Origin of the sequence: Amycolatopsis sp. 195334CR, assembly GCF_017309385.1 — a bacterium.
Lineage (GTDB): Bacteria > Actinomycetota > Actinomycetes > Mycobacteriales > Pseudonocardiaceae > Amycolatopsis.
The window spans coordinates 1,617,633-1,673,915 of record NZ_JAFJMJ010000002.1; the positions used below are offsets into that span (position 1 = coordinate 1,617,633).

General features: G+C 71.0%; 54 protein-coding genes (2 of these 54 running past the window's edge). 29 read left to right on the forward strand and 25 right to left on the reverse strand.

Annotated elements, in window-relative coordinates:
- A protein-coding gene (locus JYK18_RS30605) for an ATP-binding cassette domain-containing protein (RefSeq protein ID WP_206806906.1) crosses the window boundary here: on the reverse strand, positions 1-837 show its 5' portion. Its footprint begins 63 nt before the window's first position; only the first 837 of its 900 coding nucleotides appear in the window; it begins with the start codon at positions 835-837; its stop codon lies off the left edge, out of view.
- 124 nt (positions 838-961) lie between these two features.
- Positions 962-1,630, reverse strand: coding sequence for a TetR/AcrR family transcriptional regulator (locus JYK18_RS30610; RefSeq protein WP_206806907.1), 669 nt, complete (start codon positions 1,628-1,630; stop codon positions 962-964).
- 132 nt (positions 1,631-1,762) lie between these two features.
- Here JYK18_RS30610 and JYK18_RS30615 point away from each other — a divergent pair, with 132 nt between their 5' ends.
- Together JYK18_RS30615 and JYK18_RS30620 are read left to right on the forward strand one after the other, a co-directional pair.
- A complete protein-coding gene (locus JYK18_RS30615) occupies positions 1,763-2,614 on the forward strand; it encodes a Ku protein (protein ID WP_206806908.1) in 852 nt (283 codons plus the stop codon).
- Between the two features lie 56 nt (positions 2,615-2,670).
- Positions 2,671-2,868 carry a hypothetical protein gene (locus tag JYK18_RS30620; protein WP_206806909.1) on the forward strand — a complete coding sequence of 66 codons (198 nt, stop codon included), beginning with the start codon at positions 2,671-2,673 and terminating at the stop codon, positions 2,866-2,868.
- A gap of 3 nt (positions 2,869-2,871) precedes the next feature.
- On the opposite strand, the gene JYK18_RS30625 is transcribed toward JYK18_RS30620, so the two are convergent.
- On the reverse strand, positions 2,872-3,351 hold the full coding sequence (locus tag JYK18_RS30625) for a universal stress protein (protein WP_206806910.1): 480 nt from the start codon (positions 3,349-3,351) through the stop codon (positions 2,872-2,874).
- Between the two features lie 378 nt (positions 3,352-3,729).
- Between JYK18_RS30625 and JYK18_RS30630 the strand changes: the two genes are divergently transcribed.
- Positions 3,730-4,998 (forward strand): glycoside hydrolase family 16 protein, encoded by a 1,269-nt coding sequence (locus tag JYK18_RS30630; protein ID WP_206806911.1) that lies wholly within the window; start codon positions 3,730-3,732, stop codon positions 4,996-4,998.
- A 72-nt stretch (positions 4,999-5,070) separates the two neighbouring features.
- Complete coding sequence (locus JYK18_RS30635) at positions 5,071-5,892, forward strand: pyridoxal-phosphate dependent enzyme (RefSeq protein WP_307796128.1); 822 nt, start codon at positions 5,071-5,073, stop codon at positions 5,890-5,892.
- Here the strand turns inward: JYK18_RS30635 and JYK18_RS30640 are convergent.
- Positions 5,889-7,115, reverse strand: coding sequence for an SGNH/GDSL hydrolase family protein (locus tag JYK18_RS30640; protein ID WP_206806913.1), 1,227 nt, complete (start codon positions 7,113-7,115; stop codon positions 5,889-5,891). The genes JYK18_RS30635 and JYK18_RS30640 overlap by 4 nt on opposite strands.
- A gap of 153 nt (positions 7,116-7,268) precedes the next feature.
- On the opposite strand from JYK18_RS30640, the gene JYK18_RS30645 reads away from it, so the two are divergent.
- A complete protein-coding gene (locus JYK18_RS30645; RefSeq protein WP_242582243.1) occupies positions 7,269-8,372 on the forward strand; it encodes a DnaJ domain-containing protein in 1,104 nt (367 codons plus the stop codon).
- On the opposite strand, the gene JYK18_RS30650 is transcribed toward JYK18_RS30645, so the two are convergent.
- The 6 genes from JYK18_RS30650 to JYK18_RS30675 form a co-directional block, all read right to left on the reverse strand.
- On the reverse strand, positions 8,369-9,874 hold the full coding sequence (locus tag JYK18_RS30650; protein ID WP_206806914.1) for a hypothetical protein: 1,506 nt from the start codon (positions 9,872-9,874) through the stop codon (positions 8,369-8,371). The genes JYK18_RS30645 and JYK18_RS30650 overlap by 4 nt on opposite strands.
- Positions 9,871-11,823, reverse strand: coding sequence for a hypothetical protein (locus tag JYK18_RS30655; RefSeq protein ID WP_242583309.1), 1,953 nt, complete (start codon positions 11,821-11,823; stop codon positions 9,871-9,873). Before JYK18_RS30655 ends, JYK18_RS30650 begins: the two co-directional genes overlap by 4 nt.
- Before the next feature lie 40 nt (positions 11,824-11,863).
- On the reverse strand, positions 11,864-12,619 hold the full coding sequence (locus JYK18_RS30660) for an aminotransferase class IV (protein ID WP_206806916.1): 756 nt from the start codon (positions 12,617-12,619) through the stop codon (positions 11,864-11,866).
- A 13-nt stretch (positions 12,620-12,632) separates the two neighbouring features.
- Positions 12,633-13,655, reverse strand: a complete 1,023-nt coding sequence (locus tag JYK18_RS30665; protein WP_206806917.1) for a family 2 encapsulin nanocompartment cargo protein polyprenyl transferase — start codon at positions 13,653-13,655, stop codon at positions 12,633-12,635.
- A 14-nt stretch (positions 13,656-13,669) separates the two neighbouring features.
- Positions 13,670-15,085: a family 2B encapsulin nanocompartment shell protein gene (locus tag JYK18_RS30670; RefSeq protein WP_206806918.1), complete on the reverse strand. Its 1,416-nt coding sequence runs from the start codon at positions 15,083-15,085 to the stop codon at positions 13,670-13,672.
- Positions 15,086-15,168: 83 nt separating this feature from the next.
- Positions 15,169-16,587: a family 2B encapsulin nanocompartment shell protein gene (locus tag JYK18_RS30675; protein WP_307796129.1), complete on the reverse strand. Its 1,419-nt coding sequence runs from the start codon at positions 16,585-16,587 to the stop codon at positions 15,169-15,171.
- An 815-nt stretch (positions 16,588-17,402) separates the two neighbouring features.
- On the opposite strand from JYK18_RS30675, the gene JYK18_RS30680 reads away from it, so the two are divergent.
- Positions 17,403-18,167, forward strand: coding sequence for a hypothetical protein (locus tag JYK18_RS30680; RefSeq protein ID WP_206806920.1), 765 nt, complete (start codon positions 17,403-17,405; stop codon positions 18,165-18,167).
- Positions 18,167-18,802: a hypothetical protein gene (locus JYK18_RS30685; RefSeq protein WP_206806921.1), complete on the forward strand. Its 636-nt coding sequence runs from the start codon at positions 18,167-18,169 to the stop codon at positions 18,800-18,802. The genes JYK18_RS30680 and JYK18_RS30685 overlap by 1 nt, the downstream gene beginning before the upstream one ends.
- A gap of 31 nt (positions 18,803-18,833) precedes the next feature.
- Here JYK18_RS30685 and JYK18_RS30690 read toward each other — a convergent pair whose 3' ends face one another.
- A complete protein-coding gene (locus JYK18_RS30690) occupies positions 18,834-19,235 on the reverse strand; it encodes an SsgA family sporulation/cell division regulator (RefSeq protein WP_206806922.1) in 402 nt (133 codons plus the stop codon).
- 203 nt (positions 19,236-19,438) lie between these two features.
- Here JYK18_RS30690 and JYK18_RS30695 point away from each other — a divergent pair, with 203 nt between their 5' ends.
- A complete protein-coding gene (locus tag JYK18_RS30695; RefSeq protein WP_206806923.1) occupies positions 19,439-20,092 on the forward strand; it encodes a transcriptional regulator in 654 nt (217 codons plus the stop codon).
- Here JYK18_RS30695 and JYK18_RS30700 read toward each other — a convergent pair.
- Positions 20,080-22,119: a diguanylate cyclase gene (locus JYK18_RS30700; protein ID WP_307796130.1), complete on the reverse strand. Its 2,040-nt coding sequence runs from the start codon at positions 22,117-22,119 to the stop codon at positions 20,080-20,082. The genes JYK18_RS30695 and JYK18_RS30700 overlap by 13 nt on opposite strands.
- A 245-nt stretch (positions 22,120-22,364) precedes the next feature.
- On the opposite strand from JYK18_RS30700, the gene JYK18_RS30705 reads away from it, so the two are divergent.
- From JYK18_RS30705 to JYK18_RS30725, 5 genes are all read left to right on the forward strand, one after another.
- Positions 22,365-22,916 carry a sigma-70 family RNA polymerase sigma factor gene (locus JYK18_RS30705; RefSeq protein ID WP_206806925.1) on the forward strand — a complete coding sequence of 184 codons (552 nt, stop codon included), beginning with the start codon at positions 22,365-22,367 and terminating at the stop codon, positions 22,914-22,916.
- A complete protein-coding gene (locus JYK18_RS30710) occupies positions 22,913-23,596 on the forward strand; it encodes an anti-sigma factor (protein WP_206806926.1) in 684 nt (227 codons plus the stop codon). Before JYK18_RS30705 ends, JYK18_RS30710 begins: the two co-directional genes overlap by 4 nt.
- Before the next feature lie 136 nt (positions 23,597-23,732).
- Positions 23,733-25,235: an alpha/beta hydrolase gene (locus tag JYK18_RS30715; RefSeq protein WP_206808212.1), complete on the forward strand. Its 1,503-nt coding sequence runs from the start codon at positions 23,733-23,735 to the stop codon at positions 25,233-25,235.
- Between the two features lie 4 nt (positions 25,236-25,239).
- Entirely contained in the window at positions 25,240-25,605 is a 366-nt protein-coding gene (locus tag JYK18_RS30720) for a metalloregulator ArsR/SmtB family transcription factor (RefSeq protein WP_206806927.1), read from the forward strand.
- A 567-nt stretch (positions 25,606-26,172) separates the two neighbouring features.
- A complete protein-coding gene (locus JYK18_RS30725) occupies positions 26,173-27,810 on the forward strand; it encodes an ABC-F family ATP-binding cassette domain-containing protein (RefSeq protein ID WP_206806928.1) in 1,638 nt (545 codons plus the stop codon).
- Between the two features lies 1 nt (position 27,811).
- On the opposite strand, the gene JYK18_RS30730 is transcribed toward JYK18_RS30725, so the two are convergent.
- On the reverse strand, positions 27,812-28,654 hold the full coding sequence (locus JYK18_RS30730) for a hypothetical protein (RefSeq protein ID WP_206806929.1): 843 nt from the start codon (positions 28,652-28,654) through the stop codon (positions 27,812-27,814).
- Between the two features lie 175 nt (positions 28,655-28,829).
- Here JYK18_RS30730 and JYK18_RS30735 point away from each other — a divergent pair, with 175 nt between their 5' ends.
- The 7 genes from JYK18_RS30735 to JYK18_RS30765 are packed head-to-tail and all read left to right on the forward strand — an operon-like array spanning position 28,830 to position 36,689.
- The gene (locus JYK18_RS30735; RefSeq protein ID WP_206808213.1) at positions 28,830-30,098 is read left to right on the forward strand and encodes an ROK family transcriptional regulator; all 1,269 of its coding nucleotides are present in this window, start codon (positions 28,830-28,832) and stop codon (positions 30,096-30,098) included.
- 32 nt (positions 30,099-30,130) lie between these two features.
- A complete protein-coding gene (locus JYK18_RS30740; protein ID WP_206806930.1) occupies positions 30,131-31,471 on the forward strand; it encodes an extracellular solute-binding protein in 1,341 nt (446 codons plus the stop codon).
- On the forward strand, positions 31,472-32,461 hold the full coding sequence (locus JYK18_RS30745; RefSeq protein ID WP_206806931.1) for a carbohydrate ABC transporter permease: 990 nt from the start codon (positions 31,472-31,474) through the stop codon (positions 32,459-32,461).
- A complete protein-coding gene (locus JYK18_RS30750) occupies positions 32,461-33,336 on the forward strand; it encodes a carbohydrate ABC transporter permease (RefSeq protein ID WP_206806932.1) in 876 nt (291 codons plus the stop codon). Before JYK18_RS30745 ends, JYK18_RS30750 begins: the two co-directional genes overlap by 1 nt.
- Positions 33,333-34,613, forward strand: coding sequence for a 6-phospho-beta-glucosidase (locus JYK18_RS30755; protein WP_206806933.1), 1,281 nt, complete (start codon positions 33,333-33,335; stop codon positions 34,611-34,613). The genes JYK18_RS30750 and JYK18_RS30755 overlap by 4 nt, the downstream gene beginning before the upstream one ends.
- Entirely contained in the window at positions 34,610-35,626 is a 1,017-nt protein-coding gene (locus tag JYK18_RS30760; RefSeq protein WP_206806934.1) for an N-acetylglucosamine kinase, read from the forward strand. The genes JYK18_RS30755 and JYK18_RS30760 overlap by 4 nt, the downstream gene beginning before the upstream one ends.
- Entirely contained in the window at positions 35,619-36,689 is a 1,071-nt protein-coding gene (locus tag JYK18_RS30765) for an ABC transporter ATP-binding protein (RefSeq protein WP_206806935.1), read from the forward strand. Before JYK18_RS30760 ends, JYK18_RS30765 begins: the two co-directional genes overlap by 8 nt.
- Here the strand turns inward: JYK18_RS30765 and JYK18_RS30770 are convergent.
- Entirely contained in the window at positions 36,676-37,704 is a 1,029-nt protein-coding gene (locus JYK18_RS30770) for a hypothetical protein (protein WP_206806936.1), read from the reverse strand. The genes JYK18_RS30765 and JYK18_RS30770 overlap by 14 nt on opposite strands.
- Before the next feature lie 61 nt (positions 37,705-37,765).
- Between JYK18_RS30770 and JYK18_RS30775 the strand changes: the two genes are divergently transcribed.
- Positions 37,766-38,479, forward strand: coding sequence for an MBL fold metallo-hydrolase (locus JYK18_RS30775; RefSeq protein ID WP_206806937.1), 714 nt, complete (start codon positions 37,766-37,768; stop codon positions 38,477-38,479).
- A 4-nt stretch (positions 38,480-38,483) separates the two neighbouring features.
- Here JYK18_RS30775 and JYK18_RS30780 read toward each other — a convergent pair whose 3' ends face one another.
- From JYK18_RS30780 to JYK18_RS30790, 3 genes are read right to left on the reverse strand one after another with little or no spacing between them, the layout of a single operon-like run.
- Positions 38,484-38,864 (reverse strand): TIGR03618 family F420-dependent PPOX class oxidoreductase, encoded by a 381-nt coding sequence (locus JYK18_RS30780; RefSeq protein WP_206808214.1) that lies wholly within the window; start codon positions 38,862-38,864, stop codon positions 38,484-38,486.
- A complete protein-coding gene (locus JYK18_RS30785; RefSeq protein WP_206806938.1) occupies positions 38,864-40,303 on the reverse strand; it encodes a cell wall metabolism sensor histidine kinase WalK in 1,440 nt (479 codons plus the stop codon). Before JYK18_RS30785 ends, JYK18_RS30780 begins: the two co-directional genes overlap by 1 nt.
- The gene (locus JYK18_RS30790; RefSeq protein WP_153037298.1) at positions 40,300-40,998 is read right to left on the reverse strand and encodes a response regulator transcription factor; all 699 of its coding nucleotides are present in this window, start codon (positions 40,996-40,998) and stop codon (positions 40,300-40,302) included. Before JYK18_RS30790 ends, JYK18_RS30785 begins: the two co-directional genes overlap by 4 nt.
- Before the next feature lie 123 nt (positions 40,999-41,121).
- Between JYK18_RS30790 and JYK18_RS30795 the strand changes: the two genes are divergently transcribed.
- The 7 genes from JYK18_RS30795 (at position 41,122) to JYK18_RS30825 (ending at position 47,925) form a co-directional block, all read left to right on the forward strand.
- On the forward strand, positions 41,122-42,483 hold the full coding sequence (locus tag JYK18_RS30795; protein ID WP_206806940.1) for a ferric reductase-like transmembrane domain-containing protein: 1,362 nt from the start codon (positions 41,122-41,124) through the stop codon (positions 42,481-42,483).
- Positions 42,484-42,491: 8 nt separating this feature from the next.
- Complete coding sequence (locus JYK18_RS30800) at positions 42,492-42,899, forward strand: FMN-binding protein (protein ID WP_206806941.1); 408 nt, start codon at positions 42,492-42,494, stop codon at positions 42,897-42,899.
- Positions 42,899-43,639 carry an FAD:protein FMN transferase gene (locus JYK18_RS30805; RefSeq protein WP_206806942.1) on the forward strand — a complete coding sequence of 247 codons (741 nt, stop codon included), beginning with the start codon at positions 42,899-42,901 and terminating at the stop codon, positions 43,637-43,639. The genes JYK18_RS30800 and JYK18_RS30805 overlap by 1 nt, the downstream gene beginning before the upstream one ends.
- 59 nt (positions 43,640-43,698) lie before the next feature.
- Positions 43,699-44,685, forward strand: a complete 987-nt coding sequence (locus tag JYK18_RS30810) for an NAD-dependent epimerase/dehydratase family protein (protein WP_206806943.1) — start codon at positions 43,699-43,701, stop codon at positions 44,683-44,685.
- A 189-nt stretch (positions 44,686-44,874) separates the two neighbouring features.
- On the forward strand, positions 44,875-45,462 hold the full coding sequence (locus JYK18_RS30815; RefSeq protein WP_206806944.1) for a hypothetical protein: 588 nt from the start codon (positions 44,875-44,877) through the stop codon (positions 45,460-45,462).
- Entirely contained in the window at positions 45,459-46,637 is a 1,179-nt protein-coding gene (locus JYK18_RS30820; protein WP_206806945.1) for a glycoside hydrolase family 3 N-terminal domain-containing protein, read from the forward strand. The genes JYK18_RS30815 and JYK18_RS30820 overlap by 4 nt, the downstream gene beginning before the upstream one ends.
- A 349-nt stretch (positions 46,638-46,986) precedes the next feature.
- Positions 46,987-47,925, forward strand: coding sequence for a hypothetical protein (locus JYK18_RS30825; protein ID WP_307796131.1), 939 nt, complete (start codon positions 46,987-46,989; stop codon positions 47,923-47,925).
- Between the two features lie 4 nt (positions 47,926-47,929).
- Here JYK18_RS30825 and JYK18_RS30830 read toward each other — a convergent pair whose 3' ends face one another.
- The 8 genes from JYK18_RS30830 to JYK18_RS30865 form a co-directional block, all read right to left on the reverse strand.
- Complete coding sequence (locus tag JYK18_RS30830) at positions 47,930-48,640, reverse strand: hypothetical protein (RefSeq protein WP_206806946.1); 711 nt, start codon at positions 48,638-48,640, stop codon at positions 47,930-47,932.
- Positions 48,637-49,224 (reverse strand): hypothetical protein, encoded by a 588-nt coding sequence (locus JYK18_RS30835; protein WP_206806947.1) that lies wholly within the window; start codon positions 49,222-49,224, stop codon positions 48,637-48,639. The genes JYK18_RS30830 and JYK18_RS30835 overlap by 4 nt, the downstream gene beginning before the upstream one ends.
- A 2-nt stretch (positions 49,225-49,226) precedes the next feature.
- Positions 49,227-49,937, reverse strand: coding sequence for a vWA domain-containing protein (locus tag JYK18_RS30840; protein WP_206806948.1), 711 nt, complete (start codon positions 49,935-49,937; stop codon positions 49,227-49,229).
- Entirely contained in the window at positions 49,934-50,911 is a 978-nt protein-coding gene (locus JYK18_RS30845) for a protein kinase (RefSeq protein ID WP_307796132.1), read from the reverse strand. The genes JYK18_RS30840 and JYK18_RS30845 overlap by 4 nt, the downstream gene beginning before the upstream one ends.
- Positions 50,912-50,943: 32 nt before the next feature.
- A complete protein-coding gene (locus JYK18_RS30850) occupies positions 50,944-51,879 on the reverse strand; it encodes a protein phosphatase 2C domain-containing protein (protein ID WP_206806950.1) in 936 nt (311 codons plus the stop codon).
- 86 nt (positions 51,880-51,965) lie between these two features.
- The gene (locus JYK18_RS30855) at positions 51,966-52,967 is read right to left on the reverse strand and encodes a hypothetical protein (RefSeq protein WP_206806951.1); all 1,002 of its coding nucleotides are present in this window, start codon (positions 52,965-52,967) and stop codon (positions 51,966-51,968) included.
- Positions 52,964-55,153, reverse strand: coding sequence for a hypothetical protein (locus JYK18_RS30860; RefSeq protein ID WP_206806952.1), 2,190 nt, complete (start codon positions 55,151-55,153; stop codon positions 52,964-52,966). Before JYK18_RS30860 ends, JYK18_RS30855 begins: the two co-directional genes overlap by 4 nt.
- Positions 55,143-55,739, reverse strand: coding sequence for a toll/interleukin-1 receptor domain-containing protein (locus JYK18_RS30865; protein WP_206806953.1), 597 nt, complete (start codon positions 55,737-55,739; stop codon positions 55,143-55,145). Before JYK18_RS30865 ends, JYK18_RS30860 begins: the two co-directional genes overlap by 11 nt.
- Before the next feature lie 373 nt (positions 55,740-56,112).
- Here JYK18_RS30865 and JYK18_RS30870 point away from each other — a divergent pair, with 373 nt between their 5' ends.
- Positions 56,113-56,283: the start of a helix-turn-helix transcriptional regulator gene (locus tag JYK18_RS30870; RefSeq protein ID WP_307796133.1), read on the forward strand. 1,113 nt of this gene lie beyond the right edge of the window; only the first 171 of its 1,284 coding nucleotides appear in the window; the start codon lies at positions 56,113-56,115; the stop codon falls past the right edge of the window.

Genomic DNA, 56,283 nt, shown 5'->3' on the forward strand with positions numbered 1-56,283 from the left:
GCGCTGCGGGCTCAGCTCGTGCAGGGCGATCCCGTTGTCGAAGGCCAGTTCGCCGAGTCTTGCACTGTCCATTCCGGACACCAGCAGGGCGTCACCGTCCCGGGAGTACAGCGCGCGCTCGGTACCGAGCACGGCGCCGAGCAGATCGGTGCGCGGGCTGCGCACGCGCACCACGTTGTCCGCGGCGCGGGCGATGAACTCGTCGGTGCCACATTCGGCGATCAGCCTGCCCCGGCCGATCACCACCAGGTCCTGCGCGGTCAGCGCCATCTCGGCGAGCAGGTGGCTGGACACCAGCACGGTGCGGCCCTCGCCGGCCAGGCGGTGCAGGAACTTGCGCACCCACAGCACGCCCTCGGGGTCGAGCCCGTTCACCGGCTCGTCGAACAGGAGGACGCCGGGATCGCCGAGGATCGCGGTGGCGATGCCCAGCCGTTGCGACATGCCCAGCGAGAACCCGCCCGCGCGCTTGTGGGCAACCTCGGTCAGCCCGACCGTGTCCAGCACCTCCGCCGCGCGGGCGCGCGGGATCCCGTTGGCCGCGGCGAGCCACTCCAGGTGCTTGATCGCCGAGCGCTGCGGGTGCACCCAGCGCGCGTCGAGCAGGGCGCCGACCGTGCGCAGGGGGTGCCGGAGTTCCCGGTAGGGGCGCCCTTCGACCAGTGCCCGGCCCCGCTCGGGCCGGTCGAGCCCGAGGATGATGCGCATGGTGGTGGACTTGCCCGCGCCGTTGGGGCCGAGGAACCCGGTCACCCGGCCGGGCCGCACGGTGAACGACAGGTCGTCCACCGCCTTCTTCGGGCCGTACCGCTTGGTCAGCCCGGTGGTCTCGATCATCGAAGCTCCTTTCCGCCTCGATGCCCACCGTGCCGTCCTCGGCGCCCCGGCACGTCGGCGCTCGGGCCGCACCTGGTCGTCTCCGGAAACGACATCCGCGTACGACCCCGGTAGGACACGACCCTCAGGCCAGGCGGGCCAGCCATTCGCGGAGCACGGCGGTCTCGGCGGCCGACAGCGAGTCCGAAGTGGACTCCGGGAGCAGGGCGGCGAGCTGGGTGGCCGCGGCGGCGGGGCCGTTCGCGGTCACCGGGGCGTCGGCCAGGATGGCGGCGTGGATGGCGTCGCGGACCCTGGTCGAGGTCGCGGCGTCGTACGAATCCGGCTGGGTGAGCAGCATCAGCGCGAAGCCGACGTTGGCCGACATGACCATCTGCGCGGCGATGGGCGGCGGCACGCGCAGGCGACCGGCGGCCGCGCAGCGCTCGAGGACCTCGGTGAGCAGGCGCAGCGCTTCGGCCGCCGCGTCCGGGGGAGTGGTCACCGCGGGCGAGTGCATCAGCCGGTAGAACGCCGGGTTCCGCACGGCGAAGGCGACGTGGCTGTCCCAGCCGTCGCGCAGGTCCTTGACCGGGTCGGCGGACGCCTTCGCGGCCCGCTTCCCGGCCAGGTACTGCTCGAAGCCGTAGTCCACAACGGCCGAAAGGAGGCCTTCCTTGTCGCCGAAATGGCGGTACAGCGTGGGTGCGCCGACCCCGGCCGCCTCGCAGACGGCGCGAGTGGACACATCGGACACCGGCGAGGCCGCCAGCAACTCGGCCGCCGCCACCAGTATCGACGTTCGCGTGTCCACGGTAGCGATGTTAGCGCATGACGAACGCACGGTCACGGTCCTGCGATACGCATGGTGATCAAAAGGTTCCGCCGAACCCCCTTACGGCGTAACGTTGGATTCCAAGTCTGCCGATGCGAGGGGTGGGAAACGATGCGCGCGATGTGGAAGGGCTCGGTGTCCTTCGGGCTGGTCACCATCCCGATCCATCTGTACGCGGCCACGGAGAACAAGAACGTCTCGCTCCGGCAGGTGCACGAAGAGGACGGCGGCCGCATCCAGTACAAGCGGTTCTGCACGATCGACGGCAAAGAGGTGCCCTACAGCGAGATCGCCAAGGGCTACGAGCTCGACGACGGCGAGATGGTGGTGATCACCGACAGCGACCTCGCCGAGCTGCCACTGTCCACTTCGAAGTCGATCGACGTGCTGGAGTTCGTGCCGCTGGAGTCGATCGACCCGATCTACTTCGACCGCACCTACTACCTCGAGCCGCAGAAGGCGATGGCCAAGCCGTACGTGCTGCTGCGCGACGCGCTGCACAAGTCGGGCCACGTGGCGATCGCCAAGGTGGCCGTGCGCCAGCGCGAATCGCTGGCGCTGCTGCGGGTGATCGGCGACGTGCTGGTGATGACCACCATGCTGTGGCCGGACGAGGTGCGCTCGGCGGACTTCGGCTTCCTGAACGAGGAGGCACCGCAGATCCGCGACCAGGAGCTGGCGATGGCCGGTTCGCTGATCGACTCGCTGTCCGAGCCGGTGTTCGAGCAGGAGAAGTACCGCGACCGCTACCGCGAGGCGCTCGAAGCGCTGATCGAGGCGAAGGCCGCGGGCAAGGAGACCACCGCGGTGGCCGTGCCCGCCGAGGACGGCGAGGTGGTCGACCTGATGGCCGCGCTGCAGGCCAGCGTCAGCGAGGCGAAGAAGAGCCGGAAGACCGAAACCGCGGCGGAGACCACCGAGAAGCCCAAGCGCAAGCCGGCGGCGAAGAAGAAGAGCGCCTGACGACACGCCGCGGGGTGGTGGCGGACCCGCGCGGGTCCGGGTGGTACCAAGGAAGCATGGACTGCGCGACCTGTTCCGCGGGTCTCGACCACTGCCACGGCACGCTGGTGCTGCACGCCGAGTTCCTGGCGGAGTGCACCGAGCCGGGGTGTACCGACCTGGGCCGAGCCCGTCACCTGCTGATCATCGACTGCCACAGCCTCAACGGCGGCTGCTCCTGCGTGGAAACGGAAGTCCGCCTGCTCAGCGCCTGAGCGTCATTCGCCGCGGACGACCACGACCGGGCAGCCCGCCCGTTCGACCACGGCCGACGAGGTGCTGCCGAGCAGCAGTTTGCTGAGCCCGCCGTGCCGGTGCGAGCCGACCACCACGGCGGCCGCACCGGTTTCCGCGGCCAGGCGCACCAGGGTGTCCGCGACGGTCACGTCGTCGGCGACCGCGTGCCCGGTGGCGTCGAACCCGTGCTCCACGGCCAGCCGCGCGCCCGCGCGGGCCAGCACCCGCGCGGATTCGTAGGCGGCCTGGTCGACCGCGAGCCCGGTGCGGATGTCGACCGTGACCGGCGCGCCCTCGAGCCCGCTGATCGGCAGGTTCACCGGGGAGAACGCCTGCCCCGGCTCCCAGACGGTGACCACCAGCGCCCGCCGGGCGCCGAGGAGCGCGGCCGCCTCGCGGATCGCGTGCTCCGCGGTGGGCGTGCCGTCGAAACCGATCAGGATCCGGGCGTCGGCGTCCATGGTGGTTTCACCGTACGCCCGGGAGATCCGGGTGCAACCCGGCCGCTTCAGACCTTGAAGACTCGCCCCGGCTCGGCCACCTGCACGGTGCCGCGGAAAGCGGTCCGGCCCGCGGCAGGTAGCCCGAGCACGGCTCACCCGCGACCGGGTACGGAGTCCGGCTGGCGCTGCCGTGACGAACCGGTGCCCGGGAGAAGGCGACTCCGGGCGGACACTAACCGACCGCAGTCTTGCAGGTTTCGTACAGAACACGCATACTTTCGCCAATCACGGCAAAAGTGATTCGCGCAGGCATCGCCGCCTCACCGTGCGCTGGCCTGCACCTCTCCCTCCCCAGCAGTTCCCCCGGTAGTGCCACCGCAGCGAAAGGTGAGCGCGATGTCCGTTCGAAACCTCCCCCGCAAACGCAGATCCGGCCGGCTGGCCGCGGGCCTGCTCGCCGTCGTGGCGGGCGCCAGCCTGGCGGTCGCCGCCCCGGCCGGCGGCAGCCCGGCCCCGCCCGAAGCCCCGCCGGCGGCCGCGGCGGTGACCTTCGCCGACGAGTTCAACCTCCCGGCGGGCACCCCGGTCGACGGCAGCAAGTGGCAGCTGGAAACCGGCGACAACGTCAACAACCACGAACGGCAGTACTACACGAACAGCACCAGCAACGCCGTCCACGACGGCCAGGGCAACCTGGTGATCACCGCCCGCCGCGAGAACCCGGCGAACTACCAGTGCTGGTACGGCCGGTGCGAGTACACCTCGGCGCGGTTGAACACCGCGGGCCGGTTCACCCAGGCCTACGGCCGCTTCGAGGCCCGCATCAAGATGTCCCACGGCCAGGGCATGTGGCCCGCGTTCTGGATGCTGGGCAACAACATGGGCAGCGTCGGCTGGCCCGAGGCCGGCGAGATCGACATCATGGAGAACGTCGGTTTCGAGCCCTCCACCGTGCACGGCACGCTGCACGGCCCTGGTTACTCGGGCGCGGGCGGCATCGGCGCCGGGTACTCCATCGGGGGCCGGTTCACCGACGCCTTCCACACCTTCGCCATCGACTGGGCGCCGAACCGGATCACCTGGTCAGTCGACGGCAACGTGTACCAGACCCGCACGCCCGCCGACCTCAACGGCAACCGCTGGGTGTTCGACCACCCGTTCTTCATGATCCTGAACCTGGCCGTCGGCGGGTACTGGCCCGGCGACCCGAACAGCAGCACGCCCTTCCCGAACCAGCTGCTGGTCGACTACGTCCGGGTGACCAACGACGGCGGCGGTGGCTCGGGCGGTCAGATCACCGGCCTCGGCGGCAAGTGCCTCGACGTGGCCGGCGCGAACACCGCCAACGGCACCCCGGTCCAGATCACCGACTGCAACGGCAACGCCGCCCAGAACTGGACGATCTCCGGTGACGGCAGCATCCGCGCGCTCGGCAAGTGCCTCGACGTCTCCGGCGGGTCGACCGCGGACGGCGCGGTGGTGCAGTTGTGGGACTGCAACGGCACCGGCGCGCAGCGGTGGGCCACCCCGGCGGCGAAGGACATCGTGAACATCGCCGCGAACAAGTGCCTCGACGTGGTCGGCGGCAACGCGGCCAACGGGTCCAGGACGCAGATCTGGACCTGCACCGGCGCGGCCAACCAGAAATGGAACATTCCCGCCTGACAACGGCGTCCGGCCGGGAAGCAGGGGAGCCGGGGCCGGGTGATCCCCGGCCCCGCTCCTAGCATCAGCGGTGTGCAGCGACTCCGCGACGACCTGCTCGGCGAGCACCGGGTGAGTGTTCTCCTCAAGCGCGAGGACCGCTTCCCCGGCAACAAGTGGCGCAAGCTCAAGGGGAACATCGAAGCCGCGCGCGAGCGTGGCGCGGTGCTCACCTTCGGCGGCGCGTACTCCAACCACATCCGCGCGGTCGCCACCGCGGGCCGCCGGTACGGGCTGCGGACGATCGGGCTGATCCGCGGTGAGGAACACCTGCCGCTGAACGAAACCCTGGCCCACGCGACCGAGTGCGGGATGGAACTGCACTACCTCGACCGGACCACCTACCGGGCCAGGAACGAGCCGGACTTCCTCGCCGGGCTGCCCGCTCGGTTCGGTTCGTTCCACCTGATCCCGGAGGGCGGCAGCAACGCGCTCGGCGTCCGCGGCTGCACCGAGATCGTCGAGGAGATCGACGAGCCGTACGACGTGGTCTGCTGCGCGTGCGGAACCGGCGGCATGCTGGCCGGGATGGCGTACGCGCTGCCCGCCGGTCGCCGGGCGGTCGGCTTCTCCGTGCTCAAGGGCGGCGAGTTCCTCAACGACGACGTCGCCCGGCTCCAGCGCGAGGCCTTCGGGCACCCCACGGACAACTGGAGCATCGAACTCGGCTACCACTTCGGCGGTTACGCCAAGCAGCCCGCGCCACTGACCGAGTTCGCCCGCGACTTCGAGGCGCGGCACGGACTCCGGCCGGACCCGGTGTACGAAGCCAAGATGCTGGCCGGTCTCTTCGACCTGGTCCGGCGGGGCCGGTTCGCCCCGGGAACCCGGATCGTCGCGGTGATCGCGGGTTAGCGGACCAGGCGGTCGACCGGCACGACCGCGGCCATCGCGTCCATGCCCGCGTCGTTGGGGTGCAGGTGGTCGCCGGAGTCGTAGGCCGGGTGCAGCCGGGTGGGCTGCGCCGGATCGCCGGTGGCCCGGTCGAAGTCGATCACCCCGTCGTACTCGCCCGAGGTGCGGATGAACTTGTTCAGCGCCTGCCGGTCCGCCTCGCCCTCCGTGGTGTAGTACCCGGCGCCCTCGAACGGCAGCAGCGTCGCGCCGTACACCTTCAGCCCCAGCGACTTCGCCCGCGCGATGAACTGGCGGTGCACCGAGATCAGGTCCTCGGCGAGCACCGCGCCCCGCGTGCCGCCGATGTCGTTGATGCCCAGCAGCAGCACCACCGCGCGCACCCCGCTCTGGCCGCTGACGTCGCGGTCGAACCGCGTCATCGCGCTCTGCCCGGCCGGGCCCTGGTCGGTGAGCAGCCGCGCGCCGCCGATGCCGGTGTTGAGCACGCCGTACTCGGCGCGCTCCGGTTTCGCCAGCACGCGCTCGGCGACCCGGTCGGGATAGCGGTAGTTGCGGTCGACCGTGGTGATCGCGCCGTCGGTGATCGAGTCACCGAAGAACACCGCCGAGCCCGCGCTCACCGTCCGCACGTCCACGCCGTCGAGCAGGTACCAGGAAGTACCCAATGGGGTGAATCCGGTGCCCTCGGCGGCGGTCTCGTTGCCGGGCGTGGTCCAGTTCGTGGCGAACGCCGACCGGTGCTGGGTGAGCGGCCCGGTCGGCCCCGGCAGGTGCAGCGACACGGTCAGGTTCGCGCCGTCCGGCACGGTCAGGTCGATCGGATCGGACACCCATTCCGCGCCGATCGGGATGGTGGTCGAGCGTTCGCCGCCGAAGCGCACCTGCCGCAGCGTGTCCTCGTCCACCCGCGAACCGCCCTCGGCGTGCTGCACGGCGACCGTGGCGGCGCCGATCTGCAGCGTGGAGGTGCCGAACACGTTCGACAACCGCAGCCGCAGCTCACTGCCGCCGACCGAGAGGTGCACCACCTGGCGCAGCGTGGTGTCGGTGAACCCGGTCAGCCCGGTGCCGGGCGAAGCGACGGTGACCCCGGTGGTCCAGGAGCCGGTCCAGGCCGGGCCCGCGCGGCCTTCCGGCGCGGTGGAGGCGCCGGGCGCGGCGGTCAGCAGGAGCAGGCCGGTGGCGGCGAGAACCGTGCCGCGGCGGATCCAGGACGTCATGCCGACCCCCAAGGTGGCTGCAGTTGCCGGAGTTTGATTTTCCGGCGCCCCGCGGGTGATCGTCAACCGCCAACGCGGCCATGGACCGGACGACGTGCCGGTCGGATCTGGGCGTGTCCGCCGTCACCGCCGGGAGCGCGACCGCATATCGTATTGGCGCGATCGCAGGAGGTGCGCCAGACCGTGCAAGGGGTCGACTACTACGAGCTGCTCGGGGTGTCCGAGAGCGCGTCGGCGACGGAGATCAAGTCGGCCTACCGCGCGCTGGCCAAGGCCATGCACCCGGACGCCGGTGGTACCTCGGACTCGTTCCGCCAGCTGCGCGAGGCCTACGAGACGCTGGCGGACCCGGAACGCCGCGCGGAGTACGACTTCGGCGAGCCGTGGGAGCCCGAGGAGGCCCCCGAACCGGTGCCGCCGCCGCGGTACCGGCGCTGGGAGTACGAGGACGAGTACGAACCGGTCTGCCCGCACTTCGATCCCGAGGAGATCCCGTGGTGGCCACTGGTGGAGGCACCCGGTGACCGGCTGCCCCGCGAGGGCCGGGGGCACGCGCCGTGGGCACTGGTCGCGGCCGGGGGACTGGCGCTGTGCCTGCCGATCCTGCTGCCGCTGGACGTCACCACGCCGGTGGTGGTGACCTGGGTGGTGCTCGCCGCCATGGTCAGCGCCGCCTGCGCCTGGCTGGCCAGGGGGTACGCCGCCGACGTCAAGGCGGAGAAGGAGCTGACCGCCGAGTTCGGCGACGGCGCGGTGTTCGGCCGCACCGGCGAGGACCCCGACCAGATCGGCGAGCGGCTCACCGCCGAACTGCTGGACCGCTACCTGAGAAAGCTCCCCGGCCTGCGGGTGTTCCACAGCCTGGCGTGGCCGGGTTCGGTGTTCGCGGACACCGACCACGCGGTGCTCTCCGGCAGGCGGCTGGTGCTGATCGAGTCGAAGGTGTGGCCGCCGGGGCACTACGCGCTCGACGAGCTGGGCGAGCTGACCCGCAACGGCAACCGCTTCCGGGGTGGCGGCACCAAACTGCCCGAGGCGATCGCGGCCTTCCAGGACCTGCTGCCCGAGGTCGAGGTGCGCGGCGCGATGGTGCTCTACCCGAACCGCCCCGGCCGGATCACCACCGAGGACGATGACTGGATCGCGCCGCCGATGACCCCGGAGCAGTTCGTCTGGGAGATCGGCGACTGGCTGGCGGAGAAGCCCGCCGCACTGGACCCGGCGACCTTCCGCGCGCTCCGGGCACAGGTGGTCTAGCTGTAGGTCCAGTGGCCGAGCCAGGCTTCGCGCCAGGCCACCGTGAGCTCGGCGATACCGTCCACTTCGGACAGGTCGGCCTGGTGCTTCCAGGCGTCCTCCAGCAGTGCGCACATCCGCGACTCACCGCGTTCCACGGCGCTGCCGCCGAACCGCTCGACCACCGCGCGCGGCACGCCGAGCTTTCCCTTGCCCCGCACCACGGACTGCTCGGTCGCCCGGCAGATCAGGTACTCCACCGAGACCGCGTCGGCGTCCTCGCCGAGCACCTCCCGCAACGCGCCGTGCAGGCAGTCCAGCGGCGCGGACAGCCCGTCCCCGGAGAAGGCGATCCGCCAGGACACCCACACCGCCATGATCTCGCCCGCCGCGGGCGGGTGGCAGGTGAAGGCGGGCCCGAGAAAGGTCTGGTAGTCGCTGGCCGGGTGCGTCCGGTCGCGGTCGGCTGGCTCGTCGGGAATGGCGTGCAGGCCGAGCCGGAAGAACAGCTTCCGCAGCAGTTCGTGCGGCCGCGAGGGCACCGGGGCGGCGGCGAGCAGTTTCGCCAGGATCTTGTTCAGCCGGTCCGCGCTCACCCCCTCGACCGACAGCTGGAGGTGGATGAAGGCCAGGTCGTCGAGCGAGGTCCCGGTGCAGCCGGCCACGCCGACCTGCGGATACCGTTGCAGGAAGGCGATGATCGCGTGCGTGGAGCCGACCCTGGCCGGACCGGCGCAGGTCAGCGGCAGACAGGTGCGCATGGGTTTCGGCTCGGCCGGTCCGGCCCGCCGGACGTCGCGGCACACCTCGAACCAGTTGCCCGGCCGGTGCCCCGGCCGGGTGTCGGCGAGCCAGAACCCGAAGCCGTAGTCCTCGCACAGCGCCCGCAGGCGGTCGGCCAGCGCGAACCGGCGTTCGGCGGAGGCGTCCGAGAGCGCGATGGAGAACCGCACCGCCAGCGAGGAACACGGCGACGGGGATTCCTTGCGGGTGCGCAGATCGTGCCCGCGTGTCTTGACCACGGTCGGCAGCTGGGCCGGGCACTGCAGGGTGAGCAGCGGCGCGCCGGCCACCCCGGCCGCGGTCTCGGAGATCTCCTTGGTCAGGTCGCGCACCGCGATCCCGTGCCAGTCCTCGGGTTCGGCCGCCCGCCGGTCGATCACCACCAGGCCCTCGAAGGTGCGGGCCGACTCGTAGATGAAGGTCGGGTTCGGCAGCGCGGTGTGCCGGAAGAGCCAGCCGTCGGCCAGCGGTTCCGGGCGCGAGCCACCGTCCGGCGGGTCCTGGCCCGGCCCGTCCGTGGCGGCCCTGGTGCGCGTGCCGATCACCACGCCACCGCCGTTCGCCGCCGAGCACAGCGTTTCCACGAACACCGAGTCCGGGGCCAGCGCCAGCTCGTGCAGGTACCCCGCGCGCGCCGCCACGTGGTGCACCTCGTAGTCCACTTTGGTCAGCGACTGCCGCGCGATCTCGAACCCGGCCCTGGCCAGGTCGGCGATGGTGCGGAGGGAGGTTTCGGTCACCGGAGCCCGCCCCCGGGCCCGAACCGGACGTTCGGCGGCAGCGGTTTCCCGGCGATCGGCCCGTTTCCGGCCCACTTCGGCACTGCGATCCGGGTCAGCGGCACCCGTTCGACCCGCCACGACCGCAGGCTGAACAGGATCAGCGCGGTCAGCACCGGGAGCACGACGGCGATGGTGAGGAACACCTGGACCACCTCACCGCGGCTCTGCGCGGCGATCGCGGCGGCCAGTCCCGCCGGGGAGACGATGCAGAGCTGCCCGAGCGTGCGCGGCAGCGTCCGCAGGTAGGCCGCCACCGACCGGCGTGGTGGCAGCGCGAGGCGGGTGTAGAGGAAGCCCGGCACCAGCAGCAACATGGTGATCACCGACTGCCCGTCACCCACGTTGCCCAGCGCCTCGGTGGCCTGGCGGCCGTAGGGCAGCGGGCTGCCGACCAGCAGCCAGCCCAGTCCCCACGCCGTCGCGGCCACCGCCAGCGCGTAGAACATGACGCTGCGCGGGCCCGCCTCGCCGGAATCCTTGAGCACCAGCCCGGCGCGGATGCGCACCTGCTCGCCGTAACCGCCTTCACCGGCCGAACGCCGCCAGTACGCCTGCGCCTGGTTGTCGGTGAAGTTGCCGACCACCACCAGGTCCTGGCCGAGTTCGCGGCCGGTCACCTCCTCCGCCGCGGTGCGCAGGTTCTCCGCGTCGACCGCCGGATGCCGCAGCAGCGCGTTGTCCACGTCGTTCCCGGCCAGCCGCACCGCCTCGCCGGTGGTCGCGGCGGCGGCCAGCCGGTGGGTCACCGGCAGCGCGGTCTCGGGCAGTTCCACCCCGGACCGGCTCGCCTCCCACTTCCGCCGCCGCAGCAGGTCGGCCAGTTGCCGCAGCACGGTCTGGGTCTGCAGTTCGAGGATCTTGCCCGCGGCGGTCTTGCCCGCGGTGAGCTCGCGCCCGGCCAGCGACTTCAGGTCGGCGGCGAGGTTGTGCGCGAGCGGGCCGTCGGCGTCGGTGGTCAGGTACAGCCGGGTCAGGTCGACCTCGGGCGCGGTCTGCACCACGAGGTGGTAGGAGCGCAGCGTGGCCGGGATCGTGGTGTCGTACCGGGCGAAGTAACCGCTGTGGCTGGCGCGCACACGCCGCCAGTACTCGGCGAACCGGCGTGGCCGGTCGTCGCTGACGTACAGCGGGGTCTCGTAGTTCAGCCGGTGCTCGTCGACGTTGTCGTCGAGCGCGATCACCAGCAGGTAGTCCCGCACGGCCACGTCCAGCAGCTGCGCGTACTCGGCCAGCAGGTGCCCGTAGCCGTCGAGGATGCGCAGCGCCATGTCCCGGCACTGCCTGCCGTGCCCGGCCACCAGCCCGTCGGCGGGCGGGTGGGTGAACTCCTCGGCGGGGTGGTCGCGTTCGGTGAGCAGGGTGAGCAGCGCGCGCTGGATCAGCCAGCGCGGTTCGTGCAGCCGGAAGAGGAACGCGCTGAGGTCCTGCTTGGGTGAGTGCGCGTGCTCGTCACTGGCCAGGATCCCGCGCAGGAGCCGGTAAAGGCCGGAGGCGAGCAGCCGGGAGGTCTCGTGCTGGGTCAGCCGCGGCAGTTTCTCGCCGGTGCCGTCGTAGACGTCGACGGGGGAGACGCTGCTGCGCGGCAGCCGCGCGATCGGCACCCAGAGCGTGGTGACGCCGGGGCGGGACACCGTGCGCTCACCATGTTCGCGGCCGATCAGGTCCTGGAGGTTCGAGGTCGCCTGCCGCTGGCCCTCGTCGAGCAGCTTGAGGCTGATGTCCACATCGGTGCTGCGGCGGGCGGTGCCGTGCTCGACCACGGTCAGCCGCTCGGTCAGCCGCCGGACGTGGTTGAGCCGGAGCGCGGTGTCCAGCAACGCCAGCCCGACCGCGGCGCCGTTGTGCGACAGGCGGGGCGGGGCACCGGGGATCGGTACCGTCTCGATCGCGTGCCGCAGGCTCGCCATCCCGTCCACGCCGCCCCCTCACGTCGCCGCCGAGCACCGTTCATCCCACATAGATCGGCGCGGTGGCAAGTGCGGTGCGGAACCGGTCGAGCCGGGCGGTGTCCACCGGCGCGAGCGCCGGCCCCTCGGCGCCGGTCCAGCCGGTGACCGGGCTGATCCCGTGCAGGGCGTTGACCGCCCAGACCTCGGTGCCCTCGAGGTCGGCGGGCAGCGCGTACTCCTCACTCAGCGGAATCCCGAGTTCGGCCACGGTCACCGAAGGCAGCACGGGCAGATCGCGCGCGGGCGCGCAGAGGTGCTCCCCGCGCCACCACAGCAGCGCGGCGTGCCCGGCCTCCAGCACGCAGCCAGACCCGTCGAGCAGGAGCACGTCGTCCGCGCCCGTTTCCCCGGCCTGGTCGCGGAGTCCGGTGAGCAGTGGCAGGTCGGGGCCCTTGATGCGGGGGTGCTGCCGGACCACCGGGTCGGGCGGGATCCACAGCCGGGTCTCGGGACGGGCCGGGGGAGCGGGGCGCAGCCAGAACACCAGCGAACCGTCGGCGTGCGCCTCCACCCGCGGGAACCACAGTCCCCGCACCGGGAGTTCGGCCACCATCGCCGCCCAGAATCTGTCCACAGAGGACTCGTTGACCCTGGCCAGTGTGGTGGCCCCGCGGGTGAACCGGGCGCGGTGGCGGCGCAGGCCGCGCACCGCGCCGCGGTCGAGCAGGAAGGAGTCGACCACCAGAGCGTCCGTCGACGGAACTTCGGTGGGCACCAGGCCGCCGGCCCAAGTCCACCGGCGGCGATCGCTCATCCATCCAAGCTACCTAGTGGTCCCGGTGCGTGGCCAGCTTCGCCAGGGTTTCCAGGCCGATCGCCGCGCGGGGCTCCGGATCGGCGGCGTGCAGCCGTTCCCGCGCCTCACCGAGCAGGTCGTCGGCCTGCGTCCGGCTCCACGCGCGGCCACCGGCCAGTTCCACCAGTTCGGCGGCTCTGGCCAGTCCGGCCTCGGTCAGCGATTCCGCCTGGTACAACCCGATCAGCTCGGCGCCGGCCGGCGTGCCCGAGGTCAGCGCGGACACCACCGGCAGCGACTTCTTGCGGCTGCGCAGGTCGTTGTGCACCGGCTTCCCGGTCACCGAGGGATCGCCCCAGATGCCGAGCAGGTCGTCGATGAACTGGAAGGCCAGCCCGAGTTGTTCGCCGAACTGGCGCAGTTCGTTCGCCCGTTCGGCGTCCGCGCCACCGGCGAGCGCACCGAGCGCGCACGACGCGCCCAGCAGCGCGCCGGTCTTGCGTTCGGCCATCCGGACGCATTCCGGCACGGTGACATCGATCCGCTTTTCGAAGGCCAGGTCGGCGATCTGGCCCTCGACGAGGTCCTGCACCGCGTTGCCGAGCACGCGCAGCGAAGGCTGCCCGCTCGGCGACAGCACGTCCATCGCCAGGGTGAGCAGCGCGTCCCCGGCGAGGATGGCCGCGCCGGTGCCGAAGACGTGCCAGGCGGTCGCCCGGTGCCGCCTGGTCGCGTCCCCGTCCATCACGTCGTCGTGCAGCAACGAGAAGTTGTGCACGAGTTCGACCGCGACGGCCGCCGGCACCGCACGCGGCCCGCCCCCCACCGCCTCCGCGCAGAGCAGGACCAGCGCGGGCCGCAGCGCCTTGCCGCCGTCACCGTCGGCGGGCGCGCCGCGCTCGTCGAGCCAGCCGAAGTGGTAACCGGCGATCCGCCGCAGCGAACCCGGCAGGGTGTCCACCGCCGCCCGCAGCGCGGGCTGGACCGAGGACCGGCTCCAGGCCAGGATCTCGGCAGCCGTGCGCACGTCACCGATGGTCTCCACAGTGGACATCCGAGGCCCCTTCGTCAGCGGGTGATTTCGACGTTCTCCAGCACACCCAGTGCGTCGGGCACCAGGATCGCCACCGAGAAGTAGGCGCTGACCAGGTAGGAGATGATGGCCTGGTCGCTCACGCCGGTGAACCGCACGCTCAGCCCCGGCTCGTACTCCTCGGGCAGCCCGGTCTGGTGCAGCCCGACCACGCCGTGGCTCTCCTCGCCGGTGCGCATGGCCAGGATCGAGGAGGTGCCGCCGTCGCTGATCGGGATCTTGTTCGACGGCAGGAACGGCACCCCGCGCCAGGCGTGCACCGGTTTCCCGTCCAGCTGCTTGCCCTCGGGATAGATGCCGCGGCTGTTGCACTCGCGGCCGAACGCGGCGATGGTGCGCGGGTGCGCCAGGAAGAACTCGGTCTTGCGGCGGCGGCTGAGCAGCTCGTCGAGGTCGTCCGGGGTGGGCGGGCCGGTGCGGGTGTGGATGCGCTGCTTGAGGTCGGCGTTGTGCAGCAGGCCGAAGTCGTGGTTGTTGAGCATTTCGTGTTCCTGCCGCTCGCGCAGCGCTTCCACGGTCAGCCGCAGCTGTTGCTCGGTCTGGTTCATCGGCTGGTTGTAGAGGTCGGCGACGCGGCTGTGCACGCGCAGCACGGTCTGCGCGACGCTGAGCTGGTACTCGCGCGGGGACTGCTCGTAGTCGACGAAGGTGGACGGCAGCTCGGCTTCGCCCTCGTGCCCGGAGGCGAGGTCGATCTGTGCCTCCCCGTGCTTGTTCTGCGCCTTCTTCGGGTTGGCGCGCACGCGGTCCAGGTGCGCGCGCAGGTTGTCGGACCGGTCGAGCAGCGCGTCGATCTCGGACCGGGACAGCGACAGCACCGTGCACGGGGTGACCGCCTTGACGGTGAACTCCCAGATGCCGTCGCCTTCGAGCAGCACCTGGTTGCCGAGGTGGTCGCCGTCGGCCAGCACGCCGAGCACGGTCTGGTCGCCGTACTGGCCGGTGCCGAGCTTGTTCACCTTGCCGTGCGCGATGAGCAGCACCTGGTCGGCCTGGTGCCCGAACTCGGCGATCACGTCACCGGGGGAGAACTCCTGCTGGCGGAACCGGTCGGCGATGCCGGTGAGGATCTCGTTGTCCTCGGCGTCCTCGAAGTCGCGCAACGCGGGCAGCTCGCGCAGTTCCTGCGGGATCACCCGGACGTCGGTCCCGGTGTTGGTGAAGGTGACCCGGCCGTCGCCGACGGCGTAGCTCAGCCTGCGGTTCACCCGGTAGGAACCACCCGGCACATCCACCCACGGCAGCATCTTCAGCAGCCAGCGCGGCGAGATGCCCTGCATCTGCGGCACGGACTTGGTGGTGGTGGCCAGGTTCCGCGCCGCCGCGGTCCCCAGGCTCTGTTGCTTCGGCTGGCCGGTGTCCACCCCGAGATCGGGTTCGGTGACTGTCATTTCGCCTTCCTGGGTCGTCCGGGCATTCCTGGTTCACGCGTGCGCGGGCCGTGCTCGCCGCCCGCGCACGCGTGAGGGTGGGGTCAGCCGTCGCGGCCGATTTCCACGTTCTCCAGCACCCCGAGCGCGTCGGGTACCAGGATCGCGGCGGAGTAGTAGGCGCTGACCAGGTAGGAGATGATCGCCTGGTCGTTGATTCCCATGAAGCGCACCGAAAGCCCGGGCTGGTACTCGTCCGGGATGCCGGTCTGGTGCAGGCCGATCACGCCCTGCGAGGACTCCCCGGTCCGCAGCAGCAGGATCGAGCTGGTGCGGGTGTCGGTGACCGGGATCTTGTTGCACGGCAGGATCGGCACCCCGCGCCAGGCGGGCACCCGGTGCCCGTCGATCTCGGCGCCGGTCGGGTAGAGCCCGCGCCGGTTGAACTCGTGGCCGATCGAGGCGATCGTGCGCGGGTGGGCGAGGAAGACCGCCGGGTCCTTCCACACCAGCGCGAGCAGCTCGTCGAGGTCGTCCGGGGTGGGCGGGCCGGTGCGGGTGTGGATGCGCTGCTTGAGGTCGGCGTTGTGCAGCAGGCCGAATGAGCGGTTGTTGATCATCTCGTGTTCCTGGCGCTCGCGGAGCGCCTCGATGGTCAGCCGCAACTGCTGCTCGGTCTGGTTCATCGGCTGGTTGTAGAGGTCCGCGACGCGGCTGTGCACCCGCAGGACCGTCTGCGCCACGCTCAGCTCGTATTCGCGCGGTTCGAGTTCGTAGTCGACGAAGGTGGACGGGAGGTCGGCTTCGCCCTCGTGGCCCGAGGACAGGTTGATCTCGGCTTCACCGTGGTCGTTCTGCGGGCGGGTGCGGCTGCTCAGCGACTGCCGCACGTGCTCGCGCAGCAGTTCGGAACCGCCGTTGAGCTCACCGAGCGACTGCTCCCGCAGGGTGAGCACGATGCAGGGGGTGACGGCCTTGACCGTGTACTCCCATTCGCCCGCGTCCCCGGCGAGCACCTGGTCGCCGAGGTACTCGCCGTCGGCGAGCACGCCGAGCACGGTCTGGTCGCCGTAGCGGCCCCGGCCGATCTGGTTCACCTTGCCGTGCGCGATCAGCAGCACCCGGTCGACCGGGGTGCCCGCCTCGGCGATCACGTCCCCGGCCTCGAACTCCTGCTGGGTGAACCGGCCGGCCAGCGCGGCGAGCAGCTCGTCGTCCTCGAATCCGTGCAGGGTGGGCAGTTCGCGCAGTTCCTGCGGGATGACCCGGACCTCCGAGCCGACGTTGGTGAAGCTGACCCGGCCGTCGCCGAGGGTGTAGCTCAGCCGCCGGTTGACCCGGTAGGCCCCGCCCTGCGCCTGCACCCAGGGCAGCACCCGCAGCAGCCAGCGCGAGGAGATGCCCTGCATCTGCGGTACGGACTTGGTGGTGGTGGCCAGATTTCGGGCGGCCGCCGTGCCCAGGCTCGATGGGGGCCGTTCCGCCCCGACACCCGGCTCGGCGGCCGACTCGGTCACAGTCACTGCGAATCCACCCATCCTTAGTTCGTGCGGTCGGAAATGGTTGCCCGGTAAACCCGCGAATTGGGCGGATCGGCCGGTAATGGAGGTTGTGCGAATTGCTGAGTTGGCTCGTGTCGATCCCGGTGGCCGACTTCAGCGACGGTAGCACCGGCCCCAGTGACACGGGAGTCACCCGAAAGGGCTTTCGGGCAAATGCATTAGTTCACTCCGGAAATCCCCCGGAATGACGCTGACCACAGGTGCGGGTGGACTTACGGTAGTCACCGGAGCGCACTCGCGCACCGGACGGCCCAGTGCGGCGGTGGGCACTCGTCTGTTCGGGGGGTGCGCGGGCCCGCCCGGCGGCACCCGGCTGCGCCGAACGGGCTGGGTGCGGCGGCCGGGTGGCGGGCTTGGTGCGAGTGTCCCAAGTGGAGGAACAGCCCTGCTGGAAGGGGGTTTCGGTGACGGGTGGTGAGCGGGGCGCCCTCGGTTGGCCTAACCGCGAATCGGTCGGGGCGGGGGCCGCGGGCCGGACTGCTCGTGCCGGTTCTCCGCGCCCCGGTGAAATGGTCCGAAACGGTGGTCCGCCGGACGCCCGGTAATCAACTGGATGAACCGTCTCATGCTGCCTTGTGGGTCCGCCGACCGGTGGATAACTTGGTGCGCGGCCTGCCCCGCAAAGGGGATGCCGTTAATTTTCACCCGACCGCGCAGTGGTTCGGTAAATCATTCGGGAGGTGCCTGGCGAAACTGTCGTGCTGTCTTTTTCCTGTGGTCCCCGCCGGTATTTCCGGCGGTCCGAACAATGCTGTCCGGCTGGTTATGGGAGTTTGATGAACATCTATCTGAGCGGCGTGTTGTGGGTCGTCGGCGCCGCGGTCGTCGCGGGGGCGACCGCGTATCTGGTGCGGCGGTTCGGGCTCGACGAGGGCCGCCCCGGCAACAACGACGCGGCGGGACAGGTGTTCACCATCGTCGCCGGGCTCCACGTGGTGCTGGTGGCGTTCGTGCTCATCTCGCTCTACGACGGGGTGAGCGCGGCCGGCGAGAAGTCCTACGAGGAGGCCGACAGCCTGGTGGCGGTCGCCTGGGCGGCGGACTCGCTGCCGGAACCGGTGGCCGCGGACGTGCGCCGCTTCGCCGCGGAGTACGCCTCGACGGTGAGCAATGAGGAGTGGCCGAAGCTGCGGGCGGGCGAAGCGGTGCCCAGGACGGCCGAACGCCAGCTGGAGGACCTCCGCACGGCGATCACCGACGCGGAGATCCCGGACGACGACTTCGCCGTCGGGCGCAAGACCGAGGCGGTGGACAAGCTCTGGGAGGTCTACCAGGCGCGCCAGGCGCGGTTGAACGGCTCGGACAGCGTCGGGGTGGGTGCGGTGGTCTGGTTCGTGCTGGTGCTCGGCAGTGTGATCACCGTGTTGCTGCCGAACCTGTTCGGTGGCACGAAGCTGCTCACGCACGTGATCATCGTGTCCACCCTGGCCGGCACCATCACGTTGTTGTTGTTCGCCATCTACCAGCTGCAGAACCCGTTCGGCGGTGGCGCGCGGGTGGAACCGGACGCCTTCCGGTGGGCCGTGGACAGGCTCGCCTGATGCGCCCCGCGCGGTACGGCGCCGCTCTGGCCGCGGGCGTGGCGCTGGGACTGGCCCATCCCGCCCTCGCCGGTGCAGCCGATGCTGAACAGTCGATGGCCGCGTCCGGGCAGTCGCTGGCCGCGGCCGAGGTCGAACTGCGGCTGTGCCTGATCGGCGGGCTGCTCTGCCCGCCGAAACCCCCGAAACCCCCGTGCCCGCCGGAGGAACCACCGCCGCCACCACCCCCGCCGCCGGTGCCGCCACCCCCACCGCCGCCACCACCGGTGCCACCGCCGCCGCCTCCGGCACCCCCGCCGGAGCCGCCCCCGCCACCGCCGCCGCCCGAGGCACCGCCCGAGCCGCCGGTGACCACGACCACCCCGCCACCGGAGCCCACGACCACCACCCCCAAGCCGACCCCGACGACCACCCGGCAGGCCGTGGTACCCCCGCCCCAGGAGACCACGCCGCCGGAACCGGAATCGGCGCCGCCCCCTTCCACGCGGAAGCGGGCGGCGCCGATCAAACCGGTCGCGTCACCGGAGCCGGAGCGGGGCATGGACACCGAGGAGAAGCGCCGCTGGGGGCTCGCCGTGGTGGTGCTGACCCTCGGTGCGGGCGCCGCCGTGCGGTCGATCGCCCGACGGCACTGAGCCCGGTGCCGAGCCCGGCACCGAGGTTGGCTCAGACGTTGGTCAGTTCCGCGATGAGCGCGTCCACGTCGAAGTACGCCTCTTCGGTACCGATCGGCACGATCCCGGCCGCGGCCTCGATGAAGGTCTCCACGTCGGTGCGCAGCAGTTCGACCACCGCGTAACCGCCGGGCGACTCGAACTCCACCGCGAGGAACTCGTCGTCGCGGGCGAGGTCCGGCCGGATGCGGACGTCCCCGTCGCCGACCGGGCCGACCAGGCCGGCCACGAGGAGGTCGCGGGCGAAGGTCCACTCGACCCAGGTGCCGTCCCCGGACTGGAAGGAGAGGACCACCGAGAACGGCTCGGCCGCGGAGTACGAGAAGCGGGAGAGCACGGGCGCGTCCGCGTCGCTGAGGGACACGAACTGGTGCTGGTGTACGGCGTCGTTCATCTCTGGCCACCTTCTTCCTTCACTTCGGTCGACACTGAGATGCACCGGACGGCCCCGGCTTACGCGGTCCGCGGCACCGTTCACGCGATCCGGTGTACGAGGCGCTGGTGGACGGGCACATCGGCCACCCGAACCGGTGTACCGTGCTGATCACGGGCAGTCAGAATGCCGCCACGACCAGCGACAAAGGAGAACCACCGCCGATGACCGCAACGGAGCTGCTGGCCTCGGTCCAAGCCGAACTGGCGCCGCGCGACCGCGAGAACAGGCTGGTGCCGCTGATCACCGCGGGCGAGGCGCCGCGCTCGGTCTTCGCCACCATCGCCGCCGAGGAACTGCGCATCGTCCGCAGCGACTGGCGCAGCTGCCTCACCCTCGCCTCGCGCAGCGAGGAGCCCGCGGTGCGGGAGTTCTTCGCCGATCTGGCCGCCGGGGAACGGCTCGCGCTCGGCAAGCTGCCCGCGCTCGCGGCCGCCGCCGGACTGGACGAGGCCGCGATCGACGCCTACGAACCGCAGGCGGGCTGCCAGGCCTACCCGGCCTACTTCGCCTGGCTCGCGCTGAACGGCGAACCGTCCGATGTGGTCACCGCGCTCTACTCGAACTTCGCCGCCTGGGGCAGTTACTGCGCCGCGATCACCGGCGCGATGCGGGAGCAGTACGGCTTCGACGACGAGGCCTGCGCCTTCTTCGACTTCTTCGCCAGCCCGGCGCCCGGTCAGCACGAGCAGGCCGCCGCGGCCGTCCAAACCGGACTCGACGCGGGCCGCGGCGATCGCGAGGCCCGCCGGTACGCCCGGTTGTTCCAGAGCTACGAGCTGATGTTCTGGAACACGCTGGCCGATCAGCCCGGCTGAGTGGCGCCCGCCTGGGGAAGCGCGCCGAGCGCTCCCCGGGCGTGGAGGTCGAGGAAGGCCGTGACCACCTGCGGATCGAGCTGGCTGCCGCGGGCGTCGAGCAGTTCGCGCTCGGCCTCGGCCTCGGTGCGGGCGCGCTGGTACGGCCGGTCGGCGAGCATCGCCGCCCAGGTGTCGCAGACGGCCAGGATCCTTGCCTCGAACCGGATCGCGGTGCCGGCGATCCGGTCGGGATAGCCCTCGCCGTCGAAGCGCTCGTGGTGCTGGCGGATCACGTCGGCGACCTCGCCCAGCCCCGGCACGGCGAGCACGAGCCGGTACCCGTAGACCGGGTGCTGGCGCACCTGCTCCCATTCGGCGTCGGTCAGCGGGCCGCGCTTCTCCCAGATCTCCTTGGGTACCAATATCTTCCCGACGTCGTGCAGCCGTCCGGCGAGTTCGGCGCGCCGGACGCTGGCGGGGGAGCGGCCCATCTCCTCGGCCACCAGCGCCGCCCACCGGCCGACCGCGCGCCCGTGCTCCTGAGTGGACAGCCAGCCGTCCACCTCGTCGGCGATCCGTTGCAGGTAGGTGATTCCCGCGTCCTCGTCGGGTTCGGTCTCGGCCGGCCAGTCGACCACGCGGTCGCGGCCGCGGTTCTTGGCCGCGTAGAGCGCCCGGTCGGCGGCCCCGACCAGATCGGCGGGAGTCTTGCCGTGCAGGGGAAAACTCGCGGTGCCCACAGAGATCGTCACCTCGATCGGGCGGTGCCCGCCGTCGATCTCGATCGGGCTGTCGGCCACCGCGCGGCGGATCCGCTCGCCGATCACCGCGGGTTCCTCCCCGCCGGTGCCCCGGATCAGCAGGGCGAACTCCTCGCCGCCGTAGCGGGCCAGGATGTCGCTGTCCCTGGTGGCGCGGCGCAGGCGGCGGCTGATCTCCACCAGCACCCGGTCGCCTGCCGGGTGGCCGTACCGGTCGTTGATCGACTTGAAGTGGTCGACGTCGGCGATCAGCACCGCCAGCGGTGAGCCCGCGCGCCGGGCCCTGGTGATCTCGGCGGGCAGTTCGGCCTCGAAGAAGCGGCGGGTGCGCAGGGCGGTCAGCCCGTCGGTGATGGCCAGCCTGCGTTGCTCGGAGACCAGCCCGGCCAGCCGCGCGATGGTCAGCACGAACAGGATCGCGCAGGCGCAGCCGACCACCGGGATCGAGGCGTAGGCGCCGTTCGCGTACTGCACCAGCAGGGTGGCCGGGGCGATCAGCGCGGCCGCGCACAACGCGGTGATGCGCAACGGCCCCGGCCCGCGGTCGGGTGCCGAGGCGGGGTCGGTGATCGTGGCCATGGTCGGGTGCAGCGCCGCGGCGCCGAGCGCGAGGTTGCCGGAAAGCCAGAAGGCGTCGAGGAAGTTGCCCGCCGCGTAGGTCTGGTTGAGCTGCTGGAACACGTACACGCTGTCGGCGGCGAAGAAGGCCAGCAGGTTCGTCGAGAGCAGCACGAAGGCGGTGTTGCGGCGGCCCCGGCCGAGGATCAGCCGCACCGCCACGGCGAACATCGCCAGGTCCATCATCGGGTAGGCCACCGACGCGACCTTCACCAGCACGGGTGAATGGGCCTCGGCCTGCGGCCCGATCAGGTACAGCCAGGAGAGCATGCCCGCGACCACCGCCAGCAACGCGGCGTCGAGCAGGCTCGGCACGTCGCGGCCGGAGTTGCGGCGGCGGATCAGCAGCACCAGCCCGGCCACCACCAGCGGGTAGTGCGACAGGTAGAGCACGTCGGCCACCGCCGGGAAGGTGGTGATCCGCAGGATGAAGTGGGTGACGTAGAAGTTCGCGTCGGCGGCGGCGTAGATCACCTGGCTCAGCCCGAGCAGCACCCACGGCAGCCAGGACCGCGGCCGGTTGCGCAGGCAGCCGAACAGCACCGCCGCCGCGGCCGACGCGCTGACCAGGCAGTACAGCGTGACTCGCAGGGCAGGCGGGCCGCCGGTGTGCACGGCGGTGTAGTAGGCGGCCACGGTGAGGCCGCCGGCCAGCAGATAGCCCACCCAGAGCGGATCTCCCCGAGATCCCGACTTCCGCTTCTCCACGCCCTCTTCCGTCTTCGTGCGATGGGTCGCCGAATCGTCACCGTACGCTATCGCGTCAGCCGAACAGGGCAAGACCTTCGGGTGAGCGGACCAGCCGCGGAGAAAACTTCGAACCGGTTCGGCCGATCGCCCGTGTCCGTGCTGCCGGTGCGTGGCACGGTTACGCGGTCACTTACGCGCCCACGGGCGGGGAGGAGAGCTGGATGGCGGCGTTGTGGTCCCGGAAACGGGAACCCGCGGCCGACGAGGCACTGATCCGATCGGTCTACGAGGAGCACGGCCGCGCACTGCTGGCCTACGCGACCCGGCTGACCGGGGACCGGGCGGCCGCGGAGGACGTGGTCCAGGAGACACTCGTGCGGGCGTGGCGCAATCCGGACGTGCTGGTCAACGGCAAGGGCTCGGTGCGCGGCTGGCTGCTCACCGTGGCCCGCAACATCATCACCGACCGGTTCCGGGCGAAGTCGGCCCGGCCGGCGGAGGTGCCCGAGGTACCGGAGAAGCCGCCGGTGCAGCGGGACCACGCGGATTCGGTGGTGGACTCGGTGGTGGTGCTGGAGGCACTGGACCAGCTCTCCGCCGACCACCGCGACGTGCTGGTCAAGATCTACTTCGAGGGCCGCAGCGTGAGCGAGGCGGCCGCGGCGCTCGGGGTGGCACCTGGCACGGTGAAGTCGAGATCGCACTACGCCTTGCGAACATTGCGGAACACGTCGCTGGGACGGCAGCTGGCGCTGAAGGGGGTGGCCGGATGAACACGGGACACGACGCGCAGCTGCTCGGCGCCTACGCGCTGGGTGCGCTGGACGAGCGGGAGGTGCGCGCGGTGGAAGAACACGTCGCGGCCTGCACGCGGTGCGCCGGCGAGCTGGCCGAACTGCGCCAGCTGCACGACGCGCTCGGTGAGGTACCGCCCGAGGCGATGCTCGACGGCCCGCCCGAGGGCGGGGATCTGCTGCTGCAGCGGACGCTGCGGCAGGTGCGCGCCGAACGCGGCGGGCAGGAGCGCAAGCGGCGCTTCGCCGTTGGCGTGGCGGCGGCCGCGGTGGCCGCGGCGTTCCTGGGCGGCGGCGTGATCGTCGGCCAGCAGTCGGCGCCCGACGCGCCGGAAGTGGTGGCGCTGCCGCCGGGCACGAAGACCAGTTCGGGGACCGACGCGGCCACCGGCGCGAGCATGACCGCGACGGTGAAACCGGCGGCGGGCTGGGTCCGGATCAGCACCGACATCAAGGGCATCCCGGCCGGGCAGAAGTGCCGGATCATGGTGGTCGGCAAGGACGGCACGCGGGCCGAAGCGGGCAGCTGGCTCGTCTCGCCTGCCGGCGAACGCGACGGCACCAAGCTGGACGGCGCCGCGCTGGTGCCGCCGGACCAGGTGGCCGCGGTCGAAGTGGAGAACTTCGACGGCAAGACGTTCGTCTCCGTACCGGTGTGACGGCCCCGGATGTGACTTTCGGACCGGATCTCCTGCTCCGAAAGTCACATCCGGGTCAGACCCCAGACGGATGTGGGCGCACAACCCCCTTCCTAGGCTGAAAGGCATCGGTGCAGTCGATCATCCTGGGGGCGTGATGCGAAGATCCTTGGCCGCGGCGCTGGCGGTGGCTTCGGTGGTGGTGCTGGCCCCACAGGCGCAGGCAGCACCGCGGGCGGTGGAGTGGGCGCCGTGTGCGGATACGCCGACGTTGCTGTGCACCACACTGACAGTGCCGCTGGACTACCGGAATCCCGGTGGTGAGCGGATCGAGCTGGCGATCTCGAAACTGCCCAGCACCAAACCCGCGCAACGGCGGGGCGTGTTGCTGCTCAACCCGGGCGGTCCCGGTGGTTCGGGGCTGGGCATGCCCGCCGGTCTCGCCGCGGCCGGGTTGCCGGTGAGCGTGCTCGACACCTACGACCTGATCGGGTTCGACCCGCGTGGTGTGGGGCAGAGTTCGCCGGTCACCTGCGATCTGCGGCCGGATCAGATCGCCAGCAACGTGCCGCCGTACGCGAAGGACGCGGCCGATGTGGCGGCCAGGGCCGAGTTCGCGCGGACGGTGGCGAAGCAGTGCGCGGAGTCCTCGTCCGGTGCCCGGCTGTCGTTCATCAGCACGGCGAACACCGCGCGGGACATGGACCTCATCCGGGAAGCGTTGGGGGAGCCGAAGATCTCCTACTTCGGCGGGTCGTACGGCAGTTACCTCGGTGCGGTCTACGCGACGTTGTTCCCCGAGCGGACCGATCGGATCGTGCTGGACAGCGTGACCGGTCCGGGCGGGCTCGACCCCGCCGGTGCGCGGTTGATGGGCCAGGGCATGGAGGACCGCTTCCCGGACTTCGCGCGCTGGGCCGCGGACCGTGACGGCACCTACGAACTCGGGCGGAATCCGCGCCAGGTCAAGGCGAAGTACTTCGAGTTGGCCGCGAAGCTCGACGCGAACCCGGTCGCCGGGATCACCGGCGCGTTGTTCCGCCACTACACCTTCGGTTCGTTGTACGGGGACGCGAACTTCCCGGTGCTGGCGCAGCAGTGGCAGGCGCTGGACCGTGCCGAGGCGCCGGTCGCCGTCCAGGCCGCGCAGGACGTCACGAACCTGCTCTCGTCGCAGCTGTACGTGGTGTGCGGGGACGCGGACTGGCCCGAGGACGTCGGGACCTATCAGCGTAACGTCGAGCAGGACCGGAAGCGGTACCCGATGTTCGGTGCCGCGTCGGCGAACATCTGGCCGTGTGCGTTCTGGGGGACCGAGCCCGCCGAGCCGCCCGTGGCGATCACCGACGACGGTCCGTCCACCGTGCTGCTCGTGCAGAACCGGCGTGACCCGGCGACGCCGCTGGCCGGTGCGCGGGAGATGCGCCGGGCACTGGGCGACCGGGCGCGGATGGTGACCGTCGACCAGGGTGGGCACGGTACGTACCTGTCGGAGAACGCCTGCGCGAACAACGCCGTGACGCGTTTCCTGGTGGACGGGACGCGGCCGGCGCGGGATGTCTCGTGCGGTGCCGACCGTTCGGCGTTCGGCACGCTGAGCGACGAGCAGCGGCGCGCCCGCGAGCGGGCCTTCGCGGAGGTGCACCCGGGGCTAGGATGACGGAATGGGACACGGGGTGGAGGGCCGCGCGGTGCCTCCGGCGTCACTGGACGCCGAAAGCGCCGCCACCGTGGCGGCGACGCTGCAGGCGCTGGCCACCCCTTCGCGCCTGCTGATCCTGACCAGGCTGCGGCACGGTGCCTGCTCGGTGGCCGAGCTGGCGGAGGCGGTGGAGATGGAGCAGTCGGCGGTCTCGCATCAGCTTCGCCTGCTGCGCACCCTGAACCTGGTCACCGGCCGACGCCAGGGGCGGAGCGTGGTCTACAGCCTCTACGACACCCACGTCGCCATGCTGCTCGACGAGGCCGTCTTCCACGTGGAGCACATCCGGCTGGGCCTACGAGACTTCCCCACCTCCGGCGTCGGCTGACGCTTCCCCCGTTCGCTCGTCCTCTGGTCCCCGCCCACTCTGTCCATTTCGGAGCTTGAGCCACTTCCGCGCGGCCGCCTACCTCCACGCCCGCCTCGAAGGCTGCGCAACAGCAGACTTCCTCCCGCTCTGCCTCCGCTCGCCGCCCGCCTCCACCCGCGGCCTGCTTCCCCTCGCCACCCATCTTCCGCCCGCGGCCTGGTTCCTCGCCGCCCTTGCCACCAGCCTTCGCCCGCAGCCTGCCTCCTCCGCCGCCGCTCACTGCCAGCTTCGCCCGCCGCCCGCTGCCCGCCTTCGCCTGCTGCTCGCCGGTCGGCTCCGCTCGCAGCCCGGGCCCGCTCACAGCACGGGCCTGCTCGCGGCTCGCTTTCCCTCGCCACCCGCTTCCGCCCGCGGCCTGGTTCCTCGCCGCCTGCCTTCGCTTGCCGCTCGCTGCCCACCCCGGTTTCCGCCTGCGGCCTGCCTCCGCCGCTGCCTGGCCACCCGCCCCCCCAGACCGCCGCCCCGAAACCGAACCGGGATCCGCCGCAGCCCACCATCGGCACCGGGCACTAGCATCAGGCCTCTATGAGCGCAATCCTCGTCGCCAAGGGGTTGGCTGCTGGGCATGGTGATCGGGTGCTGTTCTCCGGGTTGGACCTCGTGGTCGCGCCCGGGGACGTGGTGGGCTTGGTCGGGGTGAACGGCGCCGGCAAGTCCACCCTCCTGCGAACCCTCGCCGGGCTGGTCCCGCCCGAGCAGGGCACCATCCGCCTGAACCCGCCGTCCGGCACCGTCGGGCACCTGCCCCAGGAACCCGAGCGCCGCGAAGGCGAGACCATCCGGGAGTTCCTCGCCCGCCGCACCGGGGTGGCGCGGGCGCAGCAAGCGCTCGACCAGGCGACCGAAGCGCTCACCGAGGGCAAGCCGGGCGCTGACGACGAGTACGCCACCGCGCTCGACCGCTGGCTCGCGCTCGGCGGCGCCGACCTCGAGGACCGGGCCGCCGACGTGGTTGCCGAGCTGGGCCTGGAAGTGGGGCTCGACCAGGCGATGACCGCGCTCTCGGGCGGGCAGGCCGCCCGCGCCGGGATGGCGTCACTCCTGCTCAGCCGCTACGACATCTTCCTGCTCGACGAGCCGACCAACGACCTCGACCTCGACGGCCTCGACCGGCTGGAGAAGTTCGTCGCCGGGCTGCGGGCGGGCACCGTCCTGGTCAGCCACGACCGCGAGTTCCTCACCCGGACCGTCACCCGCGTCGTCGAGCTGGACTTCGCCCAGCAGCAGGTGAACTCCTACGGCGGCGGCTACCAGGCCTACCTGGAGGAACGCGCGATCGCGCGACGGCACGCCCGCGAGGAGTACGAGGAGTACGCCGACACGCGCGCGTCCCTCGAAGCCCGGGCGCGCACCCAGCGCAACTGGATGGACAAGGGCGTCCGCAACGCGCGCCGGAAGTCCTCCGACGGCGACAAGATGGCCAAGAAGTTCCGCGCGGACGCCACCGAGAAGCAGGCATCGAAGGTCAAGCAGACCGAGCGCCTGATCGAGCGCATGGAGGTCGTCGAGGAACCCCGCAAGGAGTGGGAGCTGCGGATGGAGATCGCCGCGGCGCCGCGCTCCGGGGCGGTGGTGGCCACCGCGCGGGCGGCCGTGGTGCGCCGCGGCGGGTTCACGCTCGGGCCGGTCGACCTGCAGATCGACTGGGCGGACCGGGTGGCGATCACCGGCGCGAACGGCGCGGGCAAGTCGACCCTGCTGGCCGCGCTGCTCGGCCGCGTCGAACCCGACGAGGGACACTGCGCGCTCGGTTCCGGCGTGGTCGTCGGCGAGGTCGACCAGGCGCGGCAGCTGTTCTTCGGCGAGGAGACCCTGCTCGACGCGTTCGCCGCGGTGGTGCCGGAACTGGCGTCCGCCGACATCCGGACCCTGCTGGCGAAGTTCGGCCTGAAGGCGGCCCACGTGCTGCGCCCGGCGGTGACGCTCTCCCCGGGCGAACGGACCCGCGCCGCGCTCGCGTTGCTCCAGGCGCGCGGGGTGAACCTGCTGGTGCTCGACGAGCCGACCAACCACCTGGACCTGCCCGCGATCGAACAGCTCGAATCCGCGCTGGCCACCTACCCTGGCACGCTGCTGCTGGTCACCCACGACCGCCGCATGCTCGACGCCGTCGAGGTGACCCGGCGCCTCGAAGTCGCCGAGGGCCGGGTCACCGAGCGCTGACTCAGCGGCGGAAGCGCCACGTCTTGCTGTCGAAGGCGATGCAGATGCTGGGGGAGAGCACGACCACGCGCAGCGTGCCGTCACGCTCGTCGAAGTCGATGCCCTCGGTCTCGAACTCACCCGAGCAGGCGCTCTCCAACGGCAGCTGGCCGAGCGCGGTGACCTTGCCGGTCACATCCGCACCGCTCAGCGCGCCGGCGAGGTCCACCTGCAGCAGCGGCTTCTTGATGCCGAACAGCGAGCCCTCCGGATCGTTGGACGAGCAGAGCAGCTGGGTCGCGGTGACGAAGTCGCAGCCCTGGATGTCGCGCACCTTGCGGTCGAGGCGGATGGAGAAGGCGTACGGCAGGTTCTTCGCCGGGTCCTTGGCCACGATGCCGGGCGTGGGGTGCACCAGGAAGCGGTCCATCGTGCCCCACTCGCCCGCCACCATCCAGCCGCCGTCGGGGGAGACCGCGGCGAACGAGTTGTTGTTGGCCTCCCACGATTCCAGCGCGTGCTGGTACTCCGACCACGAACCGTCCGGCGCCTGCACGCGGAACAGCTTCGCGCCGCGGTCGTCGCGCTGGTACGGCTCGATGTAGTACCCCTTCGCGGTACCGGGGTCGCCGACGTGGTTCCACCCCCGGGTGGCCAGGCTCGGCGGGATGGTGCCGATGCCGGTGTAGCGGATGGTGGTGCCACTCGGCCGTTCGATGGTGGCCAGGCCCTGGCTCTCGTCGAGCGGGCGGGCCACGTCGGAGCCGATCTTCTGCCACGGCCCGGTGGCCTGGGCGGCGGTGACGGTGGAGAGCAGGATGGCGGGGACCAGAGCCAACGCGGCGACAATCTTGTTGAGGCGCATGGAAATCTCGTACCAGCCGCAGGCCCCCGGCAGTACCCGCCGGAAGGTGGTTTAAACCAACTTCGGGCGAACTGTTGACGAGGTGTGGCCCGGATCACTACGCTGACGGAAACCGTCTGGAAAGTTAACAGATTAATTTCAGGGGAGCCGCCCAGTGCGAGCAGGAAGCCCACGGCTGCTGCGCGAGATCAACGATCGCGCCGCGATCGACACGTTGCTGCGCGAAGGGCCGCTGACCAGGTCGGACCTGGAGTACGTGATCGGCCTGTCCAAACCGGCCACCGCCCAGTTGCTCACCCGCCTGGAACAGGACGGGATCGTGGTCAAGGACGGGGTGCGCGGCGGCGGGCGCGGCCCGCGTGCCCAGCTGTGGTCGGTCAACGGCGCGGTGGCGCACGTGGCCGCGGTGGACCTGACCCCGCACGCCGCCGAGTTCGCCATCGCCGACATCACCGGCAAGGTGCTCACCGAGTACAGCGCGCCGCTGCCGGTCGAGGCGGGCGCCGATGTGGCCGGCGCTTTCCGCGAGGCGACGATCGCCGCGGCCGCGAGCGCGAACCTGGCGCTGGAAGACCTCAAGCACGTGGTGATCGGCGCGCAGGGCGCGCTCAACCCGGCGACCGGGCACCTGGAGTCCGCCCCGCACCTGCCCGGCTGGTCCGGGTTCGACCTGCCGGGCAAGCTGTCCGAGGCGCTCGGGGTCGGGGTCACCATCGAGAACGACGTGAACCTGGTGGCGCTGGAGGAGATGATCTCCGGCGAAGCCGCCGAACTGCGTGACTTCGTGCTGGTGTGGCTCAGCGAAGGCGTCGGTGGCGCGGTGGTCGTCGGCAGGCGGCTGCTGCGCGGTGCCACCGGCGGCGGCGGGGAGATCGACTGGCTGCGCATCCCGGGCAGCGACGGGAGCGAAGGCGCCGACGGCAGCACCGACGGCACCGGCAGCGGCGGCAGCACCGGCGGCACCGGCAGCGGCACCGGCGGCGGCAGCGGCGGCAGCAGCGGCACCGGCAGCGGCACCGGCAGCGGCGGCGGCCGGTTCGGCGACCTGGTCGACTCGCCCGCCATCGTCGCGCTCGCCGCCGAACACGGCCTCGCCGGAACCACCGGCTGGACGGTCGTCGGCCAGGCTGTCCGAAGTGGACCGGACGGACTGCCGTTCCTGCGGGTGCTCGCCCGCCGGGTGGCCCTCGGCGTGGCCAATGTGGTCAGTGTCGTCGACCCGGAAACCGTGCTGCTGTGCGGAGAAGTCAGCCGCGCCGGTGGTGAGGTGCTGACCGGCCTGGTGGCCGAGGAACTGCACCGGCTGGTCATCCCGCGCACCCGGGTCGGCCTGGCTTCGGTGCCGGGCAACGCCGTGCGCGCGGGCGCGCTGCACTCTGCACTGGCCAAGGTGCGCGAGCAGCTGTTCGGCCTCGCTCCGGCCGCGGCCGTCCCGATCTCCTGAAAAAGTCCCGATCCCCCAACCTAGGAGTGCCTATGCGGGCGTTGAAACTGCTTCTCGGCATCGCGTCGGTTTCCCTGCTCACGGCCTGTTCCGGCGCGGCGAGCGGCCCGGCGGGCGGCGGTGAGATCGGGGCGGCGCCCGGCAAGGACGAGGCGCTCACGCTGACCGTCTACAGCAAGTTCACCTCGCGTGAGTACGACGTGGTGACCAAGGGCCTGGAGAAGCTCAAGACCAAGTTCCCGAACATCCAGATCAAGCACGAGGGCAACCAGGACGACGACAAGCTCACCCAGTCCATCCGCGGGGGCAACCCGCCGGACGTGGCGATCTCGTTCTTCACCGACAACCTCGGCGCCTGGTGCTCCACCGGCAGCTTCCTCGACCTCAAGCCCTACATCGACCGGGACCAGGTGGATCTGAACCAGATCCCGGAGGCGGTGCGCAGCTACACCGAGTTCCAGGGCAAGCGGTGCGCCATGCCGATGCTCGCCGACGTCTACGGCTTCTACTACAACAAGGACCTCTTCGCCGCGGCCGGGCTGAGCGCGCCGCCGAAGACCACCACCGAACTGCTGGAGATGTCCAAGCGGCTGACCCAGTTCAACCCGGACGGCTCGATCAAGGTGGCCGGTTTCCTGCCATCCATGCCGTTCTACGCCAACCAGGCGCAGATCTGGGCGCCGAACTTCGACGCGCACTGGCTGGGCGCCGACGGCAAGTCGGGCCTCGCCGCCAGCCCGGAGTGGAAGGCGATGTTCGAGTTCCAGAAGCAGCTGATCGACTCCTACGGCGGGCCGCAGAAGGTCGAGCAGTTCAAGTCCGGTCTCGGCGACGAGTACTCCGCCGACCACGCCTTCCACCGCGGCAAGATCGCGATGATGTTCGACGGCGAGTACCGCACCGCCTTCCTGGCCGACCAGGCGCCCGAGGTGAACTACGGCACCGCGCCGCCGCCGGTGCTCGACAGCAAGCCGGACCGCTACGGCGGCGCCTTCACCACCGGCACCATCATCGCCATTCCCAAGGGCGCCAAGAACCCCGGCGCGTCGTGGGAGCTGGTCAAGCACATGTCGACCGACACCGACACGCTGGTGGAACTGGGCAACGGGCTGAAGAACGTGCCCAGCACCGAAACCGCGCTGAAGGACCCGCGGCTGCAGGTGAGCGACCAGTTCCGCGAGTTCCTGACCATGTTCTCCAGCGGCAAGCTGCTGCCGAACCCGACCACGCCGATCGGCGACGCGCACCTCAAGGCGGTCAACGACTTCGCCGCGCGCTGGCAGGCGGGCAACGAACCCGATCTGGCGGCCGGCCTGCAGAAGGTCGACGCGCAGATCAACGACGAACTGGCCCAGAAGTCCGGCGGCAAGTAGGTGACCGCCACCCTGGGCCGCGCGGTCGCGCCGTCCCCGGTCCCGCCGAAGCGGCGGGGCCGGGGCGGCCGCGGCCGCCGCCGCTGGACCGTGCTGGCCTTCCTGGCCCCGGCGCTGATCGGCTTCACGATCTTCTTCGCCTACCCGCTGATCGCCACGGTGTACTACTCGTTCACCCGCTACGACCTGGTGAACGCGCCGGAGTGGATCGGCTTCGACAACTACGTGCGGATGTTCACCACCGAACCGCTGGTGGGCACGGCGGCGTGGAACACGCTGTGGCTGGTGGTCGTGCTGACCGTGACCCGGGTGCTGTTCTCGCTCGGCGTGGCGTCGGTGATCGCGCGGCTCAAGAGCGGCGTCGGGCTGATCCGGACGCTGTGCTACCTGCCCGCGCTCGCCCCGCCCGCCGCCGCGACGCTGGCCTTCGTGTTCCTGTTCAACCCGGAATTCGGGCCGGTGAACCGGTTCCTGCGCCTGCTCGGGATCGACGGCGGGCTGTGGTTCAACGATCCGGCGATGTCGAAACCGGCGCTGACCCTGCTGGTGCTGTGGGGTTCCGGCGAGCTGATGATCATCATCCTGGCCGCGCTGCTGGACGTGCCGCAGGAGCAGTACGAGGCCGCGGAACTGGACGGCGCCGGGCCGCTGCGCCGGTTCTGGCACGTCACGCTGCCGACGATCTCGCCGGTGCTGCTGTTCGGCGTGGTCAACTCGATCATCTTCGCGCTGCAGTTCTTCACCCAGGCGGTGGTGGCCAGCGGGGTGGCCTCGGGCAGTTCCGACGTCGCGGGCAACACCAAGTACATCGGCGCCCCGCAGAACTCCACGCTGACCTACCCGGTCTGGCTGTACGTGCAGGGCTTCCGCTACTTCAACATGGGGTACGCGGCGGCGATGGCGGTGCTGTTGTTCGTCGTCTCCTTCGGCTTCACCTGGATCCTGGTGCGCCAGTTGCGCAAGGCCTCGGCCGCGGAAGGGGGTGCTTGATGGTCGCGGTGACCGAACGGCCGCTCAAGCCGGTCGAGCGGCGCAAGCAGTCGTGGGACCGCAGGCTGCAGTGGGTGGCGGTGCACGCGCTCGGGCTGACACTGGGCATCGGCTTCACCCTGCCGGTGGTCTTCGTGGTGCTGACCGCGGTGATGGCCGACGACCAGGCGATGACCTCGAGCCTGTGGCCGCAGGACTGGCACTTCGAGAACTTCATCGAGGTGTTCGAGAAGGTGCCGCTGCTGGACTACCTGGTCAACAGTCTGACCTACTCGCTGCTGGCGACGCTGGGCATCCTGCTCTCGGCGATCCCGGCGGCCTACGCGCTGGCGAAACTGCGGTGGCGCGGGCAGAACCTGTTCTTCATGCTGACCGTGGCCGCGATGATGCTGCCCCCGCAGGTGGTCGTGGTGCCGTTGTACGACCTGTGGGTGCGGCTGGGCTTCACCGGCAGCCTCGTGCCGCTGATCGTGCCGTACTTCCTGTTCGACGCGTTCAGCGTGTTCCTGCTACGCCAGTTCTTCCTCACCATCCCGCGTGACTACCTGGAGGCGGCCAAGATCGACGGCTGCTCCGAGTTCGGCGCGATGGTCAAGGTGCTGGTGCCGATGGCCAAGCCGGGTATCGCGGCCACCGCGATGTTCGGCTTCCTCTACACCTGGAACGACTACTTCGGCCCGCTGCTCTACACCGGGGAGAACCGGGACGGCTGGCCGCTGTCGCTGGCGCTGGCTTCGTTCCGCGGCATGCACCACGTGGAGTGGAACCTGACCATGGCGGCCACCGCGCTGATCATGGCGCCGGTCATCGTGTTGTTCGCGTTCGCCCAGAAGTCGTTCGTCCGGGGAATCACGTTCACGGGAGTCAAGGGTTGAAACTGACAGTGGTCGGTGGGGGATCCACCTACACGCCGGAGCTGATCGACGGCATCGCCGGCAGACGCTCCACTTTGGACGTCGACGAGATCGTGCTGGTGGATCCGGACGCGCACCGGCTGGAGATCGTGGGGGAGTTCAGTTCGCGGTTGCTGGCGCACGCCGGGCACCCGGCGAAGATCAGCACCACGAGTGAGCTCGACCGGGGGGTGGACGGCGCGGCGGCGGTGCTGCTGCAACTGCGCGTGGGCGGGCAGACCGCGCGCCGCTCCGACGAGACCTTCCCGCACCGGTGCGGCTGCGTCGGGCAGGAGACCACCGGCGCGGGCGGGCTGGCCAAGGCCCTGCGCACGGTGCCGCTGGTGCTGGACATCGCCGACCGGGTGCGGGAGGTGGCCGGGGACGACACCTGGATCGTCGACTTCACCAATCCGGTCGGCATCGTCACGCGGGCGCTGCTGAACCGGGGGCACCGCGCGGTCGGGCTGTGCAACGTGGCGATCCACCTGCAGCGCACCTTCGCCGGCCTGCTCGGCGTGGACCACGAGCACCTGCGGCTCGACCACGTGGGGCTGAACCACCTGAGCTGGGAGCGCGGGGTGCGGGTCACCGGCACCGACGGCACGGTGGCCGACCGGCTGCCCGAGCTGATCGAGCACCACGCGGACGCCGTCGCCGACCACCTGGACATGCCGGTGGACTGGCTGCGCCGGTTCGGCGTGGTGCCCTCCTACTACCTGAAGTACTACTACTCGCACGACGAGGTCGTCGAGAAGCAGCAGACCGAGATGCCGCGCGCCGACGTGGTCACCGAGGTGGAGAACGAACTGCTCAAGGTCTACCAGGACGAGGAAGTGGTGACCAAGCCCGAGCAGCTTTCCCGGCGTGGCGGGGCGTTCTACTCCGAGGCGGCGGTGCAGCTGGTGCACGCGCTGACCGGCGGGGGACCGGCCGAGGAGCACGTGGTGAACGTGCGCAACAACGGCACCCTGCCGTTCCTGCCCGACGACGCGGTGATCGAGGTGCCGTCCACTGTGGATGGTGCGGGCGCGCGGCCGTTGCCGGTCGCGCCGGTGGAACCGATGCTCGCCGGGCTGATCGCGCACGTGACGGCGTACGAGAACCTGGCGCTGGAAGCCGCCCTGCACGGCGGTCGCGAGCGCGTGGCCGACGCGCTGCTCGCGCACCCGCTGATCGGCCAGTACCGCCAGGCGGACCTGCTCGCGGACGCGCTGATCCACGAGAACCGCGACCTGCTGCCGTGGGCCAAGGCATGACGTCTCCGGAGCTGGTGGTGGCGATCGACGGCGGCAACAGCAAAACGGACGTGCTGCTGGTCGACGCCACGGGGAACGTGCTGGGCAAAGCACGCGGGCCCGGTGCCTCCCCGCAGAACGTGGGTGTGGACGCCTGCGTGGCCACGCTGGAGCGGCTGGTCCTGGCCGCGCACGACGACGCGGGCCTGCCCGCCGAGCGGCCGTTCGCCGTGCACACCTCGGCCTACCTCGCGGGCCTGGACCTCCCGCAGGAGGAGGAGGTACTGCACGCCGCGCTCACCGCGCGCGGCTGGTCGCCTTCGCTGACCGTCGGCAACGACACGTTCGCGCTGCTGCGGGCCGGGACCTCCAGCGGGACCGGCGTGGCCGTGGTCTGCGGGGCCGGGATCAACTGCGTCGGCGTCGGACCGGACGGCCGCGTGCACCGCTTTCCCGCGCTGGGCCGGATTTCCGGGGACTGGGGTGGGGGCTCGCACCTCGGCGAGGAAGCGCTGTGGTGGGCCGTGCGCGCGGAGGACGGCCGTGGTCCGACGACCGCGCTGCTGCCCGCGGTGAAGGCGCACTTCGGTGTGGACGCGGTGGTGGAGGTGGTGCACCGCCTGCACTTCGGGCGGTTGTCCACGCACGTGCTGAACGAGCTGTGCCCGGTGTTGTTCGACGTGGCCGCCACCGGGGACGAGATCGCCCAGGGTGTGGTGGACCGGCTGGTCGAGGAGGTCAGCGTGCTGGCCGGAGTGAGCCTGCGCCACCTCGGGCTGACCGGCGGCACACCGGAGGTGATCCTCGGCGGCGGGGTGCTGACTGGGGTGGCCGAGCCGGTGATCGCCGAGATCGAGCGCCGCACCAGGAAGGGGGCACCGCACGCGGTGTTCCGCGTGGTGGACGTGGCGCCGGTGGTCGGCGCGGCGTTGCTGGGCTTGGACGCGATCGGCGCGGACGTGCCCGCCAAGGAGCGGCTGCGGCTGCTCTCCGGGGGAGTGGTGACCGAGACTCGGGAGGAAACGCATGGCTGAGGTGGCTTACGTCGGGGCGTCCCGGATCTACCCCGGCACGCCGGAGGTGCGCGCGGTGGACCAGCTGGAACTGGAGGTGGCCGACGGCGAGTTCCTGGTGCTGGTCGGGCCGTCCGGCTCGGGCAAGTCGACCGCGCTGCGCATGGTCGCCGGGCTGGAGGACGTCGACGAGGGCGCCGTCCACATCGGACGGAACGACGTCACGCACACCCCGCCCAAGGCCCGCGACATCGCCATGGTGTTCCAGTCCTACGCGCTGTACCCGCACATGTCGGTGGCCGAGAACATGGGCTTCGCGCTCCGGCTCAAGGGCCTGCCGAAGGCCGAGATCCAGGCCAAGGTGGCCGAGGCGGCGGCCATGCTGGACCTGACGAAGTACCTGGAGCGCAAGCCGAAGGCGCTCTCCGGCGGGCAGCGGCAGCGGGTGGCCATGGGCCGGGCGATCGTCCGGGAACCGTCGGTGTTCCTGATGGACGAGCCACTGTCCAATCTGGACGCCAAGCTCCGGGTGGAGACGCGGGCGAACATCGCCGCGCTCCAGCGCAGGCTGGGCACCACCACCATCTACGTCACGCACGACCAGGTCGAGGCGATGACCATGGGGCAGCGCGTGGCCGTGCTCAAGGACGGCCTGCTCCAGCAGTGCGCCACCCCGCGCGAGCTCTACGACCGCCCGGCGAACGCCTTCGTGGCCGGCTTCATCGGCTCACCGGCGATGAACCTGCGCACGCTGCCGGTCACCGGCGGCCGGGCCCGGCTCGGCGACCTGTCGATCGCCGTGCCGAACGCGGTCGAACTGCCCGAGGTGACCTTCGGCGTGCGGCCGGAGTCGCTGCGGCTGGCCGGCGCGGCGGACGAGGCCGTCGAGCTGACCGTGGAACTGGTGGAGGAGCTCGGCGCGGACGCCTACGTGCACGGCGCGGACGGCACGGGCCGCCTGGTGGTGCGCGTCGACGGCCGCGTGCCGCCGCGGCTGGGCGAGGTGGTCCGGGTGGCGCTGCGCGACCACGACGAGGTGCACTTCTTCCACCCGGTCACCGGAGACCGCCTCAGTCCTCGGTAGCCGCCAGGTAGGGGTGCACGGTCTCGGCCAGGTGCGGCCGCGGGGTGAACCAGTCGGCGAAGTCCAGGCCCTTGACCCCGTCCTCGATCTCGCCCTCGAACAGCAGCTCGTGGTCGAGGTCCTCGAAGGCGTGCTCGTTGAACGCGGCGAAGATCTGCTCCAGCGGCAGCTCCTCGCTGATCCCGGACAGGTCCAGCTGCACGGCCGCGGCCGACTTGATCAGGTGCAGTCCCAGCGCCTCGGCGGTGCTCAGCGGCGCGGTCCAGCCGGGCTGGCACAGCCGGTAGCCCAGGATCGCGGTGCTGACCAGGAACTGCTTGGCGAACAACGCGGTGTACTGGTCGGCGAAGCGCTCGGGCAGCTGGTCGAGCACCCACAGGGTGTCCTGCTCACCCGCGGTCACCTCGGCCTCTTCGAGCGCCTGGATGTCCTGGAACAGCTCGTCGGTGAGCACCTCGATGCCCTGCACGAAGGCGCCGGCCACCAGGGTGGCGTGCTCGGCGGAGACCGAGTCCTCGTCGTCGGGCGCGTGGCCGAAGGCTTCGAGGCCGAACGCCCGCAGCTGGTCGGCGCTGGCGAGCAGCTGCTCGCGGGCGGCGGCCAGCTCCTCCTCGGTGGGCTCCTCGGCCGCCTCGTCGTCGTCGATCTCGACCGGCTCCTCGTCACCGGAGAACGCGGCCTCCAGGTCCTCGTCGGAGGCGGAGACCTCGCAGCGGCGCACGGTCCAGTCGGCGAGCAACTCGGTGCGGTCGAGCAGTTCGTCGAGCACGTGGCGGGCGCCGTCCTCGGCGAGCACCAGCGCGGGCGCGTCGAGCGCCCAGGTGATCACCGCGCCGGTGGCGGACACCTCGACGCTGTGGTCCACGGGTTCGATCTCCACCCCGTCGGGACCTTCGACGGCGGCGAGCTGGTCGAGCTGCTCGTCGAGCAGGGCGGCGACCCCGAGCCGCTGGAGCGCGTCCAGTCCGGCGGCGTCGGCTGGCGGGACGATTTCGGCGATGAGCTGGTACTCCACGCGCGGAAGTGTGGCACCCCGCCCGGACACGCGCGCGGGGGGTCCCCAGTACGGTGAGTGCATGCCGGATCGCCTGTACTTCCGCCAGCTGCTCTCGGGCCGGGATTTCGCCGTGGGCGACCCGGTGGCCACCCAGATGGTCAACTTCGCCTACCTGATCGGGGACCGCGAGACCGGGGAAGCGATGGTCGTCGACCCGGCCTACCGGGTGGCCGACCTGCTCGACGTGCTGGCCGCCGACGGCATGCGGCTGACCGGCGCGCTGGTCACCCACCACCACCCCGACCACGTCGGCGGCGACATGATGGGCTTCTCCCTGCCCGGCCTGTCCGACCTGCTCGCGCTGTCCCCGGTGCCGGTGCACGTCAACCAGGACGAGACCGAGTGGGTCAAGCGGGTCACCGGGGTGTCCGACTCGGACCTGGTCGGCCACGACCACGACGACCTGCTGGAGATCGGCTCGGTGCCGGTCCGGCTGCTGCACACGCCCGGGCACACCCCGGGCAGCCAGTGCTTCCTGGTCGGCGACGACCGCCTGGTCTCCGGGGACACGCTGTTCCTGGAGGGCTGCGGCCGCACCGACTTCCCCGGCGGGGACGCGGACGCGATGTACCGGAGCCTGCAGTGGCTGGCCGGGCTGTCCGGCAACCCGGTGGTCTACCCGGGCCACCAGTACTCGGCGGAACCCTCGTCGCCGCTGGCCGACGTCCGCCGGGACAACTTCGTCTACCGGCCGCGCTCCCTGGAGGAGTGGCGCCGGATGTTCGGCGGCTGAGGCGTCAGCGCATGCCCAGGCGGCCGGTCAGCCGGATCTCGATGACCACCCGATCGGGTTTCGGCCGCGGCTGCCGCTGGTACCGCACGGCGTACCGGTCCTCCGCGTCCCGGACCGAGTCCGGGTCGTCGAGCAGCCGCGCGCGGCCCTCCAGGGTGGACCACCGGCGCCCGTCGGCCTGGCTGACCGCGGCCGGGACGTCGCCCCGCCGGACGTTGCGCGCCTTCACGCTCGCCGCGAAGGTGATCACCCTGGCCACCGCGAACTCCTCGTCCACGGTCACGCCCACCGGCACCACGTGCGGCAGCCCGTCCGCGCGCAGCGTGGTCAGCGTGGGGAAGTGCCGCTCCGCCCAGAACGCGCGCAGCTCGTCGGACGGGTCGATCAACGGGGTCCCTCGTTCCTGGTGCGGGGCAGCCGGACGGTGAACCGCGTGCCGCCCGGCGCGCTGGCCAGCGTCACCGTACCGCCGTGCGCGGTGACCAGTGAATGCACCACGGACAAGCCCAGCCCGCTGCCGCCGCGCTCCCTGGCCCGCGAGCGGTCGACCCGGTAGAAGCGGTCGAAGATGCGGGCCTGGTCCTCGGCCGGGATGCCGGGCCCGGTGTCGGCCACCTCCAGCACCGCCTCGGCCGCGGTCGCCCTGGCCACCAGCGTCACCGCGGTGCCCGGCGGGGTGTGCACGGCGGCGTTGGTCAGCAGGTTGTCCAGCACCTGCCGCAACCGCAGCGGGTCGGCGAACAGCCGGATCGGGCCCGGATCGGTGTCCACGGTCAGCTCGTGGCCGGTGTGCGCCACGCGGAAGGCGTCGCCGGCGGCGGTGACCAGCTCGGCCAGGTCCAGCTCCTCACCCCGCAGCGGCGCCTCGACCTCGGCGTCGTCGAGCCGCGCGAGCAGCAGGAGGTCGTCGAGCAGCAGGCTCATCCGGCCCGCTTCCTGGCGCAGCTTCGCCAGGTGCGCCTCGCGCTCGGCGGGTTCGTTGGCCGCCGCGTACTGGAACAGGTCGGCGTACCCGCGGATCGAGGTCAGCGGGGTGCGCAGTTCGTGCGACGCGTCCGCGATGAACCGGCGCAGCCGCTGCTCGGCCGCGGTCCGCGCGCCCAGTGACGAGTCGATGTGCGCGAGCATGGTGTTCAGCGCGGTCCGCAGCTCGTCCACCTCGACGCCGCCGCCGGTCCCGGTCGCGCGGACCGGCAGGTCGGGGGAGTCGGTGAGGTCGCGCGTGGTGATGTCGTGCGCGGTGCCGGCCATGTCGCTGAGCGGGCGCAGGCCCCGGCGCAGCACGATCCGGCCGGTGATCACCAGGATCGCCAGCGCCAGGCTGAAGGTGGCCACCTCGACCGCGATCAGCTGCTGCACCGTGCTGTCCAGTTCGGCCTCGGGCGCGGCGCTGACCAGCACGGTGCCGGTGGCCGGGTCGATCGGGCAGGCCCGCACCCGGAAGTCGCCCTCGCCGCGCAGGTGCACGGTCTGGATGACCTCGGTCTCGGTGGCCGCCCGCGCCACCCCGGCCAGGTCCTCGACGTCCTGCGGCAGCCGGTCCTCCGGTTTCGGCGTGGCGACGCCGTCCTGGACCACGAAGGCCACCGAGTACCACGAGTAGAACGGCGTCGGGTCCTTCGCCGGGTACTTGCGCAGCTTCTCGCTCTCGTCGAGCTGGCTGGAGGTGAGCTGGTCGTCGAGCCGGTCGCGCAGGTAGTCGCGCATGATGCCGACGGTGAGCGCGCCGACCACGGCGAACACGACCAGGGAGAGCGCGGCGAGCGCGAAGGCGAGCCGGGTGCCGAGGCGGAGCCGGTTCCACGCGCCCAGCCAGCGGCTCACCTCGCCGCCTGGCGGACCACGTACCCCACCCCGCGCACGGTGTGGATCAGCGGTTCGGCCTCGGTGTCGAGCTTGCGCCGCAGGTGCGAGATGACCAGTTCGACCACATTGGACTTGCCGCCGAAGTCGTACTCCCAGACGTGGTCCAGGATCTGCGCCTTGGTCAGCACGCCGGGGGAGCGGCGCATCAGGTAGCGCAGCAACTCGTACTCGGTGGGGGTGAGCGTGACCAGCCGGTCGCCGCGGCGGACCTCGCGGGTGTCCTCGTCCAGGCTCAGGTCGGCCACCCGCAGCACCGAGTGCTGCCAGGCCGGGCCGGTGCTGCGCCGCAGGACCGCGCGCAGCCGGGCCATCAGCTCCTCCACCGAGAACGGTTTGACCAGGTAGTCGTCCCCGCCCCTGGTCAGCCCGGCGATGCGGTCGGCGGTGCCGTCCTTGGCGGTCAGGAAGACCACCGGCACCATCGTGCCGGATTCGCGCAGCCGGTCCAGCACGGTGAAGCCGTTGAGATCGGGCAGCATGATGTCCAGCACCACGATGTCGGGGTGGAAGGCCGAGGCCTCGCGCAGCGCGGCCTCACCGCTGCCCGCGGTGACCGCCTGCCAGCCCTCGTACTTCGCCACCGTCGCCACCAGGTCGGCGATGTGCGGCTCGTCGTCGACGACCAGCAGCTTCACCGGGTTGTTCGTGCTCACAGGTGCCATGGTGCGCCACGCCGCCGCCGGAGGCGAGGCGCGGGGGTGGTGCGGCGGGCGACCGACAGGATCTCGACAGGTGGCGGATAGGAACGCCTCAGCTTCGCCGCACAGGCTGGGCTCATGGCCGAAGTCACCACAGCCGGACCACCCGCCCTCCGCGGCGTCGCCGTCCGCCCGCGCACCGCCGCCAGGATCGTGCTGGCCGCCTTCTTCGCCGCGAACGTCGTGGTGGTGACCGCGTTGTTCGCCGCGTCGGGGCCGTCGAGCAACGCGCTCGTCTCGCTCGGCAGGCTCACCGGGCTCTACGGCGCCCTGCTGATGGCGTTCCAGTTGCTGCTGATCGCCCGGTTGCCCTGGGTGGACCGCAGGCTCGGCATGGACCGGCTGACCTCGTGGCACCGGCTGCTCGGCTTCGGCCTGGTGTGGACGCTGACCGGGCACGCGGTGTTCATCGTCTTCGGGTACGCGGCGGTGGAGCACACCGGGCCGATCGACCAGCTCGGCACGCTGATCACCACGATGGAGGACGTGCTGCGCGCGGTGGTCGCGCTGGTGCTGATCCTGGTGGTCGGCGGCCTGTCCGCCCGGTACGCGCGGCGGCGGCTGGCCTACGAGACCTGGCACTTCGCCCACCTGTACACCTATCTCGCGGTGGTGCTCGCGTTCAGCCACCAGGTCGCGGTCGGGGAGACCTTTGTGGACTCCCCGGCGGCGCGGGCGTACTGGTGGACGCTGTGGGGTGTGGCGCTCGGCGCGGTGCTCGCCGGTCGCGTGGTGCTGCCGTTGCGGCGCAACCTCAAGCACCGGTTCCGGGTGTCGGCGGTGGTCCCGGAATCACCGGAGGTGGTGTCGGTGTACATCACCGGCGAGAAGCTGGACGAGCTGCCGGTGCGGGCGGGGCAGTTCTTCCTGTGGCGCTTCCTCAGCCGGGACCGGTGGTGGCAGGCGAACCCGTTCTCGCTGTCCGCCGCGCCCGACGGCCGGTCGCTGCGGCTGACCGTGAAGGCGGTCGGGCAGGGCAGCGCCGGGCTGCGCGGACTGCGGCCGGGGACGCGCGTGTTCGCCGAAGGGCCCTACGGCGCGTTCACCACCGCGCACCAGACCCGCGGCAACGCCCTGCTGATCGCGGGCGGCGTCGGCATCACGCCGATCCGCGCGCTGCTCGAGGAGATCAGCGGGCACGTGGTGCTGCTCTACCGCGTCCGGTCCGAAGCCGACGCGGTGCTGATGGCGGAGCTGACCGCGATCGCCCGCACCCGGGGCGCGGTGCTGCGGCTGCTCACCGGTCCGTCCGATCAGGACGGTCCGGACGGGCCGGTGCTCGGGCCGCGGAACCTGGCCGCGCTGGTGCCCGACGTCGCCGACCGGGACGTGTTCGTCTGCGGTCCGCCCGGGATGACCCAGGCCGCCGTGCGCGGCCTGAAGGAGCTGGGCCTGCCCGCGGCCCAGGTGCACGCCGAGCGGTTCAGCCTGGCCGGTTGAGGAGAGAGATGAAGAAGACCATCCCGATTTTGCTGCTCACCGCCGGTGGTTTCGTCTGGTTGTGGCAGTACGAGCCGACCCCGCACGCCGAGACGGCCGTGGTGGCGCAGCCGCCCGCCGCGTCCGCGCCCGCGCCGGCGGCCGGTGCCGACACCCGGACGCTGACCGGGACCGAGGTCGCGGCCGGGCGCCACGGCATCGTCCAGGTGCAGGTGCTGCTGACCAACGGGTCGATAACAGACGTGCGGGTGCTGCGCGCGCCGGACACCAATCCCACCGAGAACGCGTTGCCCACGTTGAGGGAGGAAGCGCTGACCGCGCAGAGCGCGGACATCGACACGGTCTCCGGGGCGACGATGACCAGTGAGGCCTACGCCGAGTCGCTGCAGGCGGCTCTCGACGGGAAGGGTGCCTGATGCTGGGCAATCCACGGCGGGTCGAGCACATCATGGGCTTCCCGATCTCGATCGACGTCCGCGCCACCACCAGCCCGCTCGGGCCGGCCGTCGACCACGCCTTCGACTGGCTGCGGGAGGTCGACGCGCGGTTCAGCCCGTTCCGCGAGGACAGCGAGGTGAGCAGGCTCAACCGCGCCGAGCTGACCCCGGCCGAGCTGAGCGAGGACTTCATCGAGGTGCTGGCGGTGTGCCGCCGGTACGAGGAACGCAGCGGCGGCGCGTTCAGCGTCCGCCTGCCGGGGCGCGGGGTGGACCCGTGCGCGGTGGTCAAGGGCTGGGCGGTGCAGCGGGCCGCCGAGGCGCTGATGGACGCCGGGGCCCGGCGCTTCTGCGTCAACGCCGGTGGTGACGTGGTGGCCGCGGGCGGTCCGTGGCGGGTCGGGGTCCGGCACCCGGAGCGGATCGACCAGCTGTGCGCGGTGCTGGACGTCGAGGACGCCGCGGTGGCCACCTCGGGCCGGTACGAACGCGGGAACCACATCTACGACGGCCGCACCGGCGAACCGGCGACCGGGCTGAAGAGCATCACCGTGGTCGCCGACACGCTGACCATCGCCGACACCACCGCCACCGCCGCCTTCGCGCTGGGCGCCGACGGCCCCGAATGGGCTGCCGCGCAACCGGGCTGCGAGGTGTTCGCGGTCACCGCGGACAACCGCGTCTTCCGGTCGGAGAACCTGCCGCTCGTCCGGAGCTGACCCGTCTGCTGTCAGCGAATCCCCTGGCCGGGCGGTGCTCCGGGTGCTTGTGTGTCGGGGTGGAGATCTTGGTGCTCGGCGGAACGGCGTGGGTGGCCCGAGAGCTGTCTCGGCAGGCGATCGACCGGGGCCACCGGGTGACCTGCCTCGCGCGTGGCGAGAGCGGGGAAGTCGCGGAAGGAGCGACACTGGTCGCCGCCGATCGGCGTGACCCGTCGGCCTACGAGCCCCTGCTCGACCGGGCGTGGGACGCCGTCGTCGAGGTGTCGTGGCAGCCGGCCTTCGTCCGTGGCGCGCTCGACGCACTGGGCGGCAAGGCCGGGCACTGGGTGTACGTCTCGTCCGCCAACGCCTACGCCTCGCACGGCACACCGGGGGCGGACGAGTCCGCGCCCCTGCTCGCCCCGACCGACCGGAGCGAGGTCGACCGCGAGCTGTACGGCGAGGCGAAGGTCGCCTGCGAACAGGCGTCGGCGGACGCGGTGGGCGACCGGCTCCTCGTCGCGCGAGCCGGGCTCATCGGCGGCCCTGGTGATCACACCGGGCGCTCCGGTTACTGGGCCGCCCGTGCCGCCCGCGATCAGCACGGGCCGATGCTGGTCCCGGACACCCCGGCCGTGCCCACCCAGGCGGTCGACGTGCGGGACCTCACCTCCTGGCTGCTCGACGCCGCGGAGATGGGCACCACCGGCACGTTCAACGCGGTCGGCCCGGGCGTGCCGTTCGGGGAGTGGATCGAGCTGTCCCGTGCCGCCGGCGGGCACACCGGCCCGGTGGTCACCGCGGACCCGGCGTGGCTGCTCGCCCAGGGCGTGGCCCAGTACATGGGGCCTGAATCGCTGGCGATGTGGCTGGTGGAGCCGGGCTGGGAAGGGTGGTCGGCCCGGGACGGATCCGCGGCGGTCGCCGCGGGACTGCGTCACCGGCCTCGGGCGGACATGCTGGCCGACACGCTGCGCTGGGAACGCGAGCAGGGCCTGGACCGGGAAAGGCACACGGGCCTCAGCGCGCGCCGGGAGCGGGAATTGCTCGACGCTCTCGGCTGAGCGCGCCGGTTGGAAATAGCTTCTTCGGGCCGCTTTCCGGTGTCGTAACACCGGTTCTACTGTGCCGACTTCCTCCGTGTGCCGCAGTAAACGGAGGTGTTCGCGGTGGAGAACTGGCGTCCGGAACAGCAGAATTGGCAATTCCCGCGGCCCGCGCCGCCACCGCCTGAATCGGGCTGGACGGCCGGGATGAAATCGCTCACCGCGGTGGTCATCACGCTGGTGGTCGGCCTGCTGGTGGCGCTGACCGTGGTGCTCGCCCGGCAGGCGCGCCCGGACGTGGTGGTGGGTGCGGCCGAGGAATACCCGGTCTACGTGGCACCGCCGACGGTGACCGTGCCGGAATACGTCGTGCCACCGGCGAGCACGGTGACCCAATCGCCGCCCGCCACCACGGAATCGGCGTTGTCCTTGCTGCAACGGCAGATCGTGGCGGACCGGACCGCGGTTTCCGCGCTGGTCGGTTCGTGGGTTCCGCAGCTTTCGGCGAAACAGGTCGGGCTGGTGGTGCGCGGGGAAACCTTCGACCACCGCCGGATCTGGCACGACTACCTGGCGAGCAAACAACGGTATCCGAGCGCGCTGCTGCTGTGGTCCGGCGATTTCAGCAGTTTCAAGCACCCCGATTTCTGGATCACCGTGGTGCCGGAGCGGTTCAGCACCGGTGAGGCGGCGAACGGCTGGTGCGTGGACCAGGGGATCGGCAAGGACGACTGCTACGCCAAACGGCTGACGCACAGCGGCGGGTACGAGGGAAATACACTGGTCCGCAAATGACACGTGCTGGTACCCGGGCCTGGCTGCTCTCGCTGACGGCGGGAGCGGCTGTGTGCGCGGTCATCGTGGCCGCGGTGAACACCCCTGCCCCCGCCCGCCAACCTGCGGAAACCCCGCCGGCCGACGCCCCGCGCGCGGCGGCCGCGCCGGAGAGCCCGGCCACCACGCCGGCTCCCGCCGGACCCGCCTGCGCGGACCTCGCCGCCGGGCTCAGCGAACGCGACCAGCTGGCCCAGCTGCTGATGGTCGGCGTGGACCCCGCCGACGAGACCAACGCGATCGAGGTGGTCCGCGACGACCACGTGGGCGGCATCTTCGTCGGCGGCAGCGTCACGCGCCTGCTCACCGGGAGCCGCCTGGACCCGGTGCACGCGGCCTCGAAGCACCCGCTGCTGGTCGCGGTGGACGACGAAGGCGGCCGGGTCCAGCGGATCGACGAACTCGACGGCGACCTGCCGAGCGCCCGCGACCTCGCGGCCACCGCCAGCCCGGAGCAGGTCCGCGCCCTCGGTGCCGACCGCGGCCGGAAGCTGAAGGACCGCGGGGTGACGATCAACCTGGCGCCCGTCGCCGACCTCAGCGACGCGGCGGCGAACTCGGTGATCGGGGACCGTTCCTACAGCCCCGACCCGGCCGTGGCGACGCGGTACGCGGGTGCCTTCGCCGACGGGCTGGCCGAAGCCGGTGTGCTCCCGGTGCTCAAGCACTTCCCCGGCCACGGCCGCGCTGAGGGCGACTCGCACAAGGGCCTGGTGCGCACGCCGCCCCTGGGTGAGCTGAAGAAGAGCGATCTCCTGCCGTACGCGAACCTGCTGCAGCGCGGCGCGCCCGCGGTGATGCTCGGCCACCTCGACGTGCCCGGGCTGACCAGGGGCGAGGCGGCGTCGGTCAGCCCGGCGGCGTATCGGCTGCTCCGGCAGGACTACGGTTTCGACGGCGTCGCGATGACCGACGACCTGGGCGCGATGCGGGCGATCACCGACCGCTACGGCCTGCCCGACGCGGTGCTCGCCGCGCTGACCGCGGGCGCGGACATCGCCCTCTGGTCCGGCCACGACGCGCCGGGCCCGGTGCTGACCAGACTGCAGAAGGCGAAGGCTTCCGGTGAACTGCCCGCGGACCGCGTCGCCGAGGCGCTCGACCGGGTGCTCCGCCTGCGCACGGGGTGCCGCTAGGGAACGGCACCCCGCGCCGGGCGGTTCAGGCGCTGAACGCGGTCAGCCAGGTGACGATCAGTTCGAGCACGAAGTGGGTCTGCACGGCGGCCACCTCCTTTCCGTGTGGGATTCGCGTCGGCGGGCAGAATGGAACCGCCGACCCTTCGTCGATTGATTCGGATTTATTTCTCGAATTTCTCCGAACCGGAATCAAGAATGCCGGTGCATGTCGCGCGCTGATAGTGGTTGCCTGTTTCCTCCCTGCACGGGAAACGGGAAACGCGGCCGACGGGGTGGTTTGGCCTTGCGCGCGCAGGGCGGCCCGGCCAGGCTTGCATGGGTGGTGGAGGTTCGCGGAGGTGAGTTGGTGAGTGCGCTCGTCGAGGAGTTGAAATCGCTGCGCAAGGGGCGCGGGGTTCTCGCGAACCCGATCAGCGACCGGATCGGGCCGGAACTCTCGGCGCGGTCCGGGATCGACCCCGGTGACAGGTCGGCGCAGCGCAGGGAAAAGATCGTCGCCCTGCTCGGGGTCTCCATCGCATCGCTGCCGGACGATCTCGGTGCCCTGCTGCGCCTGGCGTTCGCGCTGGACCCCAGTGCGCGGCTGCCCTTCTACCAGCAGCGGATGGACGTGGCCGCCGCACGGCTGGGATGCGAGCGAAGAACGGTCCGCCGTCGCGTGGACGAGGGCATCGCCCACCTCGCCGAGGTGCTGGACGACGTGCCCGCGGCGGAACCGCGGGTGGCGTCGACGGTGCCCCGGCTGGACTGGTACACCCAGGAGTTGCGCACTTTCGTGAACCTGGACCTGCCGGTGCCGGAGGCGTTCGAGATCCGGCGGGTGATTGCGGAACGGGACGACCTTCGCACTCTGGACCTGGCGTTCACCGTGACAGCCTCAGCGGACCGCCCTGAGATCGACGTTTTCGGCGGAGGACGGCTGCTCGACACCCGGCAGCAGGCGGCCGACCGGATCGGGTTCGCCCTCGAACTGCCGGAGGCGCTGGGCCAAGGACAGGCACACGTGTTCGTGCTCCGGTTCCGGGTGAGCGCCGAGGCGATGGTCAAGCCGCACTACGTGTGCGTGCCGAAGCAGCGTTGCGATCGCTTCGACCTGCGGGTGCGGTTCGGCACGGGCCGCGTTCCGCCGGAGATCTGGCGGCTCTCCGGCCGATTCCAGCGCGACCTCGACGACCCGGTGGCGACCGGTGAGCCCGCGGAACCCGATTCCGTGGGCGAGATACACGCGGAGTTCCGAGGGCTCATGCCGGGACTCGCCTACGGATTTCGCTGGCGTGAGACCTGACCGATCAGGGACCCGTTCGGTGCAGCGTCTCCCTCGACTTCTCCTCGTTCTTGTGCGTGACCGTGAGTTCTGTCCCCCTGATTTCGTATCGGTAGCCCTTGTTGTGAGCTATGAATCCGTCAGGGGTCCTGCTGGCTTCCAGCGAAATGTGCGTTTCCGGGGTGGCGGGCTGACCTTTCTTCCGGCCGTCGTAGTAGTGCTGCCCGCTGACGGTGCGGCACACCACGATCTCGTGCTTTTCCGTGGTGTACGCGGCGACGAGCACCGCTCCGCTGCCGTTCGCCGGCAACCAGGTGGCCGCGGTGTCGGGGCATGCGTTTTCGGCCTTCGCGGGAGCTGACGGCGCCGGCTCAGGGGATTGTTCGCCGAGCGTGGCCCAGCCGATGAACCCGGCGATACCGACCGTCACCGCGACCGCGACAGGTGTGCGGATCGATCGCCGGGGCGGCACCGTCTCGGCGGGCGGCGGTGGCGTTGTGGGCTTGACCGGTGGTGGAGACGGCGGAGTCAGAGCGATCCGCGCCCTGCTCGTCGTCTCCGATGGCGGGGTGCCGGGCGCCAGCCGGGTCTGCCGGCGCCGTGGGGTCACCGCTTCCGGGACCGTACGCACTTCGCCGGTGGCGCTCCCCGGTGACTGACGGCAGGTGCGACACCGGTCGGCACCGGGAAGATTGTTGGTATCACAGGAATCGCAGACCCAGGCTGCGGCCGTCATCGGGATTCTCCTGTTGCTTCGGTGTGCGGGCGCGGCGACAGCACGCCGTCGTCGGGTCCGGGCCGGAACACCAGCCAGTCCGGGGTGTCCGGGGCGGCGGAAACCTCGAGCGGAACAAGCTTCCGGGGCGCTTCGGCGGACGGAGCCGGATGGGCAGGCGGTCGCCGGGCAGACAATCGGCGGGCGAGGTCCTCGAGCAGCGGCCGGTGCACTGCGGGAAACCAGAGTGCCAGCGTGAACGCCGTGGTCCCACCGAGGCTGGCGGACAGGCTGAGCCGCACCGGCTCCGTGCCCGGCAGCCCCGGTCCGTTGGTCAAGCGCAGGTCCGTGCAACACCGGTAGGGCAACCGCAGGCGAGCGCCGTCCTGGCCGCCCGGCCGGTGTTCACCGATCTCCAGCCGGGTGGCCCGGCAGATCAACCAGACCTCCGGACCGAGCGCCACCGCGTCCGGCCGCTCGGGCCAGGCGATCACCGCGACCTGCCCGGTCGGCACACCTCGGTGGTACTCACGCAACTGGTACCCCGGGCCGGGCTCGGCCCGCCATTCAGCCCGCTGCCGACGTCGCCGGCCTGGCAACAACACGGTCAGAGGCTGTTGGCGATGGTGGCGATGATCTCGTCCATTTCCCATTCTTCGAGCCCTTCTCCCGCGGTCGACGGGAAGTAGAGCGTGTGGTTCCAGTCGTCGGCGATGTCGGTCCACGGATATTCCTCCGGGGCGAACAGCAACAACCGCTTCGCCGAGTTCTCCATCGCGGAGTTCCGGCTCTGCGCATGGCCCCAGCGCTGGAACAACTCGTCCAGCGACCGCGGCGTGTTCGGCGGGTAGTTGTGCGCTTTTGTCTGCCTCGGATCCCCCAGCGGATGCGCGGCCGCGTCGGTGAACACGACGATCACGTGCCTCCGGCGGTCCAGTCCGGTCTCCCAGTCGGAAGCCATCGCGAGGGCGAGTGCTTCGAGTCCTGACTCCGGCAGGTCGCCGCCTCCGGTGGGGGTCAGTTCACGCACGGCGCTTTCGAACTCGTCCAGTTGCTCGGGAACGGTGAGGAAGGATGTCTGGGTCAAGGCGTCGTCCGGGTAGTCCCCGAAGTCGCGGAACGTGATCACCTTGAGCCGGAGACTGCTGATGCCGCGCCCTTTGCTCGCCATCTCCTGCGTCAGGCGCGTCGGGAAGGACAGCGCGCTGTGCTTGACGTTGTCCAGGGTGGGGCCCATGCTGTCGGTCGCGTCGATGCAGAGCACGATGTCCACGGCGTACTTCAGGCTGGCGGCTGCGTTCTGGGTCCGTGTGTTCATCGAGGTTCGGTCATCCTTTCTCCGGTTGACGGCCCGGACAGGTTGATCCGCAGCCCGCCGGCGAGCGGTGTTCGTCCGGTGAGATTGATCCGCACGCGACTTCCCCGAGGGGCTGGCTCGTCGGGGGCGTGGTCCCCGAAGCCGTCGAGAACCCGAGTGGCCTCGGCGACGGACGGGCGGGCCGCCGGGTCCGGGTCGATCAGCGCACGCAGCAGGCGGGTGGTCTGCGTGTCCAAATGCGGTGAGAAGGTCAACTCCGCCCCTGCTGCGACAGCGGCGGCGGGGGAGTCGAACGCGGCATCGTGGTCCGGTGGTGCGCCCACGAGGTAGGTGTGCACCAGCAGCCCGAAGGAGAACATGTCGGTGGCCTGGGTCAGGTCACCTTCCCGCACCGAACTGTCTCCCCACATGTAACGCAACCATTCGGGGGCGCCGTACGACGGGCTGCCACCGATGATGTCCCGCGCCGGCGGTTCACCCGCCGGGTAGGCGTCATCGAAATCGATCAGCTTCGTCACATGGAAACGACTTCGTTCCGGCCGGTGCAGTAACACGTTGTCCGGCTTCAGATCGCCGTGCACGATGTCGCGGTCGTGCAGCAGGCGGACGCTGTCGGCGAGGGTGTGCAGCAGCACCGCCTGCTCCCGGCGGCCCAGGGTGTGCGGGTCGGCGTCCACCGCGTCGATTCGCCTGGTGATCTTGTAGTAGCGGGTGCCCTCGGCGAAGAAGTCGGTCGCGAGGACGAGGTTGCCTGCGAAGAGGTCGTCGGCGCGCAACAACGTCATCATGCGCTCGTGCCGTTGCTCGAACCGGGCGCATTCGCCGAGCCGGCGCCGTTTGTCGGCCGGCGTGCCTATCCCGTCCTCCCTTGGCCGCTTGGGGTCGAGGAATTCCTTGATGAAGTACGACTCGCCGTCCTTCTCCGCGAACGCCCACACGCATTTGCCCGCGTTGGCGTTCCCCGGCCTGCTCACCACGAGGTAGCCGTTGATGGTCTGGCCTTTTTTCACCCAGGTCTCCCTTCGGCGAGCAGTCTGGCTTCGTAAGCGGCGCGGTACCGGTGCCAGGACTCCGCACGGGCCGCGACGAGCGCGGTGCGGTCTCCCGGTTGGATCTGCTTCATCGGCTCGGCATGTGTGGTGCGCACCGTGTCCGCCCTCGGCCGGAACCGGGCGCGGAACTCGTCGAAATCGCGGTAGCCCAGCGCGGTGACCACGATCGACGCGTCGTCGCCGGTGTATGCGGCCACCCGATCGGCGAGTAGCACCGACCAGTGGACGCAGCTGTTCGCGGTGACCAGCGTGCTCCACAGGATGTGCTCGAACTCGGCGGGCGTGTCGACGTAACCGAAGAACCCGTCGGTGGCGCACAACAGCACGCAGGGCAGCCGGGCGCTCCCGCGCCAGCGGTTCAACGAGAACACCTGGCTGGAGCTGACCATGTTCGTCATCGGCGGGTCCTGGATGAGCAGTTCGAGCGCGTCGGCGGATTCGGTGTCGTCACGGCTGAGTTGCTGCAGGCCGGTGTGCTCTTCGGCGACGTAGCACCGGGAGTCACCTGCCCAGAGCACGTCCCAGCGCACCTCGGTGGTGGTCAGCTGGAAGGACAAGGCGGCCAGGGTGGTGGGGAAGTCGCGCCGCATACTGCCGCGCACCCGTCCGCCCGGTGACGTTCCCGCACCGAGCCGATCGGCGATGTGCTCGCCGAGCCCGGTCGGAGTCTGCAGGGCGAACCACTCTTCGGCCAGGCCGCGGGCGCGGCGGGCCGCCACCCACGCGTGCGTGTGGTCAGCACCGGAGATGCCTTGCCCGGCGTTGGCCCGGCCCGCGCCGCCGACACCGTCGAAGACGGCGAGAAGGCCACGCCTGGCTGGCCGGTGGAACACCAGCAGCGGCGCGGCGTCCTCACCGCGGCCCTGTCTTTGTTCGGACCAGACCGCCACGGCGGCCAGGCCGGCCTCTTCGTGGTGCCACAGTTGAGCGGTTGTCCCTTTCGCAACGGGATTCACGTGCATGTTGGGTGGCTGGCTCACTCGTTGCCGGGCGAGTCGGTGGCGATGCCGCGCACCCGGCTCGGCCGGCGGCCGTTGCCGTCGGCCGGTGCCGAGTTCGCGGGCTGCGCCGGCGGCTCCGCGTGCGGGGGCGTGTTGCCTTCGACCACCGAGCCGTTACCCAGTTCGCCCTTCGTCTTTCGCTCCAGGCGCTCCCGGATCGCGCCGGTGCCTGCCGTGCCCAGCGGTTTGGCGTCGGGGAAGAAGGTGTCGATGGCACCCTGGCGGATGCCGGAGAGGTTGAAGTCCTCCACCTTCTCCGCGGAGTTCATCAGCACCCGCAGGGCGTCGAGTCGCGCCTTGGTGACGGCTTCCCGGTCCGCCCGCTCCCGGTCGAGCAGGGGTGTCGGGTCGCCGCCGGTCTTGGCCATGATGTGGGCGAGCATTTCTTCCCGGCCGCCGGTCGCGATGGGTCGCATCGCGGTGCGGCGGATGTCCTCGACCCTGAGATCCCGGGTGGTCGTCACAATCTCCGCGGCGTCGATCGCTTCGGCCGAAGCGCTGAAGGAGGACAGCCGGACCGCCGACAGCGGGTAGGCACCGTTGAGGCGTTCGGCGATGGCCGCCGCGGCCGCGTTGCCCTGCAGAACGTCGTATTTCGCGGTGACCTCCTGCACGATCCCGAGCAGGGAAGGGCGCAGAGCGGACGCCATGTCGTGCACGCCGTCCCTGGCGATCGCCACCGGGTCGACGACCTGGCAACCGAAGCGGACGGTGATCCTGAACGGGAAGGCCGGGTCCGCGCTCGGTGCTTCCAGCACGATGGACACGGCGCGGTTGGTGGTGACGACCTGGTGCATCCGGCGGTAGTTACCGATCCGTGGGTCCGGCACCCGCTCGCCGTGGTGCACCACCAGGGGGTCACCCACCGCCTGCTCCAGCACCAGCACGGTGCCCATGGCAGGCGCGCGCAGGGGTGCTCCCAGACGCAGCCGGCGCAACTCGGCTGTCTCCGGTACCGGGTCGTAGGTCTGGCTCATGCCGTCAGTTCTCCTGCCTCGATGAGTTCGTTGTAGAAGTAGGCGGCCGCGTCGAGTGGTTCGTCGCGGTCGACCGCCCAGCCGTGCAGGGCGTGGCAGATCCGCTCGAAGTCGTCGGGCCCCCGGTCGGCGATGCCGCCGAGGAGCAACAGGACGTCCTCCTGGACCGACGGATCGCGGTCGGCCACCCGGATCCAGTCGTGCAGCGAATCGAGGGCGAGGGGGCGTACCGCCTCGGTGGACAGCGCTCGGCCCCAGAGCCGGGTGAGCGCGTCGCGGTGCTTCGCCGCGGAAAGCAGAAGAACCGGGCGGTCGGCGGCATCCGTGTCCGCCGAACCTTCTTCCCACGCCGCGAAGGCGAACATGTTCAGCGCCTTCTCGAGTGGCTCGTCCGCGGTACCCGGTTCGGTCCACTCGATCAGCGCGGTCAGCACTTCGTTCACCAGCCCGGCTTCGAGCAGGGCGTGCGTCGTGATCGCGGCGGGTGTGAGCAGCTCCCAGCCACCATCGCAGACAACCGTCCGCAGCACGCGCAGCGCCCGGCGTGGCTCGGCCACACCCAGTGGCCCGCCCGCTGCCAGCGCCGCGGTGGCGGGCAGGTACCTGTGGTCCCCGAAGGTCAACTGGTCGGCCCAGGCCGTGATGTAATCCCAGACGGCGTGCGCGGGCACGCCGACGCGACCCGCCACGTTGAGGCCGAGCGCGGCACTTTGGCGCAACGTGGGCGACTTGTGCGCGGCCCAGGGCCGGAGATAGCGGTGCACGCCGTGCTCGAAGTCGCTGGCCGCCAGGATCCCGGCCGCCACCGCCGCTCGGGCGCGCACTTCGACGTCAGCGTGCTCCGCGAGATTGGTCAGCCAGGGCAGGATCTTGTCGCGGGCACCGTCCAGTTCGAACCAGATCAACGCCAGCACCGAGGGCCGGAGTTCGGCGTGCCGGAAGCGCAGGATCGACGGACGGTAGGACTCGCCGGGCTGCTCCAGGTACTCGATCCACGAGCGTTCGGCCATCAGCTTGCGCAGGTAGCGCGGGGTCAGCTTGGCGGTGCCGTTGCCGATCTGGCGGGACAACGCGACGGCGGCGTCGGCGACGTTGAGGTAGCTCGATTCCTCCAGCGCCGCGGTCGCCAGGACGAAGGCGATCTCGGCCGCGTCGGGCTCAGTGCTGAGCCATTCGCGCACTCGGCCTTCGGGGTCGCCGAGCTGGGCTACCGCGGTCCCGAGGTCGCTGTCGTCCCGGATGGCGTCGGCCACGACCTTCCCGGCTCGGGCGGCGAACTGCGGATCATCGCGCTCGTCGAGCAGTTCCGCCAGCCTGGTGTCGGCCAGCAGCGCGGCCAGCTCCTCCTCGCCCATCGACGGGATCACCTGCCGGACTCGACGGCGCACGATCTCCATCGGGTCCGGCAGTTCCATGTCCTCGATGACGAAGTCGTGCCGGTTCGGTGCGGTGGCGAGCTCCCCGCCGGTCACCGGTCCGGTGATCACCACCAGGAAGCTGTTGCTGTCCTCCAGCTGCGCCGAGGCGTAGTTCAGCCAAGCCTCGGTGACCGAGGTTTCGGCGACGAACTTGCCCTGCGAGTTGGGGCGGTCCACCACGATGAATCCGCAGGCGCGTTGCGGGACGCGCCAGGTCATGTTGCCGAGCACCGAGCCGCCGAGTTCGAACACGTTCAGCTCGAGCCCGGCCGCACGCAGGACCTGCACCAGGGTGGTCCTGGCTCGGCCACTCCGGCCCGTGCCCGCGGGGCCGGAGAAAACGGCGAGGAAGTTCTCGCGCAGGGTGTTCGTCCCGGCGTGGAAGTCGGCGGAAGGCACGTAGGAATCTGCCTCCTCGGCCAGGAAGTCGGCCGGAACGCGGACCTTGCTCGCTCGCCTCGGTGATGTGCGGCGGCCGCCACCGCCGGTCGAGAAGTCGCCGCCGATCGAAAAGTCGCCCTGGAAGATGTTGACCGTCCCAGCGCCGTCGAGCCGCGAGATGCCCGCCGAAATGATTTTCTCCGAGCGGACGTTGGCGAGGCCCGACGCGCCCCGAAGCAGGCTCACCGCCTCCTCGCGGGTCGACGGAGCTTCGGGTGGGGTGGTCGGGGGCCGGGAGGCTTCCTCTTCCTCGGCGCGGGGGGCGTCGGCGGACGGTTTGCCCTCCGACTCGGGCGGCGTTCCTGTCGCGGCTTCTTCAGTCGACACGCCCAGCTCCCAGGTTGACGTCGCCCCCGACGGACCAGTCGCCCATGAAGTTGTTGTCGATCTTGTCGGCCCGTACCACCCGCTTGCCGGACCGGTTCTTCTCCGGTGGCGGCTTGGCCTCCCGCAGTTCGGGAATCTGGTTTCGGAGCTTGGTGGCCAGGCGGTCGATGTCGATTTTGGAGCTGCGGAAGCCGACCTTGATGTCCTGGCACGCAGCCAGCCACCGGAGTTCGCCCGGGAGCTTCTCGGCGGGCACGCGCGTCGTTTCCAGAAGAACTGGGATCACCTGCTTTCCGGTTTCGCGGGCACGCAGGATCTCGCGGCGAACGAAATCGTCCGGTCGCTCGAGGAGCCGGGTGCCGTGCTCGTCGACCGCATCCGCCCACCGGCGCCCCATGATCACCAGGACGGCGGTCGACGCCCCGACGGCGCGGAACATCTCCTGCTCCCATGAAGTGCCCAGGGGAATGGACTTCGACGCGAAGAAGACGGCGGAGGGTCCGAAGCGCTCGGACAGCGCCTCGTCGAGCATCGCGACGCCGAACGGCTCGTCGGTGGTGCGGTAGTTCAGGAAGATCTGGGTCACGGTCTATGCGCCTCTCACGCCAGGGGGAGGGTGGCAAAAGGGTGGCGCGCTACGCCACTTGCCGGTGTTCGAGGTGATGGTGCGCAATCTTTCACAACCGGATGGTCTCTTGACAAGGGCTACCGCGAGGTAAATCCATTGTTTCCCGTTTCCTGTCACCCGAGGCTTCGCTTTGTCCAGTCGGCCGGTCCGGTGGGAAAGAGTGGACAATTCATTTCTCTGGCGCTCGCGCCGCTGGTCGGCGGCGTTTCTTGTTTCCCGATCCGCTGGTGACCCGGAAACCGGGCGCGACCGCCGCGGGAAGGCGGCAGAATGGACTAAGCCACGGGGTACCGGCCGGTTCCGTGGCTCCAGGTGACGAGAGGCGGTACCGGTGATTTCCAGTACGGAGAGGCCTGAAGTGTTCGGGCCGCGGTTACGGGAACTTCGGACCGGGGCCGGTCTCTCCCTGACCGAGTTCGCCCGGCGCCTCTACTACAGCAAGGGCTATGTCAGCCGGGTCGAAACCGGAGTCCAGCCGCCCTCGGTCGAGTTCGCCCGGCGG

What these genes read in the sequence shown, in the direction of transcription:
- JYK18_RS30615 (WP_206806908.1), top strand. Translation starts at nt 1,763, where the DNA reads ATGCGCGCGATGTGGAAGGGCTCGGTGTCCTTCGGGCTGGTCACCATC.
- JYK18_RS30620 (WP_206806909.1), top strand. Translation starts at nt 2,671, where the DNA reads ATGGACTGCGCGACCTGTTCCGCGGGTCTCGACCACTGCCACGGCACG.
- JYK18_RS30625 (WP_206806910.1), bottom strand. Translation starts at nt 3,351, where the DNA reads ATGGACGCCGACGCCCGGATCCTGATCGGTTTCGACGGCACGCCCACC.
- JYK18_RS30630 (WP_206806911.1), top strand. Translation starts at nt 3,730, where the DNA reads ATGTCCGTTCGAAACCTCCCCCGCAAACGCAGATCCGGCCGGCTGGCC.
- JYK18_RS30640 (WP_206806913.1), bottom strand. Translation starts at nt 7,115, where the DNA reads ATGACGTCCTGGATCCGCCGCGGCACGGTTCTCGCCGCCACCGGCCTG.
- JYK18_RS30655 (WP_242583309.1), bottom strand. Translation starts at nt 11,823, where the DNA reads ATGGCGAGCCTGCGGCACGCGATCGAGACGGTACCGATCCCCGGTGCC.
- JYK18_RS30660 (WP_206806916.1), bottom strand. Translation starts at nt 12,619, where the DNA reads ATGAGCGATCGCCGCCGGTGGACTTGGGCCGGCGGCCTGGTGCCCACC.
- JYK18_RS30665 (WP_206806917.1), bottom strand. Translation starts at nt 13,655, where the DNA reads ATGTCCACTGTGGAGACCATCGGTGACGTGCGCACGGCTGCCGAGATC.
- JYK18_RS30670 (WP_206806918.1), bottom strand. Translation starts at nt 15,085, where the DNA reads ATGACAGTCACCGAACCCGATCTCGGGGTGGACACCGGCCAGCCGAAG.
- JYK18_RS30680 (WP_206806920.1), top strand. Translation starts at nt 17,403, where the DNA reads ATGAACATCTATCTGAGCGGCGTGTTGTGGGTCGTCGGCGCCGCGGTC.
- JYK18_RS30685 (WP_206806921.1), top strand. Translation starts at nt 18,167, where the DNA reads ATGCGCCCCGCGCGGTACGGCGCCGCTCTGGCCGCGGGCGTGGCGCTG.
- JYK18_RS30690 (WP_206806922.1), bottom strand. Translation starts at nt 19,235, where the DNA reads ATGAACGACGCCGTACACCAGCACCAGTTCGTGTCCCTCAGCGACGCG.
- JYK18_RS30695 (WP_206806923.1), top strand. Translation starts at nt 19,439, where the DNA reads ATGACCGCAACGGAGCTGCTGGCCTCGGTCCAAGCCGAACTGGCGCCG.
- JYK18_RS30705 (WP_206806925.1), top strand. Translation starts at nt 22,365, where the DNA reads ATGGCGGCGTTGTGGTCCCGGAAACGGGAACCCGCGGCCGACGAGGCA.
- JYK18_RS30710 (WP_206806926.1), top strand. Translation starts at nt 22,913, where the DNA reads ATGAACACGGGACACGACGCGCAGCTGCTCGGCGCCTACGCGCTGGGT.
- JYK18_RS30715 (WP_206808212.1), top strand. Translation starts at nt 23,733, where the DNA reads ATGCGAAGATCCTTGGCCGCGGCGCTGGCGGTGGCTTCGGTGGTGGTG.
- JYK18_RS30720 (WP_206806927.1), top strand. Translation starts at nt 25,240, where the DNA reads ATGGGACACGGGGTGGAGGGCCGCGCGGTGCCTCCGGCGTCACTGGAC.
- JYK18_RS30725 (WP_206806928.1), top strand. Translation starts at nt 26,173, where the DNA reads ATGAGCGCAATCCTCGTCGCCAAGGGGTTGGCTGCTGGGCATGGTGAT.
- JYK18_RS30730 (WP_206806929.1), bottom strand. Translation starts at nt 28,654, where the DNA reads ATGCGCCTCAACAAGATTGTCGCCGCGTTGGCTCTGGTCCCCGCCATC.
- JYK18_RS30740 (WP_206806930.1), top strand. Translation starts at nt 30,131, where the DNA reads ATGCGGGCGTTGAAACTGCTTCTCGGCATCGCGTCGGTTTCCCTGCTC.
- JYK18_RS30750 (WP_206806932.1), top strand. Translation starts at nt 32,461, where the DNA reads ATGGTCGCGGTGACCGAACGGCCGCTCAAGCCGGTCGAGCGGCGCAAG.
- JYK18_RS30760 (WP_206806934.1), top strand. Translation starts at nt 34,610, where the DNA reads ATGACGTCTCCGGAGCTGGTGGTGGCGATCGACGGCGGCAACAGCAAA.
- JYK18_RS30765 (WP_206806935.1), top strand. Translation starts at nt 35,619, where the DNA reads ATGGCTGAGGTGGCTTACGTCGGGGCGTCCCGGATCTACCCCGGCACG.
- JYK18_RS30775 (WP_206806937.1), top strand. Translation starts at nt 37,766, where the DNA reads ATGCCGGATCGCCTGTACTTCCGCCAGCTGCTCTCGGGCCGGGATTTC.
- JYK18_RS30795 (WP_206806940.1), top strand. Translation starts at nt 41,122, where the DNA reads ATGGCCGAAGTCACCACAGCCGGACCACCCGCCCTCCGCGGCGTCGCC.
- JYK18_RS30800 (WP_206806941.1), top strand. Translation starts at nt 42,492, where the DNA reads ATGAAGAAGACCATCCCGATTTTGCTGCTCACCGCCGGTGGTTTCGTC.
- JYK18_RS30805 (WP_206806942.1), top strand. Translation starts at nt 42,899, where the DNA reads ATGCTGGGCAATCCACGGCGGGTCGAGCACATCATGGGCTTCCCGATC.
- JYK18_RS30815 (WP_206806944.1), top strand. Translation starts at nt 44,875, where the DNA reads ATGAAATCGCTCACCGCGGTGGTCATCACGCTGGTGGTCGGCCTGCTG.
- JYK18_RS30820 (WP_206806945.1), top strand. Translation starts at nt 45,459, where the DNA reads ATGACACGTGCTGGTACCCGGGCCTGGCTGCTCTCGCTGACGGCGGGA.
- JYK18_RS30830 (WP_206806946.1), bottom strand. Translation starts at nt 48,640, where the DNA reads ATGACGGCCGCAGCCTGGGTCTGCGATTCCTGTGATACCAACAATCTT.
- JYK18_RS30840 (WP_206806948.1), bottom strand. Translation starts at nt 49,937, where the DNA reads ATGAACACACGGACCCAGAACGCAGCCGCCAGCCTGAAGTACGCCGTG.
- JYK18_RS30855 (WP_206806951.1), bottom strand. Translation starts at nt 52,967, where the DNA reads ATGAGCCAGACCTACGACCCGGTACCGGAGACAGCCGAGTTGCGCCGG.